General features: G+C 37.3%; 54 protein-coding genes and 2 tRNA genes (1 of these 56 running past the window's edge). 18 read left to right on the top strand and 38 right to left on the bottom strand.

Features of this window, described 5'->3' with window-relative positions; all coding sequences use genetic code 11:
- The 5 genes from AAGF08_RS15300 to AAGF08_RS15320 all read left to right on the top strand — a co-directional run.
- A partial coding sequence (locus tag AAGF08_RS15300) for a PVC-type heme-binding CxxCH protein (protein ID WP_343512150.1) occupies positions 1 to 2,580 on the top strand: 2,580 nt, incomplete at its 5' end.
- A 141-nt stretch (positions 2,581 to 2,721) separates the two neighbouring features.
- Entirely contained in the window at positions 2,722 to 3,852 is a 1,131-nt protein-coding gene (locus AAGF08_RS15305; protein WP_343512152.1) for a VCBS repeat-containing protein, read from the top strand.
- A gap of 282 nt (positions 3,853 to 4,134) precedes the next feature.
- Entirely contained in the window at positions 4,135 to 4,803 is a 669-nt protein-coding gene (locus AAGF08_RS15310) for a hypothetical protein (protein ID WP_343512153.1), read from the top strand.
- A gap of 131 nt (positions 4,804 to 4,934) precedes the next feature.
- On the top strand, positions 4,935 to 6,284 hold the full coding sequence (locus AAGF08_RS15315) for a nucleoside hydrolase-like domain-containing protein (RefSeq protein ID WP_343512154.1): 1,350 nt from the start codon (positions 4,935 to 4,937) through the stop codon (positions 6,282 to 6,284).
- Between the two features lie 140 nt (positions 6,285 to 6,424).
- A complete protein-coding gene (locus AAGF08_RS15320) occupies positions 6,425 to 7,738 on the top strand; it encodes a sulfatase-like hydrolase/transferase (RefSeq protein ID WP_343512155.1) in 1,314 nt (437 codons plus the stop codon).
- 26 nt (positions 7,739 to 7,764) lie between these two features.
- On the opposite strand, the gene AAGF08_RS15325 is transcribed toward AAGF08_RS15320, so the two are convergent.
- On the bottom strand, positions 7,765 to 9,135 hold the full coding sequence (locus AAGF08_RS15325) for a sulfatase (RefSeq protein WP_343512156.1): 1,371 nt from the start codon (positions 9,133 to 9,135) through the stop codon (positions 7,765 to 7,767).
- Between the two features lie 160 nt (positions 9,136 to 9,295).
- On the opposite strand from AAGF08_RS15325, the gene AAGF08_RS15330 reads away from it, so the two are divergent.
- Positions 9,296 to 9,973, top strand: a complete 678-nt coding sequence (locus AAGF08_RS15330) for a toll/interleukin-1 receptor domain-containing protein (RefSeq protein WP_343512157.1) — start codon at positions 9,296 to 9,298, stop codon at positions 9,971 to 9,973.
- A gap of 66 nt (positions 9,974 to 10,039) precedes the next feature.
- Positions 10,040 to 10,219 carry a hypothetical protein gene (locus AAGF08_RS15335; RefSeq protein WP_343512158.1) on the top strand — a complete coding sequence of 60 codons (180 nt, stop codon included), beginning with the start codon at positions 10,040 to 10,042 and terminating at the stop codon, positions 10,217 to 10,219.
- 174 nt (positions 10,220 to 10,393) lie between these two features.
- On the opposite strand, the gene AAGF08_RS15340 is transcribed toward AAGF08_RS15335, so the two are convergent.
- Positions 10,394 to 10,467 (bottom strand) — tRNA-Arg (locus AAGF08_RS15340).
- Between the two features lie 180 nt (positions 10,468 to 10,647).
- Between AAGF08_RS15340 and AAGF08_RS15345 the strand changes: the two genes are divergently transcribed.
- Positions 10,648 to 11,385: a porin family protein gene (locus tag AAGF08_RS15345; RefSeq protein ID WP_343512159.1), complete on the top strand. Its 738-nt coding sequence runs from the start codon at positions 10,648 to 10,650 to the stop codon at positions 11,383 to 11,385.
- 78 nt (positions 11,386 to 11,463) lie between these two features.
- Here AAGF08_RS15345 and AAGF08_RS15350 read toward each other — a convergent pair whose 3' ends face one another.
- Both AAGF08_RS15350 and rpoN read right to left on the bottom strand, forming a co-directional pair.
- The gene (locus AAGF08_RS15350) at positions 11,464 to 12,084 is read right to left on the bottom strand and encodes a PA-phosphatase (protein WP_343512160.1); all 621 of its coding nucleotides are present in this window, start codon (positions 12,082 to 12,084) and stop codon (positions 11,464 to 11,466) included.
- Complete coding sequence (gene rpoN / locus AAGF08_RS15355; RefSeq protein ID WP_343512161.1) at positions 12,084 to 13,538, bottom strand: RNA polymerase factor sigma-54; 1,455 nt, start codon at positions 13,536 to 13,538, stop codon at positions 12,084 to 12,086. Before rpoN ends, AAGF08_RS15350 begins: the two co-directional genes overlap by 1 nt.
- Before the next feature lie 177 nt (positions 13,539 to 13,715).
- On the opposite strand from rpoN, the gene asnS reads away from it, so the two are divergent.
- Entirely contained in the window at positions 13,716 to 15,167 is a 1,452-nt protein-coding gene (asnS, locus tag AAGF08_RS15360; RefSeq protein WP_343512162.1) for an asparagine--tRNA ligase, read from the top strand.
- 42 nt (positions 15,168 to 15,209) lie between these two features.
- Here the strand turns inward: asnS and AAGF08_RS15365 are convergent, their stop codons facing one another.
- The 16 genes from AAGF08_RS15365 to AAGF08_RS15440 form a co-directional block, all read right to left on the bottom strand.
- Positions 15,210 to 16,052 carry a DUF3667 domain-containing protein gene (locus AAGF08_RS15365; RefSeq protein WP_343512163.1) on the bottom strand — a complete coding sequence of 281 codons (843 nt, stop codon included), beginning with the start codon at positions 16,050 to 16,052 and terminating at the stop codon, positions 15,210 to 15,212.
- Between the two features lie 60 nt (positions 16,053 to 16,112).
- Positions 16,113 to 17,300: an MFS transporter gene (locus AAGF08_RS15370; protein WP_343512164.1), complete on the bottom strand. Its 1,188-nt coding sequence runs from the start codon at positions 17,298 to 17,300 to the stop codon at positions 16,113 to 16,115.
- Between the two features lie 55 nt (positions 17,301 to 17,355).
- Complete coding sequence (locus AAGF08_RS15375; protein WP_343512165.1) at positions 17,356 to 18,825, bottom strand: NAD(P)H-hydrate dehydratase; 1,470 nt, start codon at positions 18,823 to 18,825, stop codon at positions 17,356 to 17,358.
- A 2-nt stretch (positions 18,826 to 18,827) separates the two neighbouring features.
- The gene (locus AAGF08_RS15380) at positions 18,828 to 20,144 is read right to left on the bottom strand and encodes an MFS transporter (protein WP_343512166.1); all 1,317 of its coding nucleotides are present in this window, start codon (positions 20,142 to 20,144) and stop codon (positions 18,828 to 18,830) included.
- 63 nt (positions 20,145 to 20,207) lie between these two features.
- Entirely contained in the window at positions 20,208 to 20,672 is a 465-nt protein-coding gene (locus tag AAGF08_RS15385) for a biopolymer transporter ExbD (protein ID WP_343512167.1), read from the bottom strand.
- Between the two features lies 1 nt (position 20,673).
- The gene (locus AAGF08_RS15390) at positions 20,674 to 21,309 is read right to left on the bottom strand and encodes a biopolymer transporter ExbD (protein WP_343512168.1); all 636 of its coding nucleotides are present in this window, start codon (positions 21,307 to 21,309) and stop codon (positions 20,674 to 20,676) included.
- A 1-nt stretch (position 21,310) separates the two neighbouring features.
- Positions 21,311 to 21,640 (bottom strand): hypothetical protein, encoded by a 330-nt coding sequence (locus tag AAGF08_RS15395; protein ID WP_343512169.1) that lies wholly within the window; start codon positions 21,638 to 21,640, stop codon positions 21,311 to 21,313.
- A 54-nt stretch (positions 21,641 to 21,694) separates the two neighbouring features.
- Positions 21,695 to 22,501, bottom strand: coding sequence for a MotA/TolQ/ExbB proton channel family protein (locus tag AAGF08_RS15400; protein WP_296700764.1), 807 nt, complete (start codon positions 22,499 to 22,501; stop codon positions 21,695 to 21,697).
- Positions 22,502 to 23,218: 717 nt separating this feature from the next.
- A tRNA-Ser gene (locus tag AAGF08_RS15405) sits at positions 23,219 to 23,305 on the bottom strand.
- A gap of 98 nt (positions 23,306 to 23,403) precedes the next feature.
- Positions 23,404 to 24,471 carry an asparaginase gene (locus AAGF08_RS15410; protein ID WP_343512171.1) on the bottom strand — a complete coding sequence of 356 codons (1,068 nt, stop codon included), beginning with the start codon at positions 24,469 to 24,471 and terminating at the stop codon, positions 23,404 to 23,406.
- Positions 24,461 to 25,243, bottom strand: a complete 783-nt coding sequence (locus AAGF08_RS15415) for a TatD family hydrolase (protein ID WP_343512172.1) — start codon at positions 25,241 to 25,243, stop codon at positions 24,461 to 24,463. The genes AAGF08_RS15410 and AAGF08_RS15415 overlap by 11 nt, the downstream gene beginning before the upstream one ends.
- Positions 25,240 to 26,367, bottom strand: coding sequence for a glycosyltransferase (locus tag AAGF08_RS15420; protein WP_343512173.1), 1,128 nt, complete (start codon positions 26,365 to 26,367; stop codon positions 25,240 to 25,242). The genes AAGF08_RS15415 and AAGF08_RS15420 overlap by 4 nt, the downstream gene beginning before the upstream one ends.
- Positions 26,346 to 26,972, bottom strand: coding sequence for a polysaccharide deacetylase family protein (locus AAGF08_RS15425; RefSeq protein WP_343512174.1), 627 nt, complete (start codon positions 26,970 to 26,972; stop codon positions 26,346 to 26,348). Before AAGF08_RS15425 ends, AAGF08_RS15420 begins: the two co-directional genes overlap by 22 nt.
- Before the next feature lie 2 nt (positions 26,973 to 26,974).
- Positions 26,975 to 28,186 (bottom strand): PP2C family protein-serine/threonine phosphatase, encoded by a 1,212-nt coding sequence (locus tag AAGF08_RS15430; protein ID WP_343512175.1) that lies wholly within the window; start codon positions 28,184 to 28,186, stop codon positions 26,975 to 26,977.
- 3 nt (positions 28,187 to 28,189) lie between these two features.
- Positions 28,190 to 28,441, bottom strand: a complete 252-nt coding sequence (locus AAGF08_RS15435; RefSeq protein WP_343512176.1) for a hypothetical protein — start codon at positions 28,439 to 28,441, stop codon at positions 28,190 to 28,192.
- A gap of 19 nt (positions 28,442 to 28,460) precedes the next feature.
- The gene (locus tag AAGF08_RS15440; protein ID WP_343512177.1) at positions 28,461 to 29,519 is read right to left on the bottom strand and encodes a glycosyltransferase; all 1,059 of its coding nucleotides are present in this window, start codon (positions 29,517 to 29,519) and stop codon (positions 28,461 to 28,463) included.
- Between the two features lie 75 nt (positions 29,520 to 29,594).
- Here AAGF08_RS15440 and ruvC point away from each other — a divergent pair, with 75 nt between their 5' ends.
- Positions 29,595 to 30,170 carry a crossover junction endodeoxyribonuclease RuvC gene (gene ruvC / locus AAGF08_RS15445; protein WP_343512178.1) on the top strand — a complete coding sequence of 192 codons (576 nt, stop codon included), beginning with the start codon at positions 29,595 to 29,597 and terminating at the stop codon, positions 30,168 to 30,170.
- Between the two features lie 18 nt (positions 30,171 to 30,188).
- Here ruvC and AAGF08_RS15450 read toward each other — a convergent pair whose 3' ends face one another.
- Together AAGF08_RS15450 and AAGF08_RS15455 are read right to left on the bottom strand one after the other, a co-directional pair.
- The gene (locus tag AAGF08_RS15450; protein ID WP_343512179.1) at positions 30,189 to 30,743 is read right to left on the bottom strand and encodes a porin family protein; all 555 of its coding nucleotides are present in this window, start codon (positions 30,741 to 30,743) and stop codon (positions 30,189 to 30,191) included.
- 92 nt (positions 30,744 to 30,835) lie between these two features.
- On the bottom strand, positions 30,836 to 31,387 hold the full coding sequence (locus AAGF08_RS15455; RefSeq protein WP_343512181.1) for an outer membrane beta-barrel protein: 552 nt from the start codon (positions 31,385 to 31,387) through the stop codon (positions 30,836 to 30,838).
- Positions 31,388 to 31,558: 171 nt separating this feature from the next.
- On the opposite strand from AAGF08_RS15455, the gene AAGF08_RS15460 reads away from it, so the two are divergent.
- From AAGF08_RS15460 to AAGF08_RS15470, 3 genes are all read left to right on the top strand, one after another.
- The gene (locus tag AAGF08_RS15460) at positions 31,559 to 32,122 is read left to right on the top strand and encodes a Crp/Fnr family transcriptional regulator (protein WP_343512182.1); all 564 of its coding nucleotides are present in this window, start codon (positions 31,559 to 31,561) and stop codon (positions 32,120 to 32,122) included.
- A gap of 78 nt (positions 32,123 to 32,200) precedes the next feature.
- Positions 32,201 to 33,502, top strand: coding sequence for a parallel beta-helix domain-containing protein (locus tag AAGF08_RS15465; protein ID WP_343512183.1), 1,302 nt, complete (start codon positions 32,201 to 32,203; stop codon positions 33,500 to 33,502).
- Complete coding sequence (locus tag AAGF08_RS15470; protein WP_343512185.1) at positions 33,499 to 34,584, top strand: SO2930 family diheme c-type cytochrome; 1,086 nt, start codon at positions 33,499 to 33,501, stop codon at positions 34,582 to 34,584. Before AAGF08_RS15465 ends, AAGF08_RS15470 begins: the two co-directional genes overlap by 4 nt.
- Positions 34,585 to 34,720: 136 nt before the next feature.
- Here the strand turns inward: AAGF08_RS15470 and AAGF08_RS15475 are convergent, their stop codons facing one another.
- The 6 genes from AAGF08_RS15475 to AAGF08_RS15500 form a co-directional block, all read right to left on the bottom strand.
- The gene (locus AAGF08_RS15475) at positions 34,721 to 35,794 is read right to left on the bottom strand and encodes an alanine/ornithine racemase family PLP-dependent enzyme (RefSeq protein WP_343512186.1); all 1,074 of its coding nucleotides are present in this window, start codon (positions 35,792 to 35,794) and stop codon (positions 34,721 to 34,723) included.
- Positions 35,795 to 36,235 (bottom strand): GNAT family N-acetyltransferase, encoded by a 441-nt coding sequence (locus tag AAGF08_RS15480; RefSeq protein WP_343512187.1) that lies wholly within the window; start codon positions 36,233 to 36,235, stop codon positions 35,795 to 35,797.
- 7 nt (positions 36,236 to 36,242) lie between these two features.
- The gene (locus tag AAGF08_RS15485; protein WP_343512188.1) at positions 36,243 to 37,664 is read right to left on the bottom strand and encodes a sodium:solute symporter family protein; all 1,422 of its coding nucleotides are present in this window, start codon (positions 37,662 to 37,664) and stop codon (positions 36,243 to 36,245) included.
- 400 nt (positions 37,665 to 38,064) lie between these two features.
- A complete protein-coding gene (locus tag AAGF08_RS15490; protein WP_343512189.1) occupies positions 38,065 to 38,814 on the bottom strand; it encodes a succinate dehydrogenase/fumarate reductase iron-sulfur subunit in 750 nt (249 codons plus the stop codon).
- Between the two features lie 26 nt (positions 38,815 to 38,840).
- A complete protein-coding gene (locus tag AAGF08_RS15495) occupies positions 38,841 to 40,775 on the bottom strand; it encodes a fumarate reductase/succinate dehydrogenase flavoprotein subunit (protein ID WP_343512190.1) in 1,935 nt (644 codons plus the stop codon).
- 13 nt (positions 40,776 to 40,788) lie between these two features.
- On the bottom strand, positions 40,789 to 41,472 hold the full coding sequence (locus tag AAGF08_RS15500) for a succinate dehydrogenase cytochrome b subunit (RefSeq protein ID WP_343512191.1): 684 nt from the start codon (positions 41,470 to 41,472) through the stop codon (positions 40,789 to 40,791).
- Between the two features lie 318 nt (positions 41,473 to 41,790).
- Here AAGF08_RS15500 and AAGF08_RS15505 point away from each other — a divergent pair, with 318 nt between their 5' ends.
- The 3 genes from AAGF08_RS15505 (at position 41,791) to fabD (ending at position 45,941) form a co-directional block, all read left to right on the top strand.
- Positions 41,791 to 44,571, top strand: a complete 2,781-nt coding sequence (locus AAGF08_RS15505) for a gliding motility-associated C-terminal domain-containing protein (protein ID WP_343512192.1) — start codon at positions 41,791 to 41,793, stop codon at positions 44,569 to 44,571.
- On the top strand, positions 44,568 to 45,002 hold the full coding sequence (locus AAGF08_RS15510; protein WP_343512193.1) for a thiol-disulfide oxidoreductase DCC family protein: 435 nt from the start codon (positions 44,568 to 44,570) through the stop codon (positions 45,000 to 45,002). Before AAGF08_RS15505 ends, AAGF08_RS15510 begins: the two co-directional genes overlap by 4 nt.
- A 63-nt stretch (positions 45,003 to 45,065) precedes the next feature.
- Complete coding sequence (fabD, locus tag AAGF08_RS15515) at positions 45,066 to 45,941, top strand: ACP S-malonyltransferase (RefSeq protein WP_343512194.1); 876 nt, start codon at positions 45,066 to 45,068, stop codon at positions 45,939 to 45,941.
- 25 nt (positions 45,942 to 45,966) lie between these two features.
- Here the strand turns inward: fabD and folK are convergent, their stop codons facing one another.
- Positions 45,967 to 46,452, bottom strand: coding sequence for a 2-amino-4-hydroxy-6-hydroxymethyldihydropteridine diphosphokinase (gene folK, locus AAGF08_RS15520; RefSeq protein ID WP_343512195.1), 486 nt, complete (start codon positions 46,450 to 46,452; stop codon positions 45,967 to 45,969).
- Positions 46,453 to 46,523: 71 nt separating this feature from the next.
- Here folK and sppA point away from each other — a divergent pair, with 71 nt between their 5' ends.
- Complete coding sequence (gene sppA, locus AAGF08_RS15525; RefSeq protein WP_343512196.1) at positions 46,524 to 48,290, top strand: signal peptide peptidase SppA; 1,767 nt, start codon at positions 46,524 to 46,526, stop codon at positions 48,288 to 48,290.
- A 102-nt stretch (positions 48,291 to 48,392) separates the two neighbouring features.
- On the opposite strand, the gene AAGF08_RS15530 is transcribed toward sppA, so the two are convergent.
- Positions 48,393 to 49,460 (bottom strand): BamA/TamA family outer membrane protein, encoded by a 1,068-nt coding sequence (locus tag AAGF08_RS15530; protein WP_343512197.1) that lies wholly within the window; start codon positions 49,458 to 49,460, stop codon positions 48,393 to 48,395.
- An 86-nt stretch (positions 49,461 to 49,546) separates the two neighbouring features.
- Positions 49,547 to 50,437 (bottom strand): flavin reductase family protein, encoded by an 891-nt coding sequence (locus tag AAGF08_RS15535; protein ID WP_343512198.1) that lies wholly within the window; start codon positions 50,435 to 50,437, stop codon positions 49,547 to 49,549.
- A 62-nt stretch (positions 50,438 to 50,499) separates the two neighbouring features.
- Between AAGF08_RS15535 and AAGF08_RS15540 the strand changes: the two genes are divergently transcribed.
- Positions 50,500 to 51,255, top strand: a complete 756-nt coding sequence (locus tag AAGF08_RS15540; protein ID WP_343512199.1) for an endonuclease/exonuclease/phosphatase family protein — start codon at positions 50,500 to 50,502, stop codon at positions 51,253 to 51,255.
- Positions 51,256 to 51,398: 143 nt separating this feature from the next.
- On the opposite strand, the gene pgk is transcribed toward AAGF08_RS15540, so the two are convergent.
- The 7 genes from pgk to AAGF08_RS15575 all read right to left on the bottom strand — a co-directional run.
- Entirely contained in the window at positions 51,399 to 52,598 is a 1,200-nt protein-coding gene (gene pgk, locus AAGF08_RS15545; RefSeq protein WP_343512201.1) for a phosphoglycerate kinase, read from the bottom strand.
- A 124-nt stretch (positions 52,599 to 52,722) separates the two neighbouring features.
- Positions 52,723 to 53,685, bottom strand: coding sequence for an L-threonylcarbamoyladenylate synthase (locus tag AAGF08_RS15550; protein WP_343512288.1), 963 nt, complete (start codon positions 53,683 to 53,685; stop codon positions 52,723 to 52,725).
- 1 nt (position 53,686) lies between these two features.
- Positions 53,687 to 54,355 carry a tetratricopeptide repeat protein gene (locus AAGF08_RS15555; protein ID WP_343512289.1) on the bottom strand — a complete coding sequence of 223 codons (669 nt, stop codon included), beginning with the start codon at positions 54,353 to 54,355 and terminating at the stop codon, positions 53,687 to 53,689.
- Between the two features lie 87 nt (positions 54,356 to 54,442).
- Positions 54,443 to 54,874, bottom strand: coding sequence for a thioesterase family protein (locus AAGF08_RS15560; protein WP_343512202.1), 432 nt, complete (start codon positions 54,872 to 54,874; stop codon positions 54,443 to 54,445).
- Entirely contained in the window at positions 54,874 to 55,425 is a 552-nt protein-coding gene (locus AAGF08_RS15565; protein ID WP_343512290.1) for an NUDIX hydrolase, read from the bottom strand. The genes AAGF08_RS15560 and AAGF08_RS15565 overlap by 1 nt, the downstream gene beginning before the upstream one ends.
- Positions 55,418 to 56,020 carry a hypothetical protein gene (locus AAGF08_RS15570; RefSeq protein ID WP_343512204.1) on the bottom strand — a complete coding sequence of 201 codons (603 nt, stop codon included), beginning with the start codon at positions 56,018 to 56,020 and terminating at the stop codon, positions 55,418 to 55,420. Before AAGF08_RS15570 ends, AAGF08_RS15565 begins: the two co-directional genes overlap by 8 nt.
- Positions 56,013 to 57,671 carry the 3' portion of an ATP-dependent DNA helicase RecQ gene (locus tag AAGF08_RS15575; RefSeq protein ID WP_343512205.1) on the bottom strand. The gene runs 264 nt beyond the window's last position, so the window shows 1,659 of its 1,923 coding nt (coding positions 265-1,923); its start codon lies off the right edge, out of view; it ends in the stop codon at positions 56,013 to 56,015. Before AAGF08_RS15575 ends, AAGF08_RS15570 begins: the two co-directional genes overlap by 8 nt.

A 57,671-nucleotide genomic window follows, 5' to 3' on the forward strand; every position in this document is an offset into this window, starting at 1 on the left:
AAGGAGAATGAAAACCTTTTGATGTATACCGAAGCAATGGAGGAAGTGGCAGATAAATATGAGAATGTGATTTTCGTGGATGTTTTCGGCCCCAGTGAAAAATGGTATGCCTTGGAAGATGAACCGCTAACAATAGATGGTTCTCAATTGAATGACAAGGGTTATAAAATGTTTTCTGAGTTTCTAGCCGATGAACTTTTTGGCGGAAACAAAATAGCAAGTACGCATGAAGATTTGATCCATGAAGCTGTGTTGGAGAAAAACTGGATGTGGCACAATGATTATAAAATTCCAAATGGAGTTCATGTTTTTGGTAGAAGATATGATCCATTTGGCCCAGCTAATTATCCATTTGAACTGGAAAAAATCAGACAGATGACAGCCATCAGAGACACTGCAATCTGGATGTCTACAAAAGGGGGAAAGAAAGATTTGGCCGCAGCTGATGCTTTGACCAGAACACTTCCAGAAGTAAAAACGAATTACAACCCAGATGCCAATGGAGATCTGGAATATAAGTATGGCGAAGAAGCTTTAAAGACTATAAAAGTCCCTGTTGGATATAAAATTGAATTATTCGCATCTGAAGAAGATTTCCCTGAATTAGCAAACCCAATGCAAATGTCTTTTGACAATAAGGGAAGACTTTGGGTGGCTGTGATGCCAAGTTACCCGCACTACAAGCCGGGAGACTCCAAGCCGAACGATAAATTATTGATTTTCGAGGATACTGATAAAGATGGTAAAGCAGATGAAGTAAAAGTTTTCGCTGATGGATTATCAATACCTATCGGATTTGAAATTGCTCCAGAGGGAGTGTATGTATCCCAAGCCCCTAATTTGGTTTTGCTAACAGATACAGATGGGGATGACAAAGCTGACAAGAAGCAAATTCTGTTAAGCGGATTTGATGATCATGATACGCACCATGCTATTTCTGCTTTTACTACAGATGAAAGCGGCGCAATACACATGGCCGAAGGTGTCTTCCTCCACACGAATGTAGAGACTTCTTATGGTCCGGTTAGAGCGACAAACGGTGGATTCTATAGATATGAGCCAAAAAGACATAAGCTAGAACGAGTCAATCAAGTTAGTATCCCAAACCCTTGGGGAATTGCATTTGATGATTGGGGACAGAACTTCTATGCAGAAACTTCAGGCCCAAATGTCAACTGGATGCTCCCAGGTTCGGTATTGCCACGTTATGGAAATGCAAATTTTAAAGGACCTAACCTGATTGAGCAAAGACACATGGTTCGGCCAACTTCTGGGCTTGAGTTTATCTCTAGCCGCCATTTCCCGGATGATATTCAGGGAGATTTAATTATCAATAATACCATAGGTTTCTTAGGCACCAAGCAACACAAGGTCAAAGAAGACACTGTTGGTTTTACAACCAATTGGGCTCAGGATTTAATTACCTCATCCGACGGAAATTTCCGACCTGTAGATATGGAAATAGCTCCAGATGGTTCTCTATATGTGGTGGATTGGCATAATATATTGATTGGTCACATGCAGCACAATGCAAGAGACCCTTTCAGAGACCATGTCCATGGTAGAGTATATAGACTTACTTACCCTTCCCGTCCTTTAGTAGAGCCTGCTAAAATCGATGGAGCAAGTATTCCAGAATTATTGGAAAACTTAAAACTGCCAGAGTACCGATCTCGCTATCGTACCAGACGAGAGTTGAGAGGAAGAGATCAAGAAGACGTATATCAAGCGGTAGAAAAATGGCTTACTGAACTGGATCCTTCTGATCCTCGATATGAACACCATAGATTGGAGGCACTTTGGGTAACTTGGGGTATCAATAAAATCAATCAGGATTTATTGAGAACGCTTTTGAAGTCAGATGATTATCGAGTAAGAGCCGCTTCTGTAAGAGCCTTGCGATATACTGGACATCAGGTGAAAGATCAGCCGGAATTATTAATGGAAGCAGTGAAGGATCCTCATGGAAGAGTCAGAATGGAAGCCATAGCTGCAGCGTCTTGGCTCCCCAAAGAAGTAGGCGTTCCTATTTTGGCGGAAGCTGAAAAGCAGGAAAAAGACAATACCTGGATTCCTAGAACTTTAGAAACTGCTATAGCGCACATCAATAGTCTTTCTGTTGCTGAGAAAAAAGAAGAAGATATCAAGTCATCACTCACAGGTTCAGATCGGGAATTATTCGTTTTAGGTAAAGAGATTTATGCCAGAGAGGGCTATTGTTCTACTTGCCACCAGCCAAATGGAAGAGGATTGTCCGCATCGCAATTCCCTCCACTAGCAGGAACCCCTTGGGTAACCGGAAATGAAGAACGTTTAATCAAAATCGTTCTAAAAGGTTTATTAGGGCCTATTACAGTTCTCGGAAATGATTATCCAGGCCAAGTGCCTATGACACCTTTTGAAGGAATGTTGGATGATTCTGAAGTAGCTGCTGTATTAACTTATGTGAGGAATTCATTCGGAAACCAAGCATCTCCGATTTCGCCGGATTTAGTCAGAAAGGTAAGAGAGGAAATTAAGGATTATGAAGGCTTCTATAAGCCGGCGGAATTGTTACAAATGCATCCTTTGGAAAAATAGTGGTCAGTTCTCAGTTGTCAGTTGTTGCATTTTAGACTTCTGAATTAAGACTTCTAACTTTTGCATGATGACTTCTGATTTCTAATTCCAACCCTTACCAAAATCTCGTAAATCGTAATTGCTACCATAAAACCCGAAAACATGAGTATTCTAAAACCATTCCTAACGGCAATGCTGGCTTCAACACCCTTTTTGGTTTCAGCCCAAGAAATGACCGTCAAGTTTGAAAAACAAGTCATTGCTTTTGAAAGCACTGAATCAGTTGGGGTTTTTGATGTGAATAATGATGGAGTTTTAGACTTGGTATCCGGGAGTTTTTGGTATAAAGGGCCTGAGTTTCTTGACCGGTCTTTGATTGGTCAAGTCAAGCGATTTGGAGAATATTATGAGGATTTTTCCACCATTCCCTTGGATGTCAATGAGGATGGCAAGATAGACTTTGTGACTGGAGGCTGGTTTGAAGGAACATTGATCTGGAAAGAAAATCCAGGTGACGGAAGTGAGTGGCCAACTCATGAAATCGCCAAAACGGGCAATATCGAAACTACCCGAGGCTGGGATATAGATGGGGATGGCGTATTGGAGATTTTCCCAAATACTCCCAGAAAAGCCTTAGCATTTTATAAAAAGACAGGTCCGGATCAATTTGAAAAATTTCCGGTAGCTGATATGCATGGACATGGTTTGGGTTTGGGTGATATCAATGGAGATGGGAGAAAAGATCTCGTTATCTCAACGGGCTGGCTAGAGGCGCCAAGTGACCTTAAAACAGGAAGCTGGATCTTGCATGAAGATTTCGATTTAGGAGATGCCAGCATTCCTATGATTATAGCCGACGTCAATATGGATGGTATGAACGACATTATTGTGGGACAAGCTCATTCTTTTGGTTTGTATTGGTTGGAGCAGCAAAAGTCTGGCAGTCCTTTCAGTTTTGTGAAACATGATATAGATCCTTATCAATCACAATATCATACCATGGAATGGGTTGACATCAACAATGACGGTGAAAATGAATTGGTAACAGGAAAACGCTACCGTGCGCATAATGGTAGAGATCCTGGAGGAAAAGATTATGTAGGGCTCTATTATTTCAAATGGAATGGAGAATCTTTTAGCAAAAACATCATCAGCTATGGCCCTGCCGGAGAAGGAAAAGGCTCTGGTCTGTATTTTTCAGTATCAGACTTAAATGGAGATGGGTGGAAAGACATTGCTGTTGCTGGAAAAGATGGGCTTGTCGTTTTTCATAATTTGGGTTCAGATAGGTAATCTAAACCTCTTATTAAATCCCAGATTAAAACTTGTTACTCTAGATAATTATTAACAGAAGAATTAGTAAATAAAATCCTGGGTATTTCAAAAAATCACCATCTATAGACTCCTCACTTTTATCAATCACTTAAATTTTTTACCGAATTTTTTAATTACAACTAACTTTAAAATATATAAAAACGTATAAAATATTATTATTTTTGCTGTTTAAATATTAAAATAGTCATATTTTTATAGTATATTCATACGTAACCATTGTTCAACTAAACATTTTTAATCATGAAAAATCTCTCAATAATCTTCTCTTGTGCATTCCTTTTAATAATATCTGGATGCGAAATGTCAAATGAGGTCGATACACCATCCGACCACACATTAAAAATCACAAATACTCTAAATACTGTTGATTTAGATGGTAATATGAAACAGGTAAAAGTTCAACCCAACTTCGCCAGTACCAAGGCTACAAATAGCAATGCTAGAAAAGGGGATGGAACTGTTATGATCAATGGTCATATGGATTGGTATCCTAATGATTCCGATAATACTTGGAAAAAATCTTTAAATGCCATTAGTGGAGATCCAACTTCTGGCAAAGGCCAAGTAGAAGTAAAATCCAATTTTTGGGGTGATGTCCATGGAAGTGTCATGTGTGCCTATGCTGAAGGAAATGAAGCAGTGGTGGCCATGTATATTACCCAAGCGCCAGATGAGCTGAATATTTGGTATAATGAAGGAAGCATCGTCTGGTTTCGTTTAACCGATAATGGAGAGGGGAAAAATGCACCAGCAGATCAACATTACAACACCATTTGGTATTATCCAGGAAATTTTGAAACTATTGAGGAAGCACAGGATTTTCTAATGGATTATACCTGTGAAGATTTATTTTGGTACAATTGGGGAACTCCAAGAGATATAGCTGAAGGAAATTTCCAAATCAAATAAACCTATCCATTCCTATTGGATACTTTTTTTCAAAAAGGTGTAGAAAATTTTCTACACCTTTTTTGTCCCCTAAGCACAGGATACTTTTTTGAGATGTTCCTTACAACTTAGGACATAACAGATTCCTTAAGATGATCCGATTAAGTCTACTTTCTATTATTTACCTTTTCTCTGTTCAGCTATTTGGTCAAGCCACTTCTATTTCAAAACCACGAATATTAATCAGTACCGACATTGGTGGCACCGACCCAGATGACAATCAAAGTCTGGCACACCTACTTATGTATACCGATAAAATTGACCTTGAGGGCTTGGTCTCTTCACCATCCTATGGGAGTGGTAGTACAAGTGAGATATTCAGGATGATAGACCTTTACGAAAAGGATCTGCCTAATCTGAAAAATCATCAATCTGGATTTGCAGAACCAGAATATCTTAGGTCAATCACAAAACAAGGAAGAAAAGGAGGAGCTCCTTTTGCAGGATTTACAACTTCGACGGAAGGATCTGAATGGATCATCAAAACCGCTAAAAAAGAAGATAACCGACCCTTATGGGTTCTTGTTTGGGGAGGTTTGGAAGACCTGGCCCAAGCACTGCATGATGCTCCGGAAATCCAGAATCAAATCCGTGTTTACTGGATAGGTGGTCCTAATAAAAAATGGAGTGCAAATAGTTATGCATATATCGTTGCCAACTTCCCAGACCTCTGGATGATTGAAGTAAATTCAAGCTACTATGGTTTTTTCTCCAATAATCAAATTCCAGATGTCATCAAAACAACAGATTACTATCAAAACCAAATTGAAGGAGCTGGTAATCTTGGTGAAGATTTTAGAAATTATTATGAAGGAGAGATCAAAATGGGTGATACTCCCTCACTATTGTATTTGATGCACGGAAATGCAAATGAACCCACCAGTGAGAGTTGGGGTGGGAAATTCGAAAAGATCCAGAGAAGTTCTAGGGCTATTTTTGATCGAAAAACTACGCTAAAAGATTCTGTTGCATTTTGCACTATAGTCGAATATAAATTTCAAGGCCCCAAAATCGAAGTTTCCGCTGATTCAGTAGTATTTTGGATGGAGGTTCCTTATCAAAACGACAAACAAGTTTGGCCTGGATATTATCTGGGAGATGGATTATATAGTCTCCGTTATGCTCCTAAGCAGGCCGAAGTATTACGATTTCAGTTCACCTCTTTTATCGAAGGCTTCCCTACAGGCGAAGGTCAACTTGTTGTAACTAATCTTTGGCCAGGGAAAGCTAGACCCGAAGACTATATTTTGGGAGAAAATTGGTATTCTGACTCCTCCAATCCAGAAGATTTCGATGGAAGACTACAGGGTGGTAAAACAATTTTGAAATGGAGAAATGAAGTACTTTCAGACTGGGCGATACGATGGTCTTGGTTAAAGGAAAAAGAAGTGATTACTATTAATATTTCAATAAATCTTACGGATGAAGACCAAGCCCAATAGTCACAGATTAAATTATAGAAATAAGGGGTTGTAAATTTTACTAAAACTATTCTAAATAGACAAGCTTTGATTAGGCTTGAAGTAATAATGGATAATCTCCGATATTCCTCTATATTCAATTATAACTTTATTACCCAACCATGAAATCAAGTCATTTTATATACCTCTTAATAATTTTAGTATTTGGAGGGTTTTTGATTTCAGCTAAATTATCTGCCCAAGAAAGACCTCCTAATATCATCCTGATCATGGTCGATGATCTTGGGGTAGAAACAATCGGTACGTATGGAGGCACCTCCTATTCTACACCTTTTATCGATGCTATGGCGGCTCAAGGCGCCAAGTTTGAATACGCTTTTGCGCAGCCCCTCTGCACCCCATCTAGAGTGCAACTTATGACTGGGCAATATAATGTGAGAAATTATAAGGTTTTTGGCCAGTTAGACCGAAATCAGATCACTTTTGCCAATCTTCTGAAAGATGCAGGTTATAAAACAGCTATCGCAGGAAAATGGCAGCTGGGTAAGGAAAAAGATTCTCCCCAACACTTCGGGTTTGAAGAATCTTGCCTATGGCAGCATATGCTAGGAGCAACTGACAAAAATGGGAATGACACCCGCTACTCTAATCCTGTTTTAGAAATCAATGGAGTTCCGAAACACTTTGATGGAGGGCAATTCTCAACAGATATCACGAGTGATTTTTTGATTGATTTTATGGAAAGAAATCAGAATCAACCCTTCTTTGCCTATTACCCGATGATTATTACCCATTGTCCCTTTGTCCCCACTCCTGATTCTAAAGATTGGGATCCGACGAGTCCTGGGTCCCCGACGTATAAAGGAGATGCTCAATACTTTGGAGATATGGTGGCTTATATGGATAAAACAGTTGGAAAAATCATTGCCAAAGTAGATGAAATGGGATTGAGTGAGGAGACCATTATTATTTTCACTGGAGACAATGGAACAGATCAGCCTGTTGTATCCATGTATCGAGGCAATGAATATCCCGGCGGGAAAAAATTCACCACTGAAAATGGAATTCACGTTCCTTTAGTTGTCAAGTGGGATAATAAGATTGCTCCCGGAACACAAAGTGATGACTTGATTGATTTTAGTGACTTCCTCCCCACAATTATCGAAGTTGCAGGAGTCCAGGCACCAAAAAGCCTTCCCCTTGATGGAGTAAGTTTCTTGCCTCAACTTCTTGGTAAAAAAGGGAAACCTAAAGATTGGATCTATAGCTGGTATTCACGAAATGGAGATATGGAAAATCTCCAAGAATTTGCTTTCAATAATGAATACAAACTCTACTCGACAGGGGAGTATTTTAATATTCAGGAAGATTGGCTAGAGGGAACTCCACTAAATTATAAAGACCTGGATAAGGAAGGCAAAAGGTCTTTCAAATCCCTCAATAAAGCATTGGAAAAGTTCGAAGACATTCGATAAGCTTTTAAGGGTACCCATTTACTAAACTACTCGATTTTTGCTTTTAGGTAGGCATTGGATTTCTTTTCCAGCTTTTTTCTCATTTGATTCAACGTTTTCTGGTGGACGGGATCAGCAGCTAGATTATTTATTTCCATAGGGTCTAGACTAAGATCATACAACTCCTCATGGCTTGGATCATTGATGTATCGGAAATATTTCCAACGTTCGGTACGGATCGCCTCACTCGGAGCGATGATTGCCACTTGCCAAAGATGCTCAAAAAGAAAATCTTTTCTATTCTTCATTTTCGGAGACCTCAAGCTTACTCCTTGCCATAATTTGGGTACCTTAATTCCAGCATAATCTAAAATTGTCGAAGGTACATCAATGTTAAGAGCATATTCAGATTTTCGGATCCCCCCTTCTTCCCTCGGGTCAAATACAATCAGAGGCACCCGAAGTGAGTTGTCATACATGAGCCATTTTCCGGCTAACTGCCTTTCTCCAAGGAAATATCCGTTATCTCCCATCAGGATAATTACGGTGTTCTCTGCTAATCCTTTCTCATCCAGAACTTTTCTGATTTTTCCAATTTCGGCATCAACTTGAGAGATCATTCGAAAATATCCCTTGACTGAATGTTGATATTTCTCTGGGGTGTCATATCTCCAAAACCAACGAGTTCGGTTTTCTCCGCTGCGAACATATTCTGGTTGCTCCATGAAATACTCATCCTCCCCGAGCTCAGGGTCTGGAATTGTGATGTTTTGGTACATGGTATCAAATTCCTCGGACCAGAAATACTGCAAAGGTGCTGGATCATGAGCATGAGGAGCAGAAAAACTCAATGAAAGCATAAAGGGCTGATCAGCAGGAGCTTCCTGAATAAAATCAATGGCTTGCTGACTTGTATAGCGCGTTAAGTGAACCGTGTCCTTTCCAATAGTTTTATAAAAATATCCTCTTCGGTCGTCAAATTTCCCATTTCTATCATAGCTTTCTCCTTTGTCAAACAAGGTTGAAAACCCGGGGTAATTAACCCCAAATTTCCCAAAAAATCCAGTGAAATAGCCAGCTTCTTTTAATTTAACCGGATAAGATTGGTCCATATAAGGCTGATTGATATCTCCCTGACCAAACGTATAGCCATGGGTTCTTTCATATAGCCCTGTCAATAAGCTGGCCCGACTTGCTGCACAAATCGGAGTGGTCACAAATGCGTTTTCAAAATATATCCCTTCTTCCGCCAGTCGATCCATTTCCGGAGTTTGGATAATTTCATTCCCAGCAAAACCCAAAGCGTCCCATCGTTGATCGTCGGTCAAAATGAATATGATGTTGGGTTTTTCCTGTTGGCCAAAAACCTGCAAAACAAAAAACAAAGAAATGAACAGCAATGAAAAATCCTTTTTCATGGGAATTAGTTAGTGGGTTATCCTGCAAGAAAAGGAGATTTTCCTTTTAACTATCCTGCTCGAACCTAATCTGATTGAAATTATTTTCTAGCTTTTGTCCAATGGTTAAATTGACTAACTTAATTAACATTAATTTGACTCATTCAAACGAGGCAGCGAGATGAAAGACTTTTTTATTAGCTATACGGGCAATGATGTAAACTGGGCAATCTGGATCAGCAAAATCCTGGAGGAAGCAAACTATACTACTGTTTTGCAAGCCAAAGATTTTAGACCAGGTTCTAATTTTGTTTACGAAATGTTCAAAGCGGTAGAAGCAAAACAAACAATTGCTGTTTACTCCGCTGATTATTTCGCTTCCATTTATACCATGCCAGAATGGGGTGCTGCATTTCAATCCGATCCGACAGGAGCAAAAAGAACAATTATTCCAATTAAAGTTAAGCCATGTGAACTCCCTCAAATGCTCAAGTCAATTGTCTATGTGGATTTAGTTGGGAAAGATCAGGGAACATCCAAAAAATTGATCCTAGATGCCGTTTCAGAAGAAAACTTATTTGATTTAAGCAAAGCCGAGTTTCCAGGGTCTTCGACCGGTCAAGTGGAATCATCTTCTACAAGTCTATCAAGCAAAGATGCTATAGAAAGATTACTTGAAATTTTAGATACCGCACGGATAACCTTCCAAGCCCAAGTAAAACTCCGAAACAAACTTGCAAAAAAAATCAAAGACAGAATCCCTAATACCAAACAGCTTCAATACGAAGATTTCTTTCATGAATATTTTGATCAGTTGTCTCAGGACGAACTAATTCTTCACCGTACGATAAGATCTTAAACTTCCAATGTTTTAAAGGAATACAACCAATCAGCTTTGGATTTGATCAAGGAGCATAGGGAACTCATGAAAAAGATCCCAAGACTTAAAGAATTGAAAGCCCATTTAGAAATATGGCTTGCAAAATTTAAAGGCCTCTTTGAAATCACCCCATCCAGTTGCTTAATCTATGTAGGAGTGGAAGAGAAAAAAGGCTTCCCTATAGGAATAGAACAGGAATTGAGGGAATATTTAGGAAATAACTAAGAAGCACGAAGTTTAGTCAAGTATAATGTTCCAATCCAAAAGACATCGAATGGATTATGTTATAATCATCAATAAAATTGATGAAGACACCAAGCTTTTATTTACCGACTAATGCTTCCTAAAACCCTTCCTGATATTAAATAAAAAAAGCCCAACACATATGGTTGGGCCTTGTGACCTCGTCAGGATTCAAACCTGAAACCTCCTGAGCCGTAATCAGGTGCTCTATTCAGTTGAGCTACGAAGCCGAAATGGAATGCAAAGGTATTTAATTTTCCTTTTTTATCAAACACTTAAATTTTAGAAAAAATTTATTTAGCCTAGCGAGTCCAAAATATACTTAAGAATAATTAAGACTAAAAACAGGGTAAATCCTTCAGGAATTCATATTTTTGCCCGCGATGAATTAATAATTCAATCCCTAATTAATGAAAAAAATATATACAGTTTTGTTTGCCTTCGTTTTTTTCCAGTCGGCTTTTGCCCAAGAAGGACCAAAAACTCCAATTGGAGGTAGACCAAATATTCCTAGCGACTTATCATTCGAGTTCGGATTTAACCAACTTAACAATAGACCAGAAGATATGAGCCTTAATTTTTTTAGGTCTCGTACATTTAATGTTTATTTCCAGCATCCAATCAAGATTTTTGGAGAGACATCTGGTATGACGATCAATCCTGGAATCGGTGTTGGCACAGACAAATATGCTTTCAAAGAATCCCAAAACTTATTTAACAATGAGCTTTTAGGTCCAGAATCAAGTGAGTTATTGAATATTTCAGAAGTTTATGGGGATAACATCAGACTAAAGACAAACACATTTGCCGCCAATTACTTCGACATCCCTTTAGACTTTACCTATCATCTAAATAAAACAAATCATTCCAAAGGTTTTAGAATGTCTATTGGAGGGAAATTTGGATTTCTTTATGAAGCACACTCAAAAATCAAATACACTGATTCTGATGGCTTGGAAAGAAAAGTGAAGGATTCTCAAAATTATGGATTGGAAAAATTCAGATACGGTTTAACCCTTAAAGCAGGCTCGCCTGGCTTCTATACCTGGTTTTACTATGGATTAAACAAAACATTTCAGGAAGGTAGAGGCCCCTTCGGTACTGAAGCCACACAAATTAATTTTGGTATTGCTGTCAATGTTTTCTAACATAAAATATTAAAGAAAAAAACCGAGTAGATTTGCTCGGTTTTTTTTTGTCCTTTAAGTTCTTTAGACTTTTCTTTTTCAGGGATAGATCAGATTAAATCCAATAAAACACAAAATGAAACCGAAAATGAAACCGAAATAGGTCTCTAAAGGTCGGTGTGCATTTAAATACAATCTAGCAGTACAAACGATGCCTGACAGGATTATTACCCCCAAAAGTGGATATAATGCATGGAACGTAGGGAATTTCATACTCAACACCACGACAGTAGCAAGAAGACCTCCCATACCAGTCATATGGGCTGACATTTTCCAAAAAAAAGTAATCAAGGTCAGACCAACTATAGAAGCAGAAATAATCCCAAGGACTTGCCACAAAACAGGATCTAATTCACCTTTATCATGTAAGAAATAAGTTGTCAGCAGAAAATAAATTGTCGTAACTACGAAGGGAATTATCCGATCTTTTATGTCAACCATGTGGATACTTTTTAAGGTCCCACTTAGCCTAAGACCAAAAATTGTAACCATAGGTATGACTAAAGTCGACAAGACAATTAAAAGAAATATTCTTCCCTTAAATGAATCAGGAATGCTGCTCGCCTCCGGAACTAAAAAGAGAATCAGCCCAAAAACCAAAGTAGGGACTAATAAAGGCTGAAAAACAACTGAAATAAATAGAGCAATATATCTCGCCACTAGAGTTCTTTTCTTAATCTTGCAACTGGTATTTGCAGTTGTTCCCTATATTTTGCGACCGTTCTTCGGGCAATATTGTACCCCTTCTTATTCAGCATCTTCACAAGTTTATCGTCAGATAATGGCTTCTTCTTATCCTCTGCATCGACCATGGCTTGAAGCACAGATTTAACCTCTCTATTACTCACATCTTCTCCACTATCTGTAGCTATGCCTTCTGAGAAGAAATATTTTAAAGGATAAACCCCAAATTCGGTCTGAATTGCTTTACTATTTGCAACTCTCGATACAGTGGAAATATCCATATCGATTTTTTCAGCAATATCTTTTAGAATCATAGGCCTCAGATTGGTTTCATCGCCATCTATAAAGAATTCCTTTTGATAATTCAGAATTGCTTCCATTGTTCTAAGCAACGTATTTTGTCTTTGTTTAATCGCATCAATAAACCACTTGGCCGCATCTAATTTTTGCTTCACAAAAGAGACGGTCTCTTTTAATTTTTTATCCTTCTTATCACTTTTATCATATGCATCAAACATTTCAGAATATGATCTTGACACCCTCAATTCCGGAGCATTTCTGGAATTTAAGCTGATCTCCAATTTTCCAGCTGTATTAGTCAGAATAAAATCAGGAATTATATATTGGGTTCTTACAAGACCATCGGCTACTCCTCCCGGTTTGGGATTCAATTTTGTTATAAGATTGACAGCTTCTTTGGTTTGCTCTTCTGTTAGATCACATTTCTTCTGGATTTTGGAATAATGCTTCTTTGTAAATTCATCAAAACAATCGTGAATAATTCTTAAGGCATTAATCACAGTTGGATCCTCGGGATGTTCTTTTCTTTCGAGCTGCAATACAAGACACTCTTGAAGATTTCTTGACGCAATTCCTGCAGGATCAAATGTCTGAATCTTTCTTAGTATTTCTTCAAGTTCATCAACATCTGTTTCAATATTTTGACTAAAAGCCAAATCATTGATAATAGCATCCAGATCTCGACGAATATATCCGTCGTTTTCAATGCTTCCTATTAATTGATGCCCTATAATCCTTTGACGATCATCAAGTTTTAAGAAATTAAGTTGAGAAACCAATTGCTCATGAAGGGAGGATTGACTGGAAATAGGGATTTCCCTATCTTCTTCATCAGGATTATAATTTCCATCCCCTTGCATTTTATAGCCTCCATATTCATCATCTAAATAATCATCGATGTTAACATCTCTGTCATCCTGTGCCGCATCCTCTTCATAATTATCCTCAAATTCATCTTGGGAACTATCTGAATCTTCCTCCTTTCCTTCCTCGAGGGCAGGATTTATTTCCAACTCCTCTTCAATTCTTGTATCTAATTCTGCTGTAGGAACCTGCAATAGTTTGATAAACTGAATCTGCTGAGGAGATAGTTTCTGAGAAAGTGACTGGCTAAGATTTAGCTTTTGCATTAGAAATCAAATAAAACCTAGAATTGGGTTCAAAAAAGGCCTTTTCAAGTGAAAAAGCCTCATACCCAAAGTTAGGAAAAACAAGCAATTTTTTGATAAAAAGCTTATTTAATCGTTTTTTTGCATTCCAATTAAAATTTCTCGGAAACAGAAAATTTCCATAAATAAATTCTCCTAATGGCATTTAACAAACGGGTCAAAATCAAGACCATTCTGGATGAAAATCCAGTAGGAACAGAAATCACGCTTATGGGTTGGGTTCGCACAAAAAGAAGCAATAAAAATGTTTCTTTCATTGCTCTCAATGACGGTTCAACTATTACCAATTATCAAATTGTTGCTGACCCAAATGTTATTTCTGAAGATATTTTAAAGAAATGCACGACAGGAGCCTGCTTGAAAGTCAAAGGTAAAGTTGTGGAATCAATGGGAGCAGGACAAGCATCTGAGTTGAATGCGCTAACTATAGAAGTTTTAGGTGAAGCGGACCCTGAAAAATATCCCCTACAGCCCAAAAAGCATTCTCTTGAATTCTTAAGGGAAATTGCACACTTAAGAATGAGGACAAATACGTTTGGTTCTGTTTTTAGAGTAAGACATGCTTTAGCCTTTGCAGTGCACAAATATTTTAACGATAAAGGCTTTTTCTACATCCATACCCCTATCATTACAGCCTCAGATGCTGAGGGGGCTGGAGAGACGTTTAAGGTGACAACTTTAGACCTGAAGAATCCACCATTGAATGAAGATGGAAAAATAAATTACCAAGAGGATTTCTTCGAAAGAGAAACAAACTTGACTGTTTCGGGGCAATTAGAAGGTGAGTTGGCTGCAATGGCACTTTCTGAAATCTACACGTTTGGACCTACTTTCAGAGCTGAAAATTCCAATACTGCAAGACATTTGGCTGAATTCTGGATGATAGAACCCGAAATGGCATTTTATGATGCGGAAGACAATCAAGATTTAGCAGAAGAATTCCTGAAATATGTGATTCAATACGCTCTGGATAATTGTGCTGATGATTTGAAATTTCTTGATCAAAGAATCGCAGAAGAAGAGAAATCAAAGCCACAGGACCAAAGAAGTGAGATGGGGCTATTAGAAAAATTGAAGTTTGTTGTTGAAAATGACTTCGTTCGTCTCACATATACGGAAGCTTTTGATATTTTGAGGAATTCAAAGCCTAACAAGAAAAAGAAGTTTGCCTATTTAATCGATGAATGGGGAGCTGATCTTCAATCTGAACATGAGCGTTATTTGGTAGAAAAACACTTTAAAAAACCAGTGATTTTAACCGATTACCCAAAAGAAATAAAATCCTTCTACATGCGTCAAAATGAAGATGGAAAAACTGTCGCAGCTATGGATATCCTTTTCCCTGGCATCGGAGAGATTGTTGGAGGGTCCCAAAGAGAGGAAAGATTAGATGTTTTGACCAAAAGAATGGAAGAAATGAATATTCCTCAAGATGAAATGTGGTGGTATCTGGATACCAGAAGATTTGGTGCAACGCCACATGCTGGATTTGGTTTAGGCTTTGAAAGAATGGTGTTATTCGTAACCGGAATGGGGAATATTAGAGACGTAATAGCCTTCCCCAGAACTCCAGGTAACGCGGAGTTTTAAATATCCATCCCCAGTTTTTTTTAAAGCTGGGGATTTTTTTACTTATAATACCATCCAATAAGTTACCCAGAACAAAATATATCTATAGATAATAAAACTGGGTATAATATAAACTCCTAATAAGACACTTCTCCATATGGATCCAATTGTACTTGTATCATAGGCTTTTCTGATCAAAAAATACATGTATATGATAATTACCAGGAGGAATGAAATGGAAAGTGTCAACTCATTAAAAAATGAATTAAAGGACATCCCTAAAACATTTCCAAAAAGCATAATAACCCCTGGTATTAAAACCAGAGCAAATAGAATATAAAACCCATAGAAATACGCTGAACCAGCAAGAAAATCTACTAAAAATAGTTTTTTTCTTTTCCAGAAAAGCAATTTCAAAAACAAGCCTTGGAGCAAAACTAATACTATCAATAGTAGCTTCCCATTAGAAGATGAAACCCCTTCATACTCCAAAGTATAGGACTCAAGTGATCTTTGGCTTTCCTGTAGATAGGATTCTACTATCGGACGGATTGAACTACTATAAGGAAGATTATTCAATTGAACATCCAAAGAAGTATTGAATGTAGATATGAAAGGGAAAATAAAATAAACCAGGTTTGCAAAAAAGAAAAGCTGAAGTGGAGAAAGGTATTTTTTCCTAATACCAATAACAAAACTTTTTGTTAGCTCTCCAGGGTTAGTTAGCAGTAATTTAATTGTTTTAAAAAATTTTCCATCTGCTACAAAAACTGAAGAAATAGCCTCTTCAAAAAAATGATTCAGCTTTTTATCTTCACTTTCAATTCTTTTTTCGCCGCAGTTATAGCAATATAAACCTTTTAGTTCTTCACCGCATCGCACACAAGAATAACCCTTAGATTCCATTTCTATGAATTTATGTTCAATCAAGGTTAATGTTTATTACTCATATTGAATTGATTTTTGTTAACTGACCACTTTAATTCTTCTAGCTAAAGGAATACATAAAAGACTAAATACGATCGCTAGATATCCTACAAGATTAAAGTTGGTAAGCTCCCCTGTGGTAGTTTCCCCTATAATCAAACCTGCAATTAAAGAAGCTACTCCAATCGCCAATTGTTGTACTGCAGAGTTAAAACTCAGAAAACTCCCCCGATTTTCAGGTTTTGCCGTCCCTGTCACCAAAGCTGCTGCAGGAACAAACCTTCCGTTGGAAGTTACAAAAAACATAGTACTCACTAAAAGAACATAAGGAATGGGAGTTTGTCCTAAATGTGTGATTATACCAATGGGAATCACATTCAAACTCATGAAAATTGTAAATATTTTTAGCTTACCATGCTTATCTGAAAGCTTACCCACCCAAGGAGAAGTAAAAATCGTAAATGCTCCCCCTGCAATGTAGATATATGTCAGCTGAACTTCCGTAAAACCGATATTTGAAACTGAATAAGGGCTAAGAAATGGGATGATCATAAATTGACCAAACATCATCATCACCGAAAGACTAATTGCCCGCATTTGATTTTTATCTTTGAGGACTCTGGATACTACCAGCATAGGATTTGGTCTAATATACCCTTGATCCAAATGCTCTCTTATCGAAGGAATAAATTTCAAAATCATTCCCAAACTGAGAAATGAAACTCCTGCCAAAATAAAAAAAGGAGTATGCCAATTAGAAATACTTGCTAAAAATAACCCTAGAGGAACACCCAGCACAGAAGCAACTGAAAATGCTGCCATCACCAATCCCATAGCAGCTCCCCTTCTTTCATTTGGAATTACATCTCCTATGATTGCTAATATCAAGGCGGAAGTTAATCCACCAAACAAGCCAGATAGGACCCTGGAAATTAAGAGAAGCGAATAGCTTGGTGACAAAGCACAGGCAAGGGTCGCTAATGTAAAGCCTATATAAACCACCAACAAGATTTTTTTTCGGTCAAATCTGTCCAAAAAGAAAGCTCCGAAAAAACTCGAAAACCCAGCACTGAATGTGTAAGAAGAAACCAACAAGCCAAATTCTCTAGGGCTGATTTCAAAAATCCTCATTAATTGTGGACCTAATGGCATCATAATAATAAAATCCACCATATGGACAAAATTGATGAGAGCTAAGGTATAGAGTAAAAGTTTTTCGTTTTTCATTTGAAAAATTATGGTAGTCAATCTCCTGTTCTGTTTTTTGAATTTTTAAATCCAATCAGGAAATATCCAAGAGAAGATAAGTTTCTGGAATAGCCTCAATCAAATCTGATGCAACGCATCCTTTTCGCTTTTTCTCACCAGAAATTTCTCCTGCTAACCCATGATGATAAACGCCACAGATTGCAGCATTTACAGGATTATAACCTTGACCTAAAAACGAGGTTATCATTCCTGTCAAAACATCTCCAGAACCTCCCGTCGCCATATATTTTGTACCAGTGGAATTAAAATATTGATCTCCATTAGGGAGAGATATAACTGTATTTGCTCCTTTTAAAACCAAAATTAAACCTTGTTTTACTGCAAATTCTTTAGCCATTTCTAATCTCTCAAGATGGTCTTTTGCCTCTCCAACAAGTCGATTAAATTCTCCTATGTGCGGAGTCAAAATAGAATTCTTTGGAATTAAGTCTATTAACTCCCTATTTCTTGCCAAAATATTTAACCCATCGGCATCAATTACAACAGGCTTTTCGTATTCCTCCAGAATTTGATTTAACAAATGCTTTCTTCCTTCTTGACCCCAACCAGGACCTATTCCTATCGCATCGTAATATTCCAGATTTGCCAGAAGTCCCCAGGTAGCCATGGCCTCTGGTACTGCAGTCTGAATTATATGTCTTTCGGTTTCCTCTACATGGCAAGTAACAAGTCCAGATCCAGATCTTAAGGCACTTCTTGAAGCTAAGACTAAAGCTCCCATTTTTCCGGGACTACCTCCTGCAATCAGTACTTTACCATAATCGCCTTTATATGCGAACTTATTAAATTCCTTATGGAGCTTTGGGATATCCTTTCTTAATATGTAATAAAAATCAGAATCAAACTGGTTAAAAGTACTTTCCTCAATTCCAATATCCACTTGAATTAACTCCCCTACAGATTCTCCATTTTCGGGAATCAATAATGAAAGTTTTGGGAAAGCAAAAGTGACTGTATAATCTGCTTTAACACATTTATTCTTATTAAACCCATCAGAAAGCATTCCACTAGGAACGTCTACAGAGATAACCAATCCTTCAAATTCATTGATCAGATTAATGATAGGAATAGAGCTTTCCCTAAGTTCTCCTTTTAAACCGACCCCTAAATAACTATCAATAAGAACCCCCTCTTTTGGAAAATGAAAATTATCAAATTCAATTAATTCAACTGAATCTGGCAAAAGATTCAAATTATCCAATGCGTCATTGGATAGCCTATCTTCATTTTCAAAACATTTAATTACAGATACCTGATAGCTGTGATTTGTCAAAATTCTAGCAATTGCAAGTCCATCCCCTCCATTATTACCGCTTCCAACAAAAATTATAACGAGTAAACCCTCGAATTTTGATTGAGAAATATACCAATGAACAAATCCTAATGCTGCGACCTCCATCAACTCCTGACTTGACTGTCCTGATTTTTGAATATGAGTGGAGTCCAATTCTTTTACTTGCGAACCTTTAAGAATCTTTTGCATAACTAGGCCAATTTACTGGAGTTTAATTGAGATTTAGGAATAGAAACAAGTAATAAAAACCCTAAACCAACAAGGAAGAAAATACCAAGTGTCAAGGAACTGTTTCTCATACTACCTGTTAGTTGCTCGATCACTCCGTATGAAAAAGTCCCTAAAACTATTGCCAATTTTTCTGTCACATCATAAAAGCTGAAGTAGGAAGCATGATCCGTCGAAGATTCAGGAATTAACTTTGAATAGGTAGAACGGGAGAGTGATTGAATACCTCCCATGACTAGGCCTACTACAAAAGCTAAAGCAAAAAACTCATAAACCGTATATACATAATATGCCGCGCCACAAATAAAAATCCAAATCACAACCATGATCACTAAACTGGATTTATTTCCAAATTTTTTAGAGATAAAAGCAAAGAAGTAACTACCAATAATTGCTACAAATTGAATAATCAAGATAGTTAGTATCAATTGATCACCTGGTAAGCCTAATTCTTTATCTCCAAAACTTGCAGCCAGATACATTACTGTTTGTACTCCCATAGAATAGAAAAAGAATGAAGCTAAAAATTTATTCATCACACCAATCTTTTTTACTTTTAGAAAAACTTTTCTGATTTCCTTGTATCCCTTAGCTAATATTTCTTTGGTAACATTTTTCCCGAAAGGATTTTTAGGCAAAACCCGAAATGGAATTTGAGCAAAACCAGCCCACCATAATCCAGTTATTAAGAATGAAAGTCTTGCAGCGACCCCGTCATCTGGAATCATAAAAACAGAAGGAAACTGAATCATCAAAAGATTCAATACCAGCAAAAGAACTGATCCAATATATCCTAGAGCAAATCCCTTGGCACTTAAGAAGTCATATTCATTTTCATTAGAAATTTCAGGTAGATACGCGTTGTAAAAAACAATACTTCCAGCATATCCAATACTCGCTAGAATACTACATATTATACCAAATTCAAGATTACTACCATCAAAAAAGAAAAGACCTACACAGGATATCGAACCCAGGTAAGCAAAAAATTTCATGAAACTCAGCTTTTTTCCAGTAGCATCTGCAATTCCTGAAAGTAGGGGGGAAATTATTGCTATAATCAGGAATGAAAATGAAATGGAATAGGAATACAAAACAGTATTTATCATCTCAAACCCAAAGAAATTTACTTTGTCACCTCCGCCCACGGCTTTCGTAACGCTGTTGTAATAAACTGGAAAAATCGTTGATGTTATTACGAGACTGTATACGGAATTTGCCCAATCGTACATTGCCCAACTATTCTGGACTTTCTTTTTATTGGCGAGTTTTATTTGCATGGGTTTAAATAAAAAAAGCTATCCCTTCATGGGATAGCTTTAAATATAATGAAATGTTTCTATTTAGTCTTTTACAACTTTACCAACTGAAGCGTAAAGAACCCTTCTGGCATCTGCTTCTCTTAGTTCTGTTTGAACATCAGAGATTGGACCCATTTTTACGTCTTTATCCACTTTCATAGAAATTGTAATTCCTCCACGATCAGCTTCTGGCAGCTTATCTCTTTCTTGGTTAACCCATTGAACAATATCATTTGTGTTCATTAATGCATCATTAGCCTGAATTCTAGGTTCAGTACCATATAATGATGTATTTTTTGGTTTTCCAATGAAGATGTAAGAAATCAAGGTTTTCTTCTGCAACTTTTGAAGCTGAGTAGCTTGAGGAATCTTTTGCTCAACCAATATCTCCTGATCTCTCAACACAGTAGTTACCATGAAGAAGAAAAGAAGCATGAAGATAATATCCGGCAACGCCGAGGTTGGGATATTCTCAGAGACTTTATTTTTCTTTCCGAACTTTCCCATATTAATTACTTCCTAGTTTATCTGGTTCTGCGATTGATATCTGCATTGCAATACCCTCTTTTCCTTTGTCTATGAGTGCTTGTTCTGCGTCATTCTTACCACCCAGCGTTCTATACTCATCAGTCGATAAGTTAGCTCTGGTTGCATAAATATCGAAGTATGCCTTTTTCACCAAATCAAGTACTTCAAGATACTTCTCATAGCTTGTACCTCTGTTAGTTTTGATGGAAACGACAGCCTCAGCAGGATAATCGGAGGATTCAGGATCTCTTCTTGCTTCTGCTTGTAGAGAAGCTGGAAGAGAATTGTAAAGAGCTACTGCTTCTTCATCGGGAGCACCGAAGTTTAAAACAAATGCCTTTACATCTTTATCCAACCCATCGGCACTTTCTCTATACTCACCTTCAACAAGAAGATCATCGTTTGCATTGACAAGAATAGTGTAAATATTACGCTCATTCTTTTGAATGTCTGGTGGCGGAACGTTTGGATCAACTTTTGGAGGGAGTACATTCAAAATACCCTTATCCGATGCAATGGTAGTAGTGACGAGAAAGAAGATCAGGAGCAAGAAAGCTATGTCAGCCATAGAACCTGCATTGACCTCCTGGACCATTCTATTTTTCTTTCTAGCCATATTACTTTATCGCTTTATTTAATTCCGTAACTACGATTCCAGCAAGTGCCATAATCGCAAGTATGTATGTAGTTATAAGCATTCCACCTACCAACTGAGATCCAGCAGGAGTCAAATTGAAAGGTTCTGCTTCAAATTTAGGAAGTACTTCACTGCTAGATACTGAATAAGCAATGAAGAACAACACCAATATGCCAACGATACCCACTACTGTCTTTAATAAGCTTTTTGGATTATCCAAAGACTTGATCAAAGGCATTACAATGGAAACAAATGCTCCAATTGCAATTAGTAAGTAACTACCGTATAATAAAATGTCATAAGTATCCATAATGTAGCTTTCTTAGAGGTTAACTTTAATAATTGAAACTCAAAAATTGAAGGCTTATTTGCCAGTCAACTTGTGCTTCACTAAGATGTCCACCAACGTGATAGATGCATCTTCCATGTCGTTAACCAAAGAGTCAATTTTCGCCACACAATAGTTGTAAAACAACTGAAGGATGATCGCAACGATCAAACCAGCAACTGTAGTCAAAAGGGCGATTTTGATACCACCTGCAACAAGAGATGGAGAGATATCACCAGCAGCCTCAATAGAGTCAAATGCGCCGATCATACCAATTACCGTACCCATGAAACCCAACATTGGAGCAAGAGAGATAAACAAAGAGATCCAAACAAGACCTTTTTCCAATCTACCCATTTCAACGGAACCGTAAGAAATAATGGATTTCTCTACCATTTCGATGCCTTCCGAGTATCTCATCAATCCTTGAGTAAAGATAGAAGCTACTGGGCCTTTGGTGTTTTTTGTTACATCCTTGGCTGCTTCTACTCCACCTGAAGATAAAGCATCTTCTACTTTAGCCAACAATTTCTTTGTGTTGGTAGTAGATAGATTCAAAGTGATAATTCTTTCTAAAGCAACAGCAAGACCTAAAATAAGACAGATCAATACTGGAGTCATGTACAAAGGATCACCCTCAATAAACTTCTCTTTTACTACTTGGTGGAAGCTTTGCTCCTCAGCGACGATCTCGTCATCGATGATTGTTGGTGATGCAGCAGGTTCTGCTACAGGAGCCATTTCTTCTTGAGCTGCAGAATCAGCTGCTGCTTCTTGTGCGTTTGCGAAAACAGGAACAAACATGATACCTGCAAGCATGAACAAAGCGATTAACTTTCTCATAATTTGATTTTTAAATAGACTTTTGATAAAGGTTAAATGGTTTCTTCACTAAAATCGAGTTTTAAAGTTATCATTTTTTATATTCAAAAAACAATGGACTCTTTTAGAATTTTTAGAAAAATCCTGCTTTTAGAGCGGAATCAGGGCAATTTTTACACGAGCGGAAAAATATCCTTTAAACTGTAAAAGACTATAGAATAGCCAAATAAAGGTCTTTTTAGTCCGTTTTCGAGTAATATTCTTCTCTAAATTGATCCATTAAGTCCTTTGCGTCAATAAGATAGACAAAGAAAAAATCTTTGTATAAATGATCTTTAAAGACATAACTTTAATCGATTTCGAAACTAAGTTACAAAAAATGCGTTTTAAAACTCCCTTGATTTTGACTTTCCTAAAATCTTTTAACAATAATTATTTTATTATTTATTAATAATTAAACTTTGGATTTATAATTCGTCATTAAAAAGTCTTATGATTCGCTCAAAACTCTTTTTAATATAGAATACGATTAATGCCTTTCTGAGCTTTCTCTTCAAAAAATTAATATTTCGGTCTTTAAATATTATTAGTCTAAATACCTCATCAATTCAATTTAATTGAAATTCAGAATATTTCTGTCCATCTTATCAACAATAATCCAATTCTCAAATAAAATTACTTAATGAAAAATTAAAAACCCTAACCATCATGATTTTAGATAGTTAGGGTTTTTACTTGCAGAGAGGAAGGGATTCGAACCCTCGATACCCTCACGGGTATACACGCTTTCCAGGCGTGCTCCTTCAACCACTCGGACACCTCTCTATTGGTTGTTTTCCGATCTGCTTCTCCAAATCGGAGTGCAAAGAAAATTATTATTCAAACCGTTTCCAAATCTAATTCTAAAATAAGACGATTTTCTACTAGGTTGTCATTTCACCAGCAATAGGTATCATTAGAAGTTTTTTCACCTCCTCTGCAGAAGAATATTGCCCCAAAAGAAACATTAGTTTTGTTATCGCAGCTTCAGTGGTGATATCAGCCCCACTAATAACCCCTACACTTAGTAGTTCTTTGCTTGTTTCATATCTGCCCTGAATTACTCTACCTCCATTACATTGAGAAACATTTAAAATGATTAACCCTTTTTTTACTGCCCTAGCCAAAGAATTCATAAACCAGGCTTCGTTCGGTGAATTTCCGGATCCATAAGTTTCCAGCACAACTCCCCTCAATCCCGGAATATCAAAACAGGCATCCATAATCTTAGAGGTAATGCCCGGGAATAATTTCAAGATCATTACCCGATTATCCAGTTTTGTATTGTACATCAACTCCTTTTTCTGCTCGTAAGGTCGAATTGCAGTTGTATTGTAATCAATAACAATCCCTGCCTCCGCTAAAGAGGGATAGTTTTCAGATTCAAAAGCATCAAAATGTACCGACTGAACTTTCTTGGCTCTATTCCCACGTAAAAGCATGTGGTTAAAAAACACGCAGACCTCTGGTACTATCGGATTTCCATTGATTTTTGCGGTGGCAATCTCCAATGAAGTCATCAGATTTTCTCTTGCATCTGACCTCATAGCTGAAATCGGCAATTGGGCACCTGTGAAAATAACCGGCTTATTTAACCCTTGAAGCATGTAACTCATCATGGAAGCAGAATAAGCCATGGTATCAGTTCCATGGAGCACAACAAAGCCGTCGTAACTATCATAGTTTTCATGGACGATATAGGCCATATCAGTCCAATGCTTCATGGAGACGTTGGAAGAATCAATAGGTTCAGGAAATGAGATCACCGTAATAGCAATATTCATATTAGAGAGAATAGGAATCTTTTCTAATATCTTCCCAAAATTAAAGGGAACCAATGACCCCGAATCATCATAGGACATCCCTAAGGTTCCTCCTGTATAAATAATTAATACGGAGGAGGTCTTACTGGTACGTAATCCTGTATTTAGTCTTACTATTTTATAATTCATGGCTAAACTCCCTGAACAAATTCAATGCATTTTGTTTTGTTTTCTTGGCAACTTCTTCTTTTGAAATTGTTAGGAAATCACCGATTTTCTCCGCAATGATGGGCAGATATGCCGGTGAATTTCTTTTCCCTCTGTAAGGTACTGGTGCTAGATATGGTGAATCAGTTTCTAAAACCAAATGTTGCAATTTTAAATTAGGAATTACCTGATCTAATCCACCATTTTTAAAAGTAGCAACCCCACCAATACCTAAAAGAAAGCCTAATTCTATAATTTCCTGTGCCTGACTCAAAGTACCGGTAAAACAATGGAATATTCCTTTCAGGCTTCCATCCTGCTCTTCTTTTATAATTTCGATCGTTTCATCCATAGATTCACGACAATGAAGAACAATTGGAAGATTTTTTTCTTTAGCCCAAGAAATCTGAATCTTTAAAGCATCCTTTTGCTGCTCAAAAAAAGACTTGTCCCAATATAAATCCAAGCCTATTTCACCGACAGCTGCAAATGGTCTTTTATTCAACCAATCTTCCATAATGTAAAGCTGCTTTTGAAAGTCCTCCTTCACATCGCATGGGTGTAGTCCCATCATAGGAATACAAAGATCAGGATACTCCTGCTCGCAATCCAGCATGACATCAATGGTTTCTACATCAACATTCGGCATATACACTCGTTCTATTCCTTCTTTTCGGATATCATCGATTACTTTATCTCGATCCGAATCAAACTTTGAAGAGTAAATATGTGCGTGGGTTTCTATTAGATTCATGAGTATTGTCTAGACTTCCAAGTGATTTTGGAAGGCCAAAAATAATAAAGAATAGTAAGGGAGGAGGCAAGGAAGTAATAAAAATCATACAATAACAGCCAAATCCAATACAAATGACTCTTGGATTTTGAAGAAAGTGATTTCAAAAATATAGACTGAAAAACTATTTTAAATAACCATATAAAAAGTCCGACCAGCCAATTCATCCAGATCAAATAAAATACGACAGGAAAAAACAATAAATGAAAACTTAAAGCCAGCTTCCAAAACCATGGTAGGGTTAATACTCCTTTCAGCCATCTTTTTCTTTGTTTCAGAAAAGCCAACCATCCTTTTTCAGCCTTTGTTGTTAACAACATCCCGGGGCTAACCTGTTGTTGAACTTGAAAACCTGCATTATTTATAGAGCGCGAAATTTCTAAATCCTCAGTCAAAGAAAATGTTGTGTTTTCATATCCCCCAGAAAGAAAATAGGCTTCTTTTAAGATAACCATATTGTTTCCCAAACCTGTGGTATGCCCTCCTAAATCGGACACAACCTTAGTAATCCCCAAAATATTCCACCAATCAAGCTTTTGGAAATGACTAAAAAAGCTATCTCCTTTTATTTCTGTAACCCCATTAAGAAGGCCAGTTGAATCAGAGAAGCATCGAATTCCCTCTTTCACCCAATCTTTATTCACGATACAATCCGCATCAGTGAAGAAGAAATAGTCTCCTGATGCTTCCTTGGCCAAAATCGCCAAAGCATTTGCCTTCCCATTTAAAAAATTATTCGCGCTTTTATATTCCTTTATTGCGATGACCTTTCTGTTTTCCCCTTTTTCACACCAACTTTTTAATAGGAAAAGGGTCCTATCCTCACTAGCGTCGTCAGCCAACAGAAACTCTAATTTATCAGTCGGATAATCAATTGAATCAAATGACTTTAATAAATTAGGCAAGTCCTTCTCTTCATTTCTTGAGGAAACTAAAATGGAAACTTTTGGGAGAATTTCAGGAAGTGGTTTCGAATAGTCAATCCAGAAAAATTTAGCCCGAATGATCAGTATGATGTATTGAATCAATAGAATTGCAGCTGCAAAACTGGCTAAATATTGAATTATAGTGTTGCTGTTTTCCAACCTTTATCCCGAATTTCGTCTAAGTAAGTTGGTAAAATTTTTGGTAATACTGAACTTGTTTTTTGTTGGTCATGAAAAAGAACAATCGATCCAGGACCCGTTTTTTCGATTGATTTCTTAAGAATATCCTGAGGTTTGAGACTCAAATCATAATCACCACTTAACATGTTCCACATAACGATTGAATGTGTTTTCAAAACTCCAATTGCTTGAGAAGAGGTCATCAAACCATAAGGAGGCCGAAATAAATAAGTCTTTTTACCAAGAACTTCTTGGATCATTTTATCACATTTAAAAAAATCATTTAGATATTCATTTTTTCCTGTTTTCCAGCCATTAAGATGATGAAACGTGTGATTTGCTACCCCGTGATCTTCAGAATTTACTTCCCTAGCCAAAAGAGGGTACTTTCCCACATTATCCCCGACCATAAAAAAAGTTGCTTTCATATTCCTTTTGGCGAGTTCATTTAGTACATAATCAGTAATGCCTGGCACAGGACCATCATCAAAGGTCAGGTAAACTTGATTTTTATCAGGAGTCTTTGACCAAATTCTTTTAGGAAATAATTTCTGAACTACATATGGTACCGTATGAAAAACCATACTTAGCTAAATCTAAGACTCAACAAGGTCAAATCATCCCGTAGGGGGACATCTTCGGAAAATTCCTGCATTTCTTTAAAAAACTCTCGATGAAAATCATCCGGATCTACGCAGAGATGATTTCCAACAAACTTATCCAAGCGCTCTTCTCCATATTCCTCCTCATTCTTATTAATGGCCTCTGTTAACCCATCTGTATAAAGATGAATGGTGAATTGCTTTAAATTTTCTCTTTCGCCTATTTCTAAAAAAGGTAAATCCTCAAAAGCTCCCAAAATAGTTGTACCGGCCTCAAGAAGCTCTCTTTTCTGTTGTTTATCCCAACATAAAACTGGAGGATTATGACCTGCATTGACGTATTGAAGCTTTTTAGTTTTATAATTAAAATGACCTAGGAAAAAAGTGATAAATCGCTCCCCTTTTGTGTTTTCAAAAAGAGTGAAATTCAATTGATTCACGATCATTTTAAGATTTGCATCGCTCCTAAGCAAAGTCCTCAAGGTCGCTTGGAAATTTGACATAAGAAGCGCTGCTGCAAAACCCTTTCCAGACACATCTGCAATACAGAAAAAGAAATCCTCTTCAGACCTTTGAATCAAATCATAATAATCTCCTCCTACCATGCTATGTGGGAAATAGGTCACTTTTGCTTTGAGTTGATCCGTATTAGGCAATTCAGAAGGAAACAACATTTGTTGCACTTGGCTTGCAATTGCAATCTCCCTGTTAAGAATTTCCTGTTGCAATTGTCTTCTGGCAAATCTTTTATTCTCCAAAGCCACTACTAAAATATTTGCAAGCGCTTGGGTAAAATCCAAATCCAGATGCGTATTAGGTTCTTTCCTTCTTAAGAATAAAATAGCAAGCATTTTATCCTTATGATATACAGGTAAATACGTTTCTAATTCCTGAAAAGAATATCCATCGGACAGTTCCAAGCTCAATTGACCAGAAGATTTTTCTTCCTTAATATCTGCCAAAGGAATCAATTGGGGAACCTTGGATTTTACTCCATGAGAAATCATTTTTTCAAAAGCTCCCTCTTTTGCAACATACAGAACCATTGATTTAATATTCAAATGTACAAGACAGGTGAATTTGAATATATTCCCTAGAACCTCCTCTGACTGATTCTCATTGATCGCCTGAGTGATTTCTAGAAGTGCCTTTAGCTCCAGCTCTTTCCGTTGATATTTAAAAGTTTCCGTATCCAAGTATTATAGTGTATTGTGGGCCATTAGCCCCTTTTTTGTAGCGAGGAAAAACAAATTTTCTCCCTCTTTGAAAATATCCACTTTATTGAAACATTCTTCATCCGGAGACTTCAAACACTTAATCAAACCCTTTTGGTATAAAGAATCTAAAGCCGTCAGTATCTTAGACTCTTCCAGGTCTAATGTTTCTTTCAAATATTGATATGGCTGAACAAAGTACAGTTCATCCATTACATCAAACTCTTCCTCTGTCATGATTTTCTAATAGACTAAATTAATCAGATCTTCTATTTTCCCGTCCTTTCCATACATATTTACCTCTTAGAATTCCCATTCCTATACCAACAACATAGAAAGGATGAATAATAGAAGTTAATAGTGCATCAGATAACCTGAATGGATTCTCCAAACTTCTTAAAATTCTTCGAAAGGCAAGACTTTCTGCAAAGATTTTAAAGCTCCAAATTAGAGAAAAAGCTAAAACCCCGAATTTCCCCACAAAAAGAAGTGAAAAACTTGAAAGCCATATCATTTGAAAAATAAACGGAATTATGGAAAAAGTATTATGAATTAAAGAAGCATGACTATTCCATTTTCCAGCCCATCTTATTTTCTGAGATATCAAGGACTTCCAACTTGATTCTGGCTCTGTAACTACCAAATTTTCCTTAAAAGGTTGGTATAGAACAGCAGTTACCCCAAACCTCTCTATGATTTTTTTTAACAAAAACTCATCATCACCCGAAGGATTCTTTTCATTCCCTTGAAAGCCACCTACTTCTTCAAAAGCAGATTTCCTATATGCAAAATTTGCAGCACTACAGGTAATTGGTTTTTGAATTGCAAATCCAAAATTAGTAACCAAAAGTAAACTTGCCCATTCAATTAATTGAAACCCTCCCAAAAACCCCGGTATCTGTTTTGAAAGAACAGGTCCAGCTACTAATTTAATTTCTGGATCCTCAAAGTCCTTGAGCATTTGATTCACCCAGGCACTTCCCCAAATACAATCTGCATCAGAGGTTAATATTATTTGGCCCTTTGAACTAGCAATAGCATAATCAATCGCGGCTTTTTTCCCGATACCAGGATTTCTAAGAATCTTAATCGATTCAAACCCTTCAAAAGACTTTTGAAGCTTCATGAAGGTTTCATCTTCACTATGGTCGTCAATCAGAATCGTTTCAAAAAATGGGTAAGTAATCCCTTTAATTGCCAATTCTAAATTGGAAATATTCTTTGATTCATTTCTTAAAGAAATCACTAGAGTAGCAGTAATTTCAGTTGCAATTGGCAAAGTAGCCTTATGGCTTAATAGCCAATATTTACTCATTTGCCTAAGCAGAAAGAAATAACAGAGAACATAAATCAGGTAAAAACTTAGCATCTTTTCGGCTAACTTGCAGGGGTGAGCAAAGAAGTGAAAAATACAGTAAAGGAAAAAATCATTTTGGGTATAGATCCCGGCACAACTGTGATGGGATATGGTTTAATCAAAACTCAAGGCAAAAAATATGAAATCATCCAATACGGAGTGATTCATTTGAAAAAATATGAATCCCATGAATTAAAACTCAAAAAGATTTTTGAAAGAATCACGGGAATCATCGAGGAGTTTTTGCCTGATAGCGTAGCTTTGGAAGCTCCTTTTTATGGAGTAAATGTTCAATCTATGTTGAAGCTAGGCAGAGCTCAAGGGGTGGCTATGGCTGCAGCATTGGCTAGAGAAATCCCAATCACAGAGTATTCTCCCAAGAAAGTTAAACAATCTGTCACAGGAAATGGAAACGCCTCAAAAGAGCAGGTAGCTGCTATGCTTCAAACTCTTTTTAAACTCTCAGAACTACCAAAAATGCTAGATGCCACAGATGCTTTGGCAGTTGCGCTTTGTCACCACTTTCATGAAGGCAGATTGCAGACGAGGGGCAGAAATGAAGGCTGGAAATCATTTATTGAAGAAAACCCTAATCGGGTCAAAAAATAATTCCGACTTTTTCAATTACTACTTAAGTATATCAATCCCAAGCGAAACTTTAAATACCCTGTTTTTTACGTCTGTATTTAAGTAATTCAAGCTGGTTAAGCCTAAATCATAACTCGCTTGGACATTAAATCCCAAGGGCAAATTGATACCTACTCCTAACACTGCGCCTATATCATATCCTCTAATCACATCGGTACTGGAGGAGGTGGTACTACCTAATTCGTATTTCCTCGAGGCTAAAACGGAAGCTTGTGGTCCACCAAAAATATTTACTGCTTCGAGCAAATTAAATCGAACCAAAACCGGAACATCAATATAATTTAATCTTTCATTGACTTCGATTCCTGAAATATCCTCAGTCCCCTTATATCCTTTTTTTGAATATTGTAACCCCGGTTCTATATCAATTACACCTAACTGAATTCTATAATAAGCCCCAAGGTGAAACCCTTGCTTATTACTGAAATTAGTATCAGAGAAATTAGAGGAATTCAATCCCGCTCTGGCACCAAACTGAGCATGAGCAGTGCTGATAAATCCAATAAAAAGAATTAAAGAGAAAAGTTTTTTCATGTCAGTCTTGTTTATGGTATGATCCAGATGACTTCGACTCAAATATTAAACCAAGTCGATCAAAGATAAGCCCGATTAATCAAAAGGCGAATTTAAAAAAAATCAAAACCCAGTGAGAGCTTGAATACTTTATTTTTCCTGTTTGGATATAAATCTGCTAAATCATTTTTTGCGACTCCAAAGCTCGCTTGCACATTTAAACCATATGGTAAATGAATCCCAATTCCTCCTACTCCACCAATCTCCGTTTCCGGCAGATTTTCCATGTTAGTATTGACAAGCCCATCCAATTCAAATTCTCGGGACATTAACCAGGACATTTGAGGACCTACAAATAAATTGATTTCAGGAAAAAAATTAAAGCGAATCAATAATGGAGCATCAACATAATTAAATCGTTCGAAAAGGACTTTTCCGGTATTTCTATCATTACCTCGAAACCCTTTTTGGGAAAATTCTATACCTGGTTCTAATGCAAAAAATCCTAACTCCAATCTGTAGTAGGCTCCGCCATGCATGCCCAGTCTTGCATTTACGTTGGAGTTTGTAATATTACTAGAACTTAATCCAGCTCTAATTCCTACCTGTCCTTGTACAAACCCGATAATCCCAATCGTACAAAGCACCATTAAAAAATATTTCATAATTCAAGAATTGGGGATGATAAAAGGATGATTTACCTTTTAAAGACGGAAATTTCAAATGTTTTACAATGAAAAAGCATTCTTCTTGCCTAGATTTTTTAATTTACTCCCTAAAAGTAATAGAAGCTTTTTATAGTAAACTCAAAAATCAATACTTTTTAAGAATATCCCATGGAAAAAATTCTTGGTATTTTCGACAAATTCCCTTTTCTAAGCGACAGCGCTAAGACTGGATTTTTAAGTAACCTCGAGAAAGTGGATTTCAATAAAGGAGATTTATTAGCGAAAGAAGGGGAAGTGAGCCAGTTTCTATACTATTTCTTAGAAGGTTCTGCAAGAAGCTATTACAATAGAAATAATCGAGATATTACCGTTTCCTTCACACTAGATGGAGAATTTGTGACAGCTATGCATTCTTTTATTACCAGGAAACCTTCCTATGAAAACATAGAAACTTTGGAAAAAAGCAAAGCTTATCGTATTTCCCATGATACGCTTGAGAATATGTTTGAAAACTTTCCTGAAACTGAAAGAGCATATAGAATGATTCTTGAAGAATATTATATCGTTCTGGAGGAGAAACAGATATTTTCTAAGTTCAAAACTGCTCAGGAGAGATATCTTGAATTAATGGAGTATAGACCTAAGGTTATTCAAAAAGCATCTGTGGGTCACATTGCTTCTTATTTAGATATGAGCATAGAAACTCTGAGTCGAATTAGAGCTAGAATATGATTTATTGATTTTTGTCAATAGCAATTACTCTTAAGGATAGTAATATTTGTGATTATATATTTATTCTCAGATAAGACTATGAAAACCAGCATCATCTATCTATTTATTTTTTCATTTTTATTTACTTCTGCGTGTAATAGCCGATCAAATGAACAGACCTTCGATTCCTCCAAATTACCTAGAGCTTCTGAAGAAAAAATCGAAAAACTTGTGGAGGATTTTATAATGGTAGAGGATGGCGGAACGATCACCATCGAACCCCTATTTTATGATTTAAAAACTCAATTAATTCTAGATAATAAAAAGAATGTTAAAATTCAGGGCGCAGGAATGGAGGAATCTGTACTTTCTTTTAGAAATTTAAAATCAGGTGGAGAGGGCGTTAAAATTGTTGGTGAAAATATTCTAATTGAAGACTTTAGCATAGAAGATGCTCCTGGCGATGGAATCAAATCGCAGCATACCGATGGAATCACTTTCCGGAAACTGAATGTTACCTGGACGAATGGTGATAAATCCAAAAATGGAACCTATGCTATTTACCCTGTCCAATGCAAAAATGTTGTGATTGACGGATGCATTGCTTCTCATTCAAAGGACGCTGGTATTTATGTAGGCCAATCTGAAAATATCATTGTTAAGAATTCTCTTGCCTTCGGGAATGTAGCAGGAATAGAAATAGAGAATTGTGATAATGCAGAAGTTTATGATAATATGGCCCGAGATAACGCAGGAGGAATTTTAGTTTTTAATCTCCCAGGTCTTCCCAAATCAGATGGTCATGGGACAAAGATTTATAACAATGCGGTTATAGATAATAATCATGAAAATTTCGCAACACCTCTTGGCGATGGTCCAAATGGAAACACAGTTACGATGATTCCTCCTGGTTCAGGAATCATTTTATTAGCTGCAAAAGAGGTGGAGATTTTCAACAATCAAATACTTCGGAATAAAACAACCGGAGTAGCGATTGCAAGCTACCAGATCACTGGATTTCCTGCCGAAGCGCCAAATTGGTCTCCTTACTCCCATGATATTTATGTTCATGACAATAGCTATGAAAGGACATTAAAACTTCCAGATCTCACCCGGGAGTTGGGTCAATTAATTTCTGTTTACAATGCGCACGGGAAAGCTAAAACCCAGGACATTATTTACGATGGAATTTGGGATAAGGAAATCAGTGAAAGTATTGAATCCAACCCAATGAAAATCTGTATTCAGGAAAAGGGAATAGAAAAAATGCATTTTACTAGATTCTATTTAATGGATGGAGAAGATAAAATAGAATCATTCAAAGACTACAAGCACTTTCAAGGTTGTAATGTAAATGTATCTACGGATGTAAGTTCTCTAACTTCTCTTTTGCCACTATGAAAAGAAGACTATTCATATTCCTCCTATTTTTGATCCCTGTTTTTAATTCTTGCAAAGAAAATTCAGAATCAAAACAACTAACCCAATCAACACCTTTAGCAGAAGAGATTGCGGATGGAAAGCTTCCTTATAAAAGGCTTTCTACGTATGCTTTTTTCGAGGGTGAAATCAAAGATCTCCAACCAAATCAATCCATAATTCCATACGAACCTGCCTCTTCTCTTTTTACTGATTATGCTCTCAAAAGTAGATTTATTTCGGTGCCAGAAGGCCAAAAAGTTAGATTAGAAAACGGAGAACTTAACTTTCCAACTGGAACCGTTCTTATTAAGAATTTTTACTATTCCTCAGATTTAAACAAGCCTGAAGTAGATAAACGAATTATTGAAACGAGACTACTAATAAATACTGAAGAGGGTTGGGAAGCATTTCCTTACATCTGGAATGAGGAACAGACTGATGCCTTATTGAAAGTTGTGGGAGGAGAAAAAGAAGTGAAGTTTTTTGATTTAGAAGGGGAAGAACAGGTAATAAATTATCTGATTCCTAATAAAAACCAATGCAAGACCTGCCATAACAAATCAGAGGATCTAGCTCCGATTGGTGTCAAGGTAAAGCACCTAAACAATGAAAAAGAATTTGAATCGGGTAGAAAAAATCAATTAGAATTTTGGCAAGAAAGAGGGATTTTGGAAGGGTTTTCAAGAAAGGACAATTATCCAGCCTTAGTCAATTACCAAGATGAATCACAAGCTTTATCCGAAAGAGCTATGGCCTATTTAGATATCAATTGTTCTCATTGTCATCAGGAAGAGGGTCCTGCAAGTACCTCAGGCTTATTTTTAGAATTTGATCAAAAAGACCCCATGAAACTTGGAGTTATGAAAACACCTGTTGCAGCTGGAAATGGAGCCGGGACTTTTGATTTTGACATTCTTCCGGGAAAAGCAAATAAATCAATTTTAACCTATAGAATGAATTCCACCGAAGTGGGAATCGCGATGCCAGAACTTGGAAGAACCACTGTTCACAAGGAAGGAGTAAAATTAATTAGAGAATGGATTAACGCTATGAATGAATAAAAAAAGACCGTGCAACTAAAATTTGTTACACGGTCTTTTAATATTTTTTTATTTTTTGGATAGGGTAATTAATTACTGATGGCTGAAATTCTAGGAAATGAATCATTTGTGAAATCAAACCAAATCTTCGTAATTACTAACTAATCACTTTTTTATCAACATAATCAGAATTCAAAATTCCCAAAGCGCCCATGTATTTTAGTTCAAAACTCAGGGTATCTCCGACTTTATAATTATTAGGATTCTTTCCAAGATTGATAATGATCATATCTGAGCTTGCACCAAGAATTTCAATGTCTTTGTCTTTTGATATCAAATATTTAGGATCAACATCAAGAAGTCCTATATCTAATATTGCACGATATGAACTTTGTCCATATAACTCAGAATCTATTTCTGCCACATCCCCTTGAGGGTTTGCAGCAAGATTTCCCACTGGCAACATTGGCTTTTCCTGCATTTCAATTATTTCTGCATGAAGCATGAAAACATCACCATTCATTCCTTCAATCAGCTTCTCTTCGAATAAATTCAATCCAAAATAAAGTGTCTCACCAACCCTAAAATGGTTAATACCAAGAGGGAGTTCATGCGTGAAAAGTAGAGGAATGGTTACAGAAGTACCTGCTGAAACCCATGGTATTTTTTTATTGAATTTAAGCTCTATAATCTGCTTGTATAAAGAAAGTTGAATCAATTTATCAGTGGATGGCATCACTCCGTTCAGACAATTCAGGTTTGTACCTAAACCGATAACTTCAATATTTGGTAGTTGGAAAATCTGAGAATAAAATTCAATCAATTTTTCTCCCATTACACCTTCTCGGAGATCCCCCGTCTCCACCATGATAATGATTTTGTGTTTCTTTTTTTGAAGAACAGCTTCCTCGCTTATCCAGTGGATGGTATTTAACTCGCTATTTAGACTCACATCCGCAAACTCCACCATTTTACCGACATTCCGCTTAGAAACCGGTTTGATATAGACCGTCTGAACCTCAGGGTTTATCCTTTTGACCATTGCCAAATTACTGATTCTACTGTCGTGGATTTCCCTGACTCCCAGATTGATAAGTTCCTGTAGGAAAGTCCTGTTTCCACAGAAAATTTTGGAAACCACCCCCCAAGAGATGCTTTTCTCCTCAAAAAGCTTTTTTAGAAAGAGAAAATTATCATTTAATTTGGTTTTATTTAATGTAAGGTAAGCCATTTATTTAGTCAACCTCATTTCGAGGTATTTGTTTGTAAACCCAAGTCTCTCATATAATTTTTTAGCTGGATTGTCAGGTTCTACATGAAGGGCAATAGCTCCATTAGCCATTTTTATTGCCATTTTCATAAGCTTTCCACCAATCCCTTTACCTCTTTGGGACGCATCTACTGCAATGTAAACCAAAATGTTTTCAGGAATATAGCCTGACATTCCAGTCTTGTTCATAACAAGAACTCCCAGTAATTCGCCTTTTTCCCTAGCCATTACTACAAACCCACCTGCTTGCATTCCTTGGTCTAAAGCATAATCCAGACATTTCATAATATCGTCTTTTGGGTCACCATATTTGCCAAGATGCTTGAATAAGAAGTCAGCAATTTCATTTTTCTGAAGGAACGTAGCACTATCTATTGCCGAAAGGCTTTCTATTTTGATCATGTATCTTTTAGCTTAAACTTTTTTTTTGAATATAATTTACTGAAACAAATGCGACTAATGAGACTATTAAGCCAAATAAATTGGCATCAAGTCCAAAAGGAAGTGATATTTCTGCAATTGTTAAACCAGCAGTCATGGAGCCTCCTGCAATCATAGAGGAAACTGCTGCAGTCCCATTAGTTTGATTGAAAAACAATCCACCTATTACTGGAACAAGAAGACCGGAAACCATAAAGGCATAGCTATATAACATCAGGCTTAAAACTTCAGTCATTTGCCAAGCAATTAAAATTGCAACTCCTCCAATCAATAATGTCACAATTTGGCTGACACGCATTTCATGTTTTAAGCTCTTACCTTTCAAAAACCTACCTAATAAGTCAGTAGTTAAGTTTCCGGAAGCTGCCATCAAACAAGAATCAGCCGTGGATAAGACTGCTGAAAAATACGCTGACATCATCAACCCTAAGATCCCAGCAGGTAGAATTTGACTTAACAAAACGGGAAGTCCCATTTCTGGATCCATACCAATACCAAACCCTTCCAAAGCACCTTGCTCCACAGCCACTCGAGAAAGCAATCCTAGTGAAACCCCAAGAAATGCCATAATTGGCCATTCAAACAAACCTGCTATAAACCAAGCTTTTTTTGCGGTCTTCACATCCCTTGCTGCAAAGATCCTCTGATAGAGGGTCATACCTACAAACCAAATTGGTACGATAGTAATTCCCCAATTAGCTAAATCTTGCCAACTTAAGTTAGAAAATGAAAAGAATTCAATAGGGAGAGTATTAGAAATACCTTCCCAACCTCCAACAAAATTATAGGCCATCGGAACTCCGATTAGAATTAGCCCAAGCATCAAGATGATCCACTGGATTGTATCAGTATAGATAACGGCTTTTAATCCACCCATAACGGTATATACTACAGCAATACCACCCATGATCAATAAAGCAATATGTAAATCCAAAGCCTCAAAAGTTCCTGAAGCCAGTTTTGCTCCTGCTAACAATTGGGATGAGGTGAAGCCTAAATATCCTAGAAAACAAATGATAGCGGAAACTCTGGCAGCATTCGAATTGTATAGGTGTCCAATGATCTGAGGAAAGGTGAAGAAACCCGCAAAAGCTGAGTCTGATTTCACTCTAGGTATCAGTAAAACAGCAGCTATCCAAGCTCCTAATAAACCTGTAAAAAGCATCCAGGAACCCGAAATCCCCATGGCGAATCCCAAGCCTCCAAGTCCTATCGAAAATCCTCCACCCACATCGGTGGCTACTACAGATAAGCCTATATGCCAGCTACCTATATTCCTCCCCCCTACATAATAATCCTCCTGACCTGTGTTCTTTTTCATGTAAAAAAATCCCACACCTAGCATTGCCAGCATGTAGGCCAAAAAGATCCCCAGATCTATAAAACTCATACCCTATTTTAATTTGTAATAAATTCATCTTAAATTATAACTTTTCAAAGTTATCCTTTTATGCCCAATTATTCGAATTTCGGACTTTTTAATATTAAACTTTATCTATTAGTATAATTTTTAATTGGAATAGTATAATTATAACATACTATGGAATAAACGGGAAATAAATGAGATTGTATAAATTCTTTCCCTTTCGAATAATGCATTTAGCGAGTGAGCAAAGTACCTTCAGTGCTTCCTATAAAATTTCTTGGATAGTAAAAAGCTAATTGAATTTCATTTAGATACTGAAAAATTAATCTTTGATTGAAAATAGAATGGTAAGTATTTTATTATCTCTACTACAAAACAAAAAAAGCCGACTCATGCCGGCTTTTTATCAAAATAATATTTTTAATTAAAGGTTATCGCTACTTACGACTGCTGAGAAATACTCTCTGTTCATTCTCGCAATATTCGATAAACTTATTTCTTTTGGACATTCTGCTGCACATGCACCTGTGTTGGTACAAGCTCCAAATCCTTCCGCATCCATTTGAGCGATCATTTTCTCGGCTCTATTCTTTCTTTCCACTTGGCCCTGAGGCAACATGGCCAACTGAGAGATCTTGGCTGAGGTAAATAGCATCGCGGATGCATTTTTGCAGGCTGCTACACAAGCGCCACAACCGATACAAGTTGCCGCATCAAAAGCCTCATCTGCAATTACTTTCGGAATTGGGATTTCATTCGCATCAGGAACACCACCTGTATTAACAGAAACATACCCTCCTGCTTGAATAATTCTATCAAAGGAAGATCTATCAACTACCAAATCCTTTACTACTGGAAAAGCTTTTGCTCTCCAAGGTTCAATAGTAATTGTATCTCCATCAGAAAAAGATCTCATGTGAAGCTGACAGGTAGTGGTCTGCTTAGGTCCATGAGGTTTTCCATTAATATATAAAGAACACATGCCGCATATACCTTCACGACAATCATGGTCGAAATGTACCGGATCTTCTCCTTTTTCGGAAAGTTCCTCATTCAATACATCCAACATTTCCAAAAAGGACATATCCTTGGAAATTCCATCCAATGGATAGTTGACAAAACCACCCTTATCAGATGCGTTCTTTTGTCTCCATACTTTCAATGTCAATTTCATATAGCTATGAATTTTTAGTCTAGCGATTATTTGTAAGATCTTTGGGTCAACTTCACATTTTCGAATACAAGAGGCTCTTTGTTTAGCTCTTCCTCTTGGCCCTCTCCTATATATTTCCAAGCGGCAACATAAGCGAAGTTCTCATCATCTCTTAATGCCTCTCCTTCAGGAGTCTGGTATTCTTCCCTGAAGTGTCCTCCACAAGATTCATTTCTATTTAAAGCATCATCAATCATGAGTTCACCTAATTCAATGAAATCTGCAACTCGATGCGCTTTTTCCAAAGACTGATTCAATTCTTCATTTTCACCAAGAACTTTCACGTCTTTCCAGAATTCTTCTTTCAATTTTTTGATTTCTGCTTTTGCTTTGGTCAAACCATCAGCACTTCTGGCCATCCCACACTCATTCCACATGATTTTACCTAAACGCTTGTGGAAGTGATCTACTGTTTTGGTCCCTTTAATGGAAAGTAGCTTTTGGATTTTAGCTTTGACATCCTCTGCTGCCTTGTTGAATTCTGGATGATCAGTATCCACTTTAGTAGCTAGATTCTGTGCTAAATAATCTCCTAAAGTATAAGGAATTACAAAGTAGCCATCAGCCAAGCCCTGCATTAAGGCAGAAGCTCCAAGTCTGTTCGCACCATGGTCAGAGAAATTTGCTTCTCCCAATGCATAAAGACCAGGAACAGTTGTCATCAAATTATAATCCACCCAAAGTCCACCCATTGTATAGTGTACTGCAGGATAAATCATCATTGGTGTTTTGTAAGGGTTCTCGCCAGTAATCTGCTGATACATATCAAACAAATTGCCATATCTAGCTCGAATAGCATCTTCCCCATCCCTGTTTATTGCATCTCTAAAATCAAGAAACACAGCTTCACCCGTTTCATTTACTCCTCTTCCTTCATCACAAACATATTTGGCATTTCTGGAAGCCACATCACGCGGAACAAGGTTACCGAAACTAGGGTATTTTCTTTCCAAGTAGTAATCTCGATCCTCCTCTTTAATATCAGATGCCTTGATCTGACCTTTTCTAAGTTTTTCGGCTATCTCAACTGTTCTAGGTACCCAAACTCGACCGTCATTTCTAAGTGATTCTGACATCAAAGTCAATTTGGATTGATGATCACCAGATACAGGAATACAAGTTGGGTGAATCTGAGTATAACAAGGATTGGCGAAGTAAGCGCCCTTCTTGTGTGCTCTCCAAGCAGCCGTCACATTGGATCCCATTGCGTTGGTAGAAAGGAAAAACACGTTTCCATAACCACCTGTACAAAGTAATACAGCATGGGCAGCGTGAGTCTCGATAGCTCCAGTGATCAGATTTCTTGTCACAATACCTCTAGCTTGGCCATCGATAGTAACCAAATCCATCATTTCAGTCCTAGGGAAAAGTTTAACCTTTCCATTAGCAACCTGACGACTCAAGGCAGAATATGCCCCTAAAAGCAACTGCTGTCCAGTTTGTCCCCTAGCATAAAATGTCCTTGACACCTGAGCTCCACCAAAAGAACGGTTTGCTAATAAACCTCCGTATTCACGTGCAAAAGGAACTCCTTGTGCAACACATTGGTCAATAATATTTACTGAAACTTCAGCTAGCCTGTATACATTGGATTCTCTCGCTCTATAATCTCCACCTTTTATGGTGTCATAGAAAAGCCTAAAAACTGAGTCTCCATCATTTTGATAATTCTTTGCAGCGTTAATTCCTCCTTGCGCAGCAATGGAGTGAGCTCTTCTAGGACTGTCTTGAAAACAAAATGCTTTCACATTATACCCAAGCTCAGCCAATGAAGCAGCTGCAGATGCACCTGCGAGTCCGGTGCCAACTACTATAACTTCGTATTTTCTTTTATTTGCAGGATTTACCAATTTGCTGGTAAATTTATGTTTCGTCCACTTTTCGGCTAAAGGGCCTGCAGGTGTTTTTGAATCTAGTATCATACGGGACTATGGATTAGCTCTGTGTAAAATAGATATACAGCGGCATACTTGCGAAAAGAACAGGTACCACAATGCTGTAGATTTTGCCTAAAGCCTCAATGGCTGGCGTGTATTTTTTATGGTTCAGACCAAGAGTCTGAAAAGCACTAGCAAAGCCATGGGACAGGTGAAAGGAGAGAAATCCCATAGCAATGACATATCCACCTACCATCAATTCATTTTGGAAGGCGAAAGAAACTATAGAAAACAGATCTTTATATTGCTCCCCATCATATGTTTTTATTGGGAGTTCTCCCCAATGCATTTCATACCAAAAGCTTTGCATGTGCACGATGAGGAATAAAAGAACAACCGTCCCTAAAACCCCCATGTTTCTTGATGCAAAACTTGAATTAGTAGAAGGTTTCGAATTAGAATAACCTACTGGTCTAGCAGATTTATTCAAGCTCGAAAGCATGATGGAATAAACAACATGGCCAATTACGGAGATGTATGTCAGATAAGACAACAACTTAACCGCCGGATTGGTGGTCATAAATTTTGCGTAAATGTTAAATGCTTCTCCTCCATCATTTTTGAATAGAAGCAAATTTCCAGAAACGTGGCCCGTCAAAAACAGGATGAGGAAAAGTCCGGTCAACGCCATGATCAATTTCCTGCCTAGTGTGCTACTTAAGGTTTTGGTAACCCAGCTCATACAGATAGTGCGATTAGATTAGAACGAATTCTTATTAATTAGAGCCAAATTTACATTTGGCTGAGGTAGTAAACAATCCAAGTAATAGAGGATTGCTTATTTTAATCAGTTCTAAATAACTAAATTCGTTTTTGCTATTTTAGTATTTACTTTGGTTCTGTAACACTCTGTTAATTTTTATTGTTTGAATTTAACAGGATTTTCTCCTTACTTTCATTTATTTCGTATAGGTAGAAAATCAAAGTTCTATAATTCCAGTGAATCCCTTTTTGAAGAACTGGCGTTTATCCAAAAAGTGATCTGAATAATTTGACCAACATGAAGCTGAAACTTTCCTTAGGATTTTTTTTACTATTCTTTCTCTTAGGCTTGTCTAATGTCTGGGCAACGCACATTCGAGCAGGTGAAATCATCGCAGAAAGAATTTCTGTTCAAACCTTAACCTATAGAATTATTGTAGTAGGTTATACCGATACCCGGTCAAGCGTAGTATTTGGTCCTGGTAATATAAACTTCGGAGATGGAAGGGATGAACAGCTCAATACAGAAAGTGATTTCTCATTAGTTGAGAGTTTAGGTGATCAAATCGAAAAAAACACGTTTGTAATTACTCACACGTATCAGGGTCCAGGAGTTTATAATATCAGATTTCAGGAATTTAACAGAAATGATAGAACACTGAATATGGACAATTCGGTGGATACACCATTTTATGTTGAAACACAAATCACAATTGATCCTTTTATAGGAGTGAATAATTCTCCGGTATTAACTATTCCTCCTGTGGATAACGGAGCGATCAATTCAAGGTATATTCATAATCCTGGAGCATATGATCCTGATGGAGACAGTTTGGCTTATGAGCTAGATGTTCCAAAACAGGCTTTTCAGAGACCAGTTAATAATTATAGAAGCCCAGCTTCTTCTGAATTTAGTTTCAATCAGCAAGATGGAAGCACTCCAGCTTTTTTAACATTAGATCCAATTTTTGGAGATCTGATTTGGGATGCCCCAGGTACAGCTGGCCAATTTAATGTGGCTTTTCGAATCAAAGAATATCGAAAGCTCGATGGTGTCTGGACACAAATCGGATATGTAGTCAGGGATATGCAGATCATTATTGAGAACTCTGATAACCGAAGGCCGGAATTGATTTTACCTCCGGATATCTGCGTGGAAGCAGGAACATTAATCGAGGAGATCATTCAAGGATCTGATCCCGATGGAGACCCAATAAAAATCGAGATTTATGGAGAGCCTATTGAGATTACTACCTCTCCAGCCACCTTCTCTCCAAATGATGGGGACTACCAATCAAGCCCTGGAGTTGTAAACTTTGAGTGGCAGACTGTCTGTAATCATGTAAGAGCACGAGAATATGATGTACGTGTCAGAATCTCTGACCAGCCAGCATCAGGCCCAAGTTTGGTGGATATTCAAACATGGAGAATAAAAGTGATAGGCCCTCCACCTTTATTTGATCAAATCGAGCAACAGCCAGGAAGAACTGCTGAACTTACTTGGGATCCTTACACTTGTTCTAATTCGGCAAGTGAAATGCAGGTTTGGAGAAGAATAAATTCAGACCCATATGAACCTGATAGTTGTGAAACTGGAATTAGAGCAGGTTATGAGTTAGTTGGAATTACCGACATGGAAACTTTCAGCTTTACAGACTTGAATGGCTCAGAGGGTCTAGATCCTGGAAATACTTATTGCTATAGATTGGTAGCTGCTTTCCCTTCTCCAAGATCAGGAGAGAGCGTTGTCTCAGAGGAAATATGTATTACAGTAGACGTGGATGTCCCAATTATTACCAATGTAAGTATAGAAGAAACTGATCCGACTGATGGAGAAATTTTTGTGAAATGGACTCCACCTTATGATATCGATAGAACTATCTATCCCGGTCCTTTCACCTATGAGTTACTGAGGAATACCGGTTTCACAGGAAATCAAGATCAGATTTCTTTGGGAATTACATCCGATACTTTATTTACAGATACTGGTCTCAATACAGAAAACCTAGTCTATAATTACGAGGTTGTCCTTTTAGATAGAGACACGAAAATAGACACATCTTCTAAAGCATCGTCTGTCTGGCTTCAGCCTACTATAATTAATGAGGCAATTGAATTAAACTGGGAATTCCAAGTACCTTGGAATAATTCAATTCAACAGTACAAACATGAAGTATATAGAAACAGAACAGATGCCAATGCTGCCGATGTGGATACTTTCGTCAAAATTGCTGAAGTAGATGTAACTCAAGATGGTTTCGTGTATTTGGATGATGGAAGTTTCAATGGAGTTCCATTGGTCAAGGAAATCGAATATTGTTATTATGTGATTACCAAGGGTTCTTACAATGTGGATGGATTAGAATATCCTCTAGAAAATAAATCCCAGATTGTTTGTGCGAAACCAGATGACAATAGGCTTCCATGTCCTCCTGTTTTAACTTTTGAAGGGCCTCTTTGTGAAGAATATTTAGCAGAACAACCTTGTAATACTTCAACATTCTATCATGATCTAAGTTGGACGCCTGATTTTAGCGGAGAATGTGATGATGAATTAAGTGGTTACAGATTATACTATACTTCAGATGGAGAAGACAGTGAGTTTACACTGATCAAGGAACTTTCTGCAATCGAAATGCAGACTAGAGTAAGTCAACTTACTACCTATAGAGGCTGTTACTACATCACTGCTGTTGATAGATCAGGAAATGAAAGCGAACCAAGTAATATCGTTTGTGTTGAAAATTGTCCTTCATATAATTTACCCAACACATTCACACCAAATGGAGATGGATTAAATGAAACGTTCATGGCATTTGACAACCCATTCTCTGAATGTCCAAGGTTTGTCATTGGGGTTGAAATCTTCATCGTTAACAGATGGGGCGTTGAGGTTTATTCCTACAACAGTCTGGAGTCCAATGAAAATGATATTTTCATTAGATGGGATGGAAGAGACAAAAACGGAAACGAATTACCCGCTGGAACTTATTTCTATTCTGGTTCGGTTACATATGACGTTTTGGATCCAGCCTTACAGAAAGAAAGCCTGAAAGGAACTATACAAATACTTCGATGAGTCAAAAAAAATCAATTGTCTTTTTTGATGGAGTATGTAATCTCTGCAATACATCCATAGACTTTATTATTCGTCATGATACTAATGATAGATTCTTGGTGGGTGCATTGCAGGATGAACTGAGCAAACAAATCCTTTCAGATTTTGATGTGGATCCAAATTACCTAGATTCCTTGGTACTTCTTGAGGATGATCAGGTTTTTTATAGAAGCACAGCTGCGCTAAAAATCGCCAAAAATCTTTCAGGTATCACGCCTATTTTATATCCGTTCATTGTTCTTCCTAAATTTCTAAGAGATCCAGTTTACGATTGGATTGCAAGAAACAGATATAAATGGTTTGGAAAAAAATCCACCTGCAGATTGCCTACTCCAGAAGAAAAATCGAAGTTCCTAACACCGAGTAACTCCCCTTTTCAGACCAGCATCTAATAATTGATTTCTGTTCCGCTTCCGGAAAAGCTTTATATTTGGACCATAACAAAATCCAATTGAATGAAAGCATTTGTGTTTCCGGGCCAAGGAGCCCAGTTTCCAGGTATGGGGAAGGACCTTTATGAGGAAAATCCAAAAGCGAAAGCATTATTTGAGCAGGCTAATGAAATTTTAGGCTTTAGAATCACAGACATCATGTTTGATGGTACTGCTGAAGAGCTAAAGCAGACGAAAGTCACCCAGCCGGCTATTTTTCTACATTCTGTTATTTTAGCAAAGACTACTCCTGATTTTGCTCCCGATATGGTCGCTGGCCATAGTTTGGGGGAATTCTCCGCCTTAGTTTCCAATGGCACCTTGGCTTTTGAGGATGGACTAAAATTAGTTTACCAAAGAGCCCTAGCCATGCAGGAGGCTTGCGAAATAAACCCATCCACGATGGCTGCTATTTTGGGATTGGCTGATGAAAAAGTTGAGGAAATATGTGAAGGAATTAAAGATGAGATCGTAGTTCCAGCCAATTACAACTGCCCTGGACAGCTTGTGATTTCCGGCTCAAATAAAGGGATCGAAATAGCCTGTGAAAAAATGAAAGAGGCTGGAGCAAAACGTGCTCTACCGCTTCCTGTGGGAGGTGCCTTCCATTCTCCTCTTATGGAACCAGCTAGAGAAAAATTACAAAAAGCAATTGAAGCGACAGTATTCAGTACGCCGATTTGTCCTGTATATCAAAATGTAAGTACCACTGCGATTAGTGATGTTTCTGATATAAAGGCGAATCTTATTGCTCAACTTACTGCACCTGTTAAATGGACACAATCTGTTCAGAATATGGTAAAAGATGGAGCAACTCATTTTGTAGAGTGTGGCCCTGGCAAAGTACTTCAAGGCTTAGTTAAAAAAATTCATCCTGAGGCTGAAGTTTCCGGTCTTTAAAATAATAAAACCCGCTTCGGCGGGTTTATTTTTTATATCTAGATACCTCCGATTTGTCTTCACAGTTTTTTAATAATTCTTTGATTGATTGATTAATCGTTGGATGGATAAACTCAGGAAGTATCTCTTCAAGAGGAATTAGAACAAACTTTCTTTGGGAGATTAAAGGATGAGGAATCCTTAAATCAGGAGTATCTAAAACTGAATCATTCCAAAATAATATATCTATGTCCATTGTTCTGTCTCCCCAATGTTCATTTCTTTTTCTCCCTAATTCCATTTCAACTTTTTGAATAAACTTTAAAAATGTGAATGGATCAAAAGAAGTATAGACTTGAATTACCTGATTTAAGAAAAGTCCCTTTGCAATTCCTCCCCAAGCTTCAGTTTCGTAAATCGACGATTCTAACAAAAGCTTATTTTTATCCGTTATACGATTCACGGCAGTTTTTAATAAAACTTCCCTATTACCTCTATTACCCCCTAATACTAAAGTAACCGTTGACTCCATGTCATTCGTTTGAATCTACCTATTATCATTCGCCAAAATAGGTTATTTTCGCATCTTAAATTAATCTAAATATGAAATTCTTAGGTAACGTTCTTGCAGTAATTGTAGGTCTTATAATATTTACCGTATTTAGTATTCTTGTTTCCTTTGGTATTATTGGAATGATAGCAGCAGCAGGAAAAGAAGAAGTAACTGTAAAAGAAAATACCCTTCTCCATTTAAATCTAAACGGCAGAACAATTGTAGAAAGAACAAGTGACGAAGATCTTGATCTTTCGATTTTTGGATCTGCATTCGGGCAGCCTAATACTGCTGGACTTGTCAACCTTAAACAGGCTATCCAAGAAGCTAAAACCAACCAGAGTATAAAAGGTATTTACTTAAACACAGGATTGGTTTTGGCAGGACAAGCCAATCTTCTAGAACTTCGTGAATCCTTTGAAGATTTTAAAACATCAGGAAAGTTCATCTTAGCTTACGATGAAGCCTATACAGAAGGAGGCTATTATTTGGCTTCCGTCGCAGATGAAATATATCTTAACCCTATGGGAGGGATAGATTTTAATGGTTTTTCATCTGAGGTTTTGTTCTTTACCGGGCTTTTTGAAAAAATCGGGATTAAACCTGAAATCTTTCGTGTAGGAGAATTTAAGAGCGCAGTAGAACCATTTATGCTAAAGAAAATGTCGGATGAAAACAGACTTCAAACACAGGCATTTTTGTCAGATATTAATTCGAATGCTCTTAAGGGGATAGCAGAATCCAGAGGAATTAACCTTGATTCTTTAACACGAACTAATACCCAAATGCTTGTTCGTGAACCTGAAGATGCTGTGAAATACAAGTTGATGACAGGATTGGCATATGAAGATGAAATACATGCCAAACTCAGAGAGAAGTTAGGGATAGGTGAGGAAGAGGAAATCCTTACTATAAATGCTACAAAGCTTAATTCTACTGTCAGATCTAAAAACATTACCTCAAAAAATAGAATTGCAGTCATCATTGCAGAAGGAGATATCGTCAGCGGAAGTGCGGAAGGATTTATCAGTTCGGATAAATTTGCGAAGGAAATCCGTAAAGCGAGAAAGGACAAAAATATCAAAGCCATCGTATTGAGAGTCAATTCTCCTGGGGGTTCTGTTCTCGCCTCTGAGGTAATTTGGAGAGAAATGTCCGAAGCCAAAAAAGCTAAACCAGTTTACGTTTCCATGGGTGAAGTTGCAGCTTCGGGGGGATACTATATTTCAACCCCGGCAGACACGATCGTAGCTCAGCCTAACACAATTACCGGATCGATTGGAATATTTGGGTTATGGTTTAATGCTCAGGAATTATTAAATGATAAGATGGGAATTACCACAGACGTTGTAGAAACGGGAGAACTTTCTGACTTTATGAATCCTACCCGTGAAATTACTGATGTCGAGCGAAGGATCATGCAAACAAGTGTAGAAAAGGGGTATGAAACTTTTATTTCTAGAGTTTCTGATGGACGGGGAATGAGTCCAGAAGCTGTGAAAGAAGTAGCATCAGGAAGAGTTTGGACCGGTAATCAGGCAATAGAAAGAGGGTTAGTGGATATCTTGGGAGGTTTAGACGACACCATTGAATTAGCTGCCGAAAGAATTAATGCTGGAGATGATTACAGAGTAGTTTATTATCCACAGAAGAAGCCTTGGTTTGAGCAAATCATGAGTGACTTTGGACAAAATGTAAAACTCGAAATGATTCAGTCAGAGTTGGGTGAGAATTTCGTTTTATACAAGAAAGCTCAAAATCTAAAGGAATATCAAGGCATACAGGTAAGGATGCCAGCTGATTACATTATTAAATAAAAAAAGCAGCCTAATGAGATTCCATTGAAATAATTTTTAAAATGGAAATAATCATTAGGCTGGTATTTTTAATTCTTGTGAAAAATCAATTTTACCGGGCTATTAAAACGCTTCACCTATTCTAAAGTAAATTCCCCAATCATCTTTACCCACAGCGGCGTCAAACCCTATATTAAATTTTACAGTTTTGAACGCCCTATAACGGTAACCAATTCCTGCTCCTGGGTAAACTCCCCAATCAAAATTTTCCGTATCAGAGCCATAAATAGTTGCCATTCCGGCAAAGCCTACCATTCCCATTTTTTCGTTGAAGTTGAACCGATATTCTCCTTGAAAGGCCAACAATCCATCTCCTCTATACTTACCTTCGGAATAACCACGAATATCATTCCCACCAATGCTTACCTGTTGTTCAAAAGCAATATTACCCAAACCAAACTTGCCTGAAAAACGAAGGGCTAAAACATCCGTTTTATCTCTCATGGGGAGGTATTTATTATATTCCGATAAAATTTTATTTGCCCCTGCTTCATTTCCGAACCACTCTGGAAAAGTAATCCAGCGAAGCCTCACCTTTTTCCCAGTCATTGGATAATAAACCTCATCTCGCGTGTCATAGAGACCATTTAATTGTAACCCATTGGTTTCTGTAATTGAATTAGGTCTTACATCATCCTCGTATTTAGTGTTATAGTGAGCATAGGTATATGAAATCCCAACAAATAGTTTTGGGATAATTTTTCGCTGTACCCCAGCATTGACCATAGTCGTTTTAGTACCATAATCATAGAAGCCAGGAGATTCAAAATCATCCATAAAAAATTGTGAGTTTTGTTCTCCGTTCAAAGCGAAAAACTGTACTCTCCAAGAATCTTCTTTCAAATATAATTTGTTGAAAAAAGCGAGAAAATAAGATCCGTTAGTGGTATAAACAGCCGATAGGCCTGAAAGTGATTTCGGAGAAATTAAATCATTTTTATCCATCTTATACATCATCATGGGTATTGCTCCTACCAAAAAATCGAGATTTCTATTGTAGCTTAAATAAGGCATTACTGTAAAATCTACCTTCTTTTCTACCAAAGATGTGTCTGAGGTAAGAGTATTATTCTGTCCAAGAACTTGAAACGCTAAAAAAATCAAAGAAGTAATCAAAAGTAATTTTCTCATAAAAAATCAATTTTTAGTTAAAACCTAATTTAAACAGAATACAAAATTTAACTATCAACTAGTAATCTCTCCCAAGAACTTTATTTCTACGCTTGCAAAAGTATCAACCAAGCTTTTTCTAAATCTCCCGATTCTAATGCTTCCTTTGCAAGAAGATGTAAATGGTCAACCCATGAATCAGGATCATTCTGAAATCTTATTTTCATCTCCTGAATTTCAACACTTTTTGCAAACTCCCTTAATTCCTCCTCACTTGGAAGTTTCTCCACATTTCCCAATCTCCCAAGATTGTTTCCACTTAAAATCGTGCTATTTCTAACGTTTTCAGGCATTTGATCGACTCCAATTCCTTTAGTGCGGAGTGGTTTTGGAATCTGAAATAAAGACTTCCCACTGGCTCTACTATACCAATTACCGCCTAACCGAGCAACTGCATCCATCTTAAAAGGGTCAATTTTTCCTTCTTCATCCAAAACCCCCTCGGAAATATGAGCAAGAAGCACTTCACAAATCACTAAATTCCCCGAACCTCCAACTTCACCTAGAGGTTTGATTTCATTCACTTTACATTCAAAGGCAATGGGAGCTTCTTCTACTCGGGGAGGTTTCACTTCAACGGAAGGTATTGAAGTCAATCCTGCTTTTACAAATTCATTGACTCCTTTATCATATTCTGTACTTGCCAAAGACATTTGCTCAACAAGATTAAATCCTACTACATGAATCACTACTTCCGGAACTTCTTTTACATTTTCCAAGGTATGTTTGGTTGTATTATCCCGAACCCTTCTGGAAGGAGAAAAAATCATAATAGGGGGATTTGTACTAAATAAATTAAAAAAACTAAAAGGACTTAAGTTTACATTTCCCTGCACATCAATTGTACTTACAAATGCTATTGGTCTTGGAGCAACACTTCCCTGCAACAATGCATGAAATTCAGCTGGAGCCAGGTCTTTAGGATAGAAGGTTTTCATTTTCTTAAATTAGAATGCAATTTTAAAACTTAAGTGTTTTTCAAAGAATAAGTTCATCTTTCATGAAATCAGTCCTATTTAACATATTAATTTATGGGATAGATTTTAGTTCGCTGCTATCCAATACGGGTATTTCTTCTTTGACACAAACACACAATTTAGCCACATTTAACATCCGATATGCAAATCAAAATGATGTTGGAAACCTATGGCAAGATCGACTTCCTCATGTGATAGGTCAAATTCAGTTCCACCAAATTGAGCTGTTTGGAATTCAGGAAGGCTTACAAAACCAAGTAAGCCAACTTAGTGAAGGATTAAATTACAAATATATAAGGGTTGGCAGAGATGATGGAACTGAAATAGGAGAATATGCTGCCATCTTATATGATTCCAAAAAGTTTGATCTTTTAGATGGCAGAACTTTTTGGCTATCACCCACACCTGAAGTACCAAGCAAAGGTTGGGATGCTTCCTTAAATAGGATTTGTACTTGGGGCAAATTTGAAGATAAAGAAGAAGTTAAATTCTTTGTATTCAACATTCATTACGATCATATTGGGCAGAAAGCTAGAGAGGAAAGCAGTAAACTCGTAGTCTCTCAGATTGAAAAATTTGATACAGAAAACCTACCCGTAATCTTAATGGGAGACTTTAATGTAAATCCTAATAATCCCGCTTACACGACCATATTCTCAAATACAGGATGGCAAGATGCTCGCTTGGTTTCAAAAACCCCATCCTATGGTTCAGCTGGCACATTCACAGGGTTTGATTGGGAGAAAATACCTGACGGAATAATAGACCATATTTCGTAAAGAGTGATTTACAGGTAATTAGACATGGTATTTTGACCGATAATTATGAAAAAAAAATCCATCTTATCATTTTCCTATCCTGGTAGAAATCAAATTTTAAAAAAAGTAAGGGCTGCTTAATCGATTAAGCAACCCTTACTTTTTTAAGGTTCCAGTGCGGCAACCCCTGGAAGCACTTTTCCCTCCATATGCTCGAGTAAAGCTCCTCCTCCAGTTGACACAAATGAAACAGCATCTCCGTAACCAAATTTATTTACGGCTGCAGCAGAATCACCTCCACCTATCAGGGAATAAGCCCCTCCTTTAGTAGCTTTCACAACTGCATCAGCAACTGCCTTCGTTCCTTTATCAAAAGACTCCATTTCAAAAACTCCCATCGGGCCGTTCCAAAGTATAGTTCTTGATTTCAAAATTACTTCAGCAAACTCTACTCTAGTTTTAGGCCCAATATCTAATCCCATCCATCCGTCGGGAATTTCTCCACTTACTGCTAATCCCTGCTCTGCATCATTTGCAAATGCTTTGGAAATAACGGTATCCACTGGAAGTAATAGATTAACTCCTTTTTCTTTTGCTTTTTCCATCAATTCAAGGACAAAATCCATTTTATCTGGCTCTTGCAAGGAATCTCCAATCGATCCTCCTTTTGCTTTTGCGAAAGTATAGGACATTCCCCCTCCGATAATTAGATTGTCTACTTTATCCAAAAGTCGCTCGATGATCAATATTTTATCAGAAATCTTTGCTCCACCCATAATGGCAGTATAAGGTCTTTCTGGATTACCTAATACTTTATCTGCATTTTTTAATTCAGAGAGCATTAAATAACCACATACTTTATCATAAAAAAACTGAGCGATAATTGAAGTTGAGGCATGAGCCCTGTGTGCCGTACCAAAAGCATCATTCACATAAATATCTCCAAGTCTGGCAAGCTTTTTCGCAAATTCAACATCTCCTTTTTCTTCCTCTTTATGAAACCTAAGGTTTTCAAGTAATAAAACCTGACCTGATTTCAAGGACTCAGAAAGGAGTTCTGCTTCCTGTCCGATGCAGTCTTGAGCAAATTTCACAGGTCTGCCAAGTGCCTTTTCTAAATCTAAGACAATATGCCTCAAAGAAAATCTATCTTCCGGCCCGGATTTGGGCCTTCCTAAGTGAGACATTAAGATAGCAGCCCCTCCGTCATTTAATATTTTTTCGATGGTGGGAATAGCTGCTTGAATTCTTGTATCATCAGTTACATTGTAATCATTATCCAATGGCACATTGAAATCGACGCGAACAAGTGCTTTTTTCCCCTCAAAACTGAGGTTATCAACATTTTTGATTCTAGGATTCATAAGTAGGTAAATAGATTTTAGGTATTCTTCTTGATTAAAAAGAAAGTGAATTTATCAAAGATTCGCTCAAATACCGACTTTCTAGGCATTTGAATTTCAATTGATGGGCAAAAAATAATAATTTCTACTGAGCTGCCGCTCTTTTCAACCGATCATTAATAGCATTTCCCAAGCCTATTGCAGGCATTTTTTCAGCTAAAATAACTTCGATATCCTGTTCATCTAAATACCTCATACTGGCAAAGAGATTTTGGGCTGCTTCTTTCAAATCACCAGACTTACTCAATTGCCTTTGAGTTTTAACATTTACACCTCCGAAAGATTTTGACAAACTCATTACTCCAAATTTCTTTTTGCCCTGCAAGTGATTCAAAATTAGTTCATCCAAATCCCCTAATAAAAAAGGTTTTCTTGGAGCATAATGACTTTCAAGTAAACCTGGAGCTTGCGGATTAGATGAACTATGGTTCTTAATTAGGACGGGTCCTATCACCCTTTCAATGGCATCTACTTCCAGACCTCCCAATCTATAAATAAACACCTCATCTTCTTCCATACCTACTATCGTGCTTTCAAGTCCTACCTGGCATCTTCCCCCATCCAAAATATAGGGGATTTTTTCTCCCAACTGATCCTGAACATGTTTGGCAGAAGTAGGAGATATGTATCCAAAAGGATTGGCACTTGGGGCAGCAAGAGGGAAATCAAGTATCTCCAGAAGGGAATTTGTCAAAGGATGATTTGGAACTCTGACAGCCACCCTTTCCAAGCCTGAAGTGACCAAATCCGGAATGATGGGTTTTCTTGGCAGCAAAAGTGTCAAAGGCCCCGGCCAAAACTTTTCTGCTAGTAATAGCAATGGCTCTGGAAATGATTCAACAAACTCACTAACTCTTTCAAAAGATGAGATATGAATAATCAGAGGATCAAAACTTGGTCTATTCTTAGTTTCAAAAATCGAAGCAACGGAAGCCGCATTGAGCGCATTTCCTGCCAGCCCATAAACTGTTTCTGTTGGTATTGCAACCAATTTTCCTTCTTTAAGAAAACTTTTGGCTTCAAATATGTCTTGACCAATTTTAGCCATTTTATTCACAAAAATCCTCAATCCAAGTTTTAGCATCTGTGTACCCTAGATTCAGAGCCATTTTCAAGTCCGCGCATCCCTCCTCTTTTTCTCCTGTGGCACTCATTCTTGTCACTCCAAGAAGATAATAGGCAGCACCGTTTCTTTTATCCAGATTGACAGTATTTGTTAAGGACTCCATTGCTCCAGCTGGATCATTATTCCCTATTTGGGCTTTTGCGCGATTGAAATAAACCAAAGGCTGGTTAGGATTTACCTGTAAAGCCGCATCGAAATCTAAAAGAGCATCTTCGTACTGCTCCAAGCCCAATAAGGCCAACCCTCGGTTGTAATAAATATCAGTTTGAGATTGGTCCAACCCATTAGCCATGTTGTAATCAGCCAAGGACTCCTTATACTTTCCTAGTTCGAAATTTGAGTTGGCGCGATTGAACCAAGGCTTATACATCGAACTGTCAGATGTAATTGAAGCTGTAAAAACAGGAATTGCTTCCTCGTACTTTCCTTGCTGAAAAAGTGCCACCCCTTTTGCATTCAATGCTGTTGCATTTGAAGGATTTTGTTCCAAAGCGCGATCAAAATAAACAATCGCTTCACTCCAAGCTTGCTGATCCATTTTTTCTATTCCAGCTTGAAATAATTCCTCCTCACTTGGGCTACAACCAGCCATACCAAATGCCATAAGGCAAACAATTAAAAGTCTTTTCACAGGGTTAAATTTTCGGCAAAGATAAGGAATCTCAATTTGGAAAGCTTGTTAGCCCTCCAGTTTACTTCTGTATTCTGCAGGGATTGGGGTAGGCTTCATGGTTTTCATATCCACTGAAACCAAGGTGCAATGACATTTGGAGAACACCACTTCCTTGTTATCTAGGGTTTTACCAATTATATACTGGTCCAAATCAAAAGATGTATTTCCTACTCGGGTGCATTTCACATAAGCTGTTATTTGATCGCTTAAATGAATTGGTTTGAAATAATCAATTCCAACATGCGCGACGACAGAACCCACTTCCATTAAGTTCCATCCACAATAATCCAATAAGTATGCAGCTCTGGAATGTTCGAAATAATTGAAATAAATCCCATTATTCACATGCTGGTAGCCATCGATGTCAGAAAATCGTATTTGAATTGGAATTGAAAAATCATGCTTACCAACAACTTCTGAAACTTTAATCTTTGGCATTAAAGTAATATTTCTGATTTACTGGTTTTTTCAAGCATCCTTAGAATGGAAGGATTGTATCCAATCATATCCACCACTGAATCAAAGGTGATCCAAGCAAGGGAGATGCTTTCATCACTGATCTGTAATGGTTCATTGATATCTGCTTCCAAGATATACCTCACATCGTAATGAAAATGCTCAGGAACATGTGGCCTCTCAGGAATGATGTGTTTATCCAGATCAAAGATGGTAGAATCAACCATAACCAAGGAATTGAGTCCACTTTCTTCTTTGGCTTCTTTCAGAGCTACTTCTAACAGGTTTTCATCTCCGTCAGCATGGCCGCCTAATTGAAGCCATCTTCCTAGCTTTCTATGTAGGGTCAAAAGCGTATGTGTCCGTCTTTTATTTACAATCCAAGCGGAAGCAGTAAAATGACCTTCAATTCTTTCTCTCTTGTAGGCTAAAGGATCCTCCGTCAATTTGATAAAAGAGTCAATAAATGCAGATTCTTCCTCATAAGGAGTCCTGTATTTTTCTAGCTGACTTCGTAAAATCGTTCTATCCATCATAGTTCACTTCAAATAGCAAATCCATTAATTGATCAAAAGGTTTTGGGTCTTTGTAAAGTCTGTCAGAATATACTGTAACCAGAAACTTAATGTAGCTTGGATTATTGTCAATACTAATCTTTTCTAAAGTCACATTCCCATAAAGCTGAGAAATTATTTCTCCCATTATAGGAGCTTGGAGAGGCGGTTTGAAATAAAACTTTTCAGTGAGCTTCACTTGATCGTTTATTTCTTCAAACTTTCGATCCAAACTTACTTGCCTGTATCCCAAAGCTAAAACACGTTGGCTAAATGCCAAGAAAACCTTGGAAAAAGATTTCAAATCTAGAGGTTCGTCATAGCTTACCGCAAAACCATTTGCATAAGGAGATTCGAAAATATGAACGGAAGGACGTTCGTTAATATGAGTTTTCTTGAAATGATAATTTCTATAAATCAAATCAAGAATTTGCTTACCTTCTTCATTTTGCGCCCAAGAAACAGCTTCATCCAACTCCTCTTTCTTAAAAGAATAATTTTCCTTATGATTCATTGGTATCTCTTCAGAAGACTGAAACACCTTTTTATATAAATCATCAAAGAAATTACCCATTATTTGAAATTACATATTTGCCATCTGAAGTTGAGGAAATTCTGCCAGAATCTTCCAATTGTCTTAAGATTGAAAAGACTTTTTTTGAAGCAGGAAGTTTTAATAGTTCCAATAGCTGACTTTCATTTAACTCTCCGAAATTGTTTAAAGTTTCCAAAACCTTTGTTTCCAACCTTTTTTCTTCACTTGCGGGATCAGAAGATTTTTTATTTTCTATACACCAATCACAGATTCCGCATTTTTTATCTGACGGTTCCCCAAAGTATTCCTGGATAAATTGAGTTCGGCAGATTTTATTTTGATGAGCATATGCAACCATACTCTGCGCATGATTTAAAGTCAACTCACGTCTACTTTCTATTCTCTTGAAATTCAATGGAAGTTTTCCTGCATCATATCTAGGTGTCAAAAAAGTTAGTTGAGGTTTATCCTTCCGTTGGTCATAATCCATTACTTCTAGTTCTGCTAGTTTCCTCAGTCTACTGATTACATCGATTTCTCTTATTTCCAGTGTTTTTGCCAGTTTGGCTTCCTGAATAGACAAATATTCTGAAAACAGATTTCCTCCATAGGTTCTGAGTAAAACCTTTACCAATGGATCCAGGCTGACATGAGCAATCTGAACTTCATAAAGTCTTGCCGGATCTACCAGAAAGTGAATTCTAGATGGTGCATAAAAACTTTCATTGAGAGAAATCAGCCCTTCTTCTTCAAGTACTTTTAGCGCATAGAAAGTCTCTAAAACTCCCAATTCGTAATTGGCAGCAAATTCATGATAAACAAAATCAAAACTGCTAAACATATTACTCCCCACAGCAAGTTTGTAGTAATTGGCTAAACATTGGTAGACTCTCCGGATAAAGTCCAGAGGAGGATAAACCAACGCAGCTCTATTCATCACTTGTTCAAAATCCTGCTCATTACTCATCAACACAGCATAGGATTTTTGACCATCACGCCCTGCTCTACCAGCCTCTTGATAATAATTTTCAAGATTTTCAGGCAAATCACTATGTAGAACAACCCTAACGTCAGGTTTATCTATTCCCATTCCAAATGCATTTGTACTGACGATTACCCGTACTTGGTTTTTCATCCAAGAGGATTGGGCAGCGTTTCGTTCTGCCATTGTCAAGCCAGCGTGATAAGAGGAAGCGGGAATACCCATCTTTTGAAGGGACCTTGCTATTTGATGGGTACCTTGCCTATTTCTTACATACCAGATGGCCGAACCTGAAATTCTGGACAAGACTTCTACTCCTTTTTCAAATTTGTTTTCAACCAAGCGAACGCTGAAGCTTAAATTTTCTCTCGCAAAACTTTTTCGAAACTCTTGTGCATTCTTCATCAAGAGTTTATCAATGATATCCTCACAAACTTTTGGAGTTGCTGAAGCAGTCAAGGCAAGAATAGGAACCTTTGGATGATATTTTCTAATCTCACCGATCTCTAGATATTGCGGTCTGAAATCATATCCCCATTGGGAAATACAATGAGCCTCATCAACTGCGATGAGATTTACGGGCATTTGCCTAAATCTCTCTATGAATAAGTCCACTTTTAGACGTTCAGGAGAAACATATAAAAATTTAAAATCTCCATAAATGCAGTTATCTAAGGTTGTATCTATCTCTCGGTAGCTCATCCCTGA

The organism is Algoriphagus sp. SE2, from assembly GCF_039563885.1.
Taxonomy (GTDB): Bacteria; Bacteroidota; Bacteroidia; order Cytophagales; family Cyclobacteriaceae; genus Algoriphagus.

Coding starts and splice junctions, on each gene's coding strand:
- AAGF08_RS15305 (WP_343512152.1), top strand. CDS start 2,722: ATGAGTATTCTAAAACCATTCCTAACGGCAATGCTGGCTTCAACACCC.
- AAGF08_RS15310 (WP_343512153.1), top strand. CDS start 4,135: ATGAAAAATCTCTCAATAATCTTCTCTTGTGCATTCCTTTTAATAATA.
- AAGF08_RS15315 (WP_343512154.1), top strand. CDS start 4,935: ATGATCCGATTAAGTCTACTTTCTATTATTTACCTTTTCTCTGTTCAG.
- AAGF08_RS15320 (WP_343512155.1), top strand. CDS start 6,425: ATGAAATCAAGTCATTTTATATACCTCTTAATAATTTTAGTATTTGGA.
- AAGF08_RS15325 (WP_343512156.1), bottom strand. CDS start 9,135: ATGAAAAAGGATTTTTCATTGCTGTTCATTTCTTTGTTTTTTGTTTTG.
- AAGF08_RS15330 (WP_343512157.1), top strand. CDS start 9,296: ATGAAAGACTTTTTTATTAGCTATACGGGCAATGATGTAAACTGGGCA.
- AAGF08_RS15335 (WP_343512158.1), top strand. CDS start 10,040: ATGAAAAAGATCCCAAGACTTAAAGAATTGAAAGCCCATTTAGAAATA.
- AAGF08_RS15345 (WP_343512159.1), top strand. CDS start 10,648: ATGAAAAAAATATATACAGTTTTGTTTGCCTTCGTTTTTTTCCAGTCG.
- rpoN (WP_343512161.1), bottom strand. CDS start 13,538: ATGCAAAAGCTAAATCTTAGCCAGTCACTTTCTCAGAAACTATCTCCT.
- asnS (WP_343512162.1), top strand. CDS start 13,716: ATGGCATTTAACAAACGGGTCAAAATCAAGACCATTCTGGATGAAAAT.
- AAGF08_RS15365 (WP_343512163.1), bottom strand. CDS start 16,052: ATGGAATCTAAGGGTTATTCTTGTGTGCGATGCGGTGAAGAACTAAAA.
- AAGF08_RS15370 (WP_343512164.1), bottom strand. CDS start 17,300: ATGAAAAACGAAAAACTTTTACTCTATACCTTAGCTCTCATCAATTTT.
- AAGF08_RS15375 (WP_343512165.1), bottom strand. CDS start 18,825: ATGCAAAAGATTCTTAAAGGTTCGCAAGTAAAAGAATTGGACTCCACT.
- AAGF08_RS15380 (WP_343512166.1), bottom strand. CDS start 20,144: ATGCAAATAAAACTCGCCAATAAAAAGAAAGTCCAGAATAGTTGGGCA.
- AAGF08_RS15385 (WP_343512167.1), bottom strand. CDS start 20,672: ATGGGAAAGTTCGGAAAGAAAAATAAAGTCTCTGAGAATATCCCAACC.
- AAGF08_RS15390 (WP_343512168.1), bottom strand. CDS start 21,309: ATGGCTAGAAAGAAAAATAGAATGGTCCAGGAGGTCAATGCAGGTTCT.
- AAGF08_RS15395 (WP_343512169.1), bottom strand. CDS start 21,640: ATGGATACTTATGACATTTTATTATACGGTAGTTACTTACTAATTGCA.
- AAGF08_RS15400 (WP_296700764.1), bottom strand. CDS start 22,501: ATGAGAAAGTTAATCGCTTTGTTCATGCTTGCAGGTATCATGTTTGTT.
- AAGF08_RS15410 (WP_343512171.1), bottom strand. CDS start 24,471: ATGAATTATAAAATAGTAAGACTAAATACAGGATTACGTACCAGTAAG.
- AAGF08_RS15415 (WP_343512172.1), bottom strand. CDS start 25,243: ATGAATCTAATAGAAACCCACGCACATATTTACTCTTCAAAGTTTGAT.
- AAGF08_RS15425 (WP_343512174.1), bottom strand. CDS start 26,972: ATGGTTTTTCATACGGTACCATATGTAGTTCAGAAATTATTTCCTAAA.
- AAGF08_RS15435 (WP_343512176.1), bottom strand. CDS start 28,441: ATGACAGAGGAAGAGTTTGATGTAATGGATGAACTGTACTTTGTTCAG.
- AAGF08_RS15440 (WP_343512177.1), bottom strand. CDS start 29,519: ATGAGTAAATATTGGCTATTAAGCCATAAGGCTACTTTGCCAATTGCA.
- AAGF08_RS15450 (WP_343512179.1), bottom strand. CDS start 30,743: ATGAAAAAACTTTTCTCTTTAATTCTTTTTATTGGATTTATCAGCACT.
- AAGF08_RS15455 (WP_343512181.1), bottom strand. CDS start 31,387: ATGAAATATTTTTTAATGGTGCTTTGTACGATTGGGATTATCGGGTTT.
- AAGF08_RS15460 (WP_343512182.1), top strand. CDS start 31,559: ATGGAAAAAATTCTTGGTATTTTCGACAAATTCCCTTTTCTAAGCGAC.
- AAGF08_RS15465 (WP_343512183.1), top strand. CDS start 32,201: ATGAAAACCAGCATCATCTATCTATTTATTTTTTCATTTTTATTTACT.
- AAGF08_RS15470 (WP_343512185.1), top strand. CDS start 33,499: ATGAAAAGAAGACTATTCATATTCCTCCTATTTTTGATCCCTGTTTTT.
- AAGF08_RS15475 (WP_343512186.1), bottom strand. CDS start 35,794: ATGGCTTACCTTACATTAAATAAAACCAAATTAAATGATAATTTTCTC.
- AAGF08_RS15480 (WP_343512187.1), bottom strand. CDS start 36,235: ATGATCAAAATAGAAAGCCTTTCGGCAATAGATAGTGCTACGTTCCTT.
- AAGF08_RS15485 (WP_343512188.1), bottom strand. CDS start 37,664: ATGAGTTTTATAGATCTGGGGATCTTTTTGGCCTACATGCTGGCAATG.
- AAGF08_RS15490 (WP_343512189.1), bottom strand. CDS start 38,814: ATGAAATTGACATTGAAAGTATGGAGACAAAAGAACGCATCTGATAAG.
- AAGF08_RS15495 (WP_343512190.1), bottom strand. CDS start 40,775: ATGATACTAGATTCAAAAACACCTGCAGGCCCTTTAGCCGAAAAGTGG.
- AAGF08_RS15500 (WP_343512191.1), bottom strand. CDS start 41,472: ATGAGCTGGGTTACCAAAACCTTAAGTAGCACACTAGGCAGGAAATTG.
- AAGF08_RS15505 (WP_343512192.1), top strand. CDS start 41,791: ATGAAGCTGAAACTTTCCTTAGGATTTTTTTTACTATTCTTTCTCTTA.
- AAGF08_RS15510 (WP_343512193.1), top strand. CDS start 44,568: ATGAGTCAAAAAAAATCAATTGTCTTTTTTGATGGAGTATGTAATCTC.
- fabD (WP_343512194.1), top strand. CDS start 45,066: ATGAAAGCATTTGTGTTTCCGGGCCAAGGAGCCCAGTTTCCAGGTATG.
- folK (WP_343512195.1), bottom strand. CDS start 46,452: ATGGAGTCAACGGTTACTTTAGTATTAGGGGGTAATAGAGGTAATAGG.
- sppA (WP_343512196.1), top strand. CDS start 46,524: ATGAAATTCTTAGGTAACGTTCTTGCAGTAATTGTAGGTCTTATAATA.
- AAGF08_RS15530 (WP_343512197.1), bottom strand. CDS start 49,460: ATGAGAAAATTACTTTTGATTACTTCTTTGATTTTTTTAGCGTTTCAA.
- AAGF08_RS15535 (WP_343512198.1), bottom strand. CDS start 50,437: ATGAAAACCTTCTATCCTAAAGACCTGGCTCCAGCTGAATTTCATGCA.
- AAGF08_RS15540 (WP_343512199.1), top strand. CDS start 50,500: ATGAAATCAGTCCTATTTAACATATTAATTTATGGGATAGATTTTAGT.
- pgk (WP_343512201.1), bottom strand. CDS start 52,598: ATGAATCCTAGAATCAAAAATGTTGATAACCTCAGTTTTGAGGGGAAA.
- AAGF08_RS15550 (WP_343512288.1), bottom strand. CDS start 53,685: ATGGCTAAAATTGGTCAAGACATATTTGAAGCCAAAAGTTTTCTTAAA.
- AAGF08_RS15555 (WP_343512289.1), bottom strand. CDS start 54,355: ATGGCTGGTTGTAGCCCAAGTGAGGAGGAATTATTTCAAGCTGGAATA.
- AAGF08_RS15560 (WP_343512202.1), bottom strand. CDS start 54,874: ATGCCAAAGATTAAAGTTTCAGAAGTTGTTGGTAAGCATGATTTTTCA.
- AAGF08_RS15565 (WP_343512290.1), bottom strand. CDS start 55,425: ATGGATAGAACGATTTTACGAAGTCAGCTAGAAAAATACAGGACTCCT.
- AAGF08_RS15570 (WP_343512204.1), bottom strand. CDS start 56,020: ATGGGTAATTTCTTTGATGATTTATATAAAAAGGTGTTTCAGTCTTCT.